Source organism: Janthinobacterium sp. BCJ23, from assembly GCF_059617945.1.
On record NZ_JCAQAW010000004.1, the window covers coordinates 395,447 to 451,539 of the forward strand.

54 protein-coding genes and 2 tRNA genes (1 of these 56 cut by a window edge) are annotated in these 56,093 nt (G+C 62.6%); 36 read left to right on the forward strand and 20 right to left on the reverse strand.

All coding sequences use genetic code 11. The annotated features are described in order from the left end of the window. Positions 1-3: 3 nt before the first annotated feature. Positions 4-696 (reverse strand): ABC transporter ATP-binding protein, encoded by a 693-nt coding sequence (locus AC54AG_RS16030; protein ID WP_034757401.1) that lies wholly within the window; start codon positions 694-696, stop codon positions 4-6. A 311-nt stretch (positions 697-1,007) separates the two neighbouring features. On the opposite strand from AC54AG_RS16030, the gene egtD reads away from it, so the two are divergent. Beyond that, entirely contained in the window at positions 1,008-2,000 is a 993-nt protein-coding gene (gene egtD / locus AC54AG_RS16035; protein ID WP_319992753.1) for an L-histidine N(alpha)-methyltransferase, read from the forward strand. Between the two features lie 7 nt (positions 2,001-2,007). Then, positions 2,008-3,240, forward strand: a complete 1,233-nt coding sequence (gene egtB / locus AC54AG_RS16040) for an ergothioneine biosynthesis protein EgtB (protein ID WP_331777794.1) — start codon at positions 2,008-2,010, stop codon at positions 3,238-3,240. 5 nt (positions 3,241-3,245) lie between these two features. Here the strand turns inward: egtB and AC54AG_RS16045 are convergent, their stop codons facing one another. The 4 genes from AC54AG_RS16045 to AC54AG_RS16060 form a co-directional block, all read right to left on the reverse strand. Then, positions 3,246-4,838, reverse strand: coding sequence for a methyl-accepting chemotaxis protein (locus AC54AG_RS16045; RefSeq protein ID WP_331777795.1), 1,593 nt, complete (start codon positions 4,836-4,838; stop codon positions 3,246-3,248). Positions 4,839-5,007: 169 nt separating this feature from the next. Continuing rightward, positions 5,008-6,714, reverse strand: a complete 1,707-nt coding sequence (gene leuA / locus AC54AG_RS16050; protein ID WP_331777796.1) for a 2-isopropylmalate synthase — start codon at positions 6,712-6,714, stop codon at positions 5,008-5,010. A gap of 352 nt (positions 6,715-7,066) precedes the next feature. Beyond that, on the reverse strand, positions 7,067-7,366 hold the full coding sequence (locus AC54AG_RS16055; protein ID WP_496630922.1) for a barstar family protein: 300 nt from the start codon (positions 7,364-7,366) through the stop codon (positions 7,067-7,069). A gap of 56 nt (positions 7,367-7,422) precedes the next feature. Beyond that, positions 7,423-7,806 (reverse strand): hypothetical protein, encoded by a 384-nt coding sequence (locus tag AC54AG_RS16060; protein WP_331777798.1) that lies wholly within the window; start codon positions 7,804-7,806, stop codon positions 7,423-7,425. 224 nt (positions 7,807-8,030) lie between these two features. On the opposite strand from AC54AG_RS16060, the gene AC54AG_RS16065 reads away from it, so the two are divergent. The 6 genes from AC54AG_RS16065 (at position 8,031) to AC54AG_RS16090 (ending at position 15,198) form a co-directional block, all read left to right on the forward strand. Then, positions 8,031-8,942, forward strand: a complete 912-nt coding sequence (locus AC54AG_RS16065) for a patatin-like phospholipase family protein (protein WP_034757417.1) — start codon at positions 8,031-8,033, stop codon at positions 8,940-8,942. 59 nt (positions 8,943-9,001) lie between these two features. Continuing rightward, a complete protein-coding gene (locus AC54AG_RS16070) occupies positions 9,002-9,406 on the forward strand; it encodes a GlcG/HbpS family heme-binding protein (protein WP_034757420.1) in 405 nt (134 codons plus the stop codon). 296 nt (positions 9,407-9,702) lie between these two features. After that, a complete protein-coding gene (gene carA / locus AC54AG_RS16075) occupies positions 9,703-10,881 on the forward strand; it encodes a glutamine-hydrolyzing carbamoyl-phosphate synthase small subunit (protein WP_034757422.1) in 1,179 nt (392 codons plus the stop codon). Then, a complete protein-coding gene (gene carB / locus AC54AG_RS16080) occupies positions 10,874-14,110 on the forward strand; it encodes a carbamoyl-phosphate synthase large subunit (protein ID WP_034757425.1) in 3,237 nt (1,078 codons plus the stop codon). The genes carA and carB overlap by 8 nt, the downstream gene beginning before the upstream one ends. A gap of 168 nt (positions 14,111-14,278) precedes the next feature. Next, positions 14,279-14,755: a transcription elongation factor GreA gene (greA, locus tag AC54AG_RS16085; RefSeq protein WP_034757428.1), complete on the forward strand. Its 477-nt coding sequence runs from the start codon at positions 14,279-14,281 to the stop codon at positions 14,753-14,755. After that, positions 14,755-15,198 (forward strand): DUF4149 domain-containing protein, encoded by a 444-nt coding sequence (locus tag AC54AG_RS16090; RefSeq protein ID WP_331777799.1) that lies wholly within the window; start codon positions 14,755-14,757, stop codon positions 15,196-15,198. Before greA ends, AC54AG_RS16090 begins: the two co-directional genes overlap by 1 nt. A gap of 188 nt (positions 15,199-15,386) precedes the next feature. Here AC54AG_RS16090 and AC54AG_RS16095 read toward each other — a convergent pair whose 3' ends face one another. Further along, entirely contained in the window at positions 15,387-15,857 is a 471-nt protein-coding gene (locus AC54AG_RS16095) for a YhbY family RNA-binding protein (RefSeq protein ID WP_010397237.1), read from the reverse strand. Positions 15,858-15,899: 42 nt separating this feature from the next. Here AC54AG_RS16095 and AC54AG_RS16100 point away from each other — a divergent pair, with 42 nt between their 5' ends. The 6 genes from AC54AG_RS16100 to AC54AG_RS16125 all read left to right on the forward strand — a co-directional run bounded on the left by AC54AG_RS16100 (position 15,900) and on the right by AC54AG_RS16125 (position 21,331). Next, complete coding sequence (locus AC54AG_RS16100; RefSeq protein ID WP_034757436.1) at positions 15,900-16,583, forward strand: RlmE family RNA methyltransferase; 684 nt, start codon at positions 15,900-15,902, stop codon at positions 16,581-16,583. Between the two features lie 203 nt (positions 16,584-16,786). After that, positions 16,787-18,667, forward strand: a complete 1,881-nt coding sequence (ftsH, locus tag AC54AG_RS16105) for an ATP-dependent zinc metalloprotease FtsH (RefSeq protein WP_034757438.1) — start codon at positions 16,787-16,789, stop codon at positions 18,665-18,667. A gap of 115 nt (positions 18,668-18,782) precedes the next feature. Next, on the forward strand, positions 18,783-19,616 hold the full coding sequence (gene folP / locus AC54AG_RS16110; RefSeq protein ID WP_331777800.1) for a dihydropteroate synthase: 834 nt from the start codon (positions 18,783-18,785) through the stop codon (positions 19,614-19,616). 39 nt (positions 19,617-19,655) lie between these two features. Next, positions 19,656-20,993: a phosphoglucosamine mutase gene (gene glmM / locus AC54AG_RS16115; protein ID WP_070304355.1), complete on the forward strand. Its 1,338-nt coding sequence runs from the start codon at positions 19,656-19,658 to the stop codon at positions 20,991-20,993. A gap of 93 nt (positions 20,994-21,086) precedes the next feature. Then, positions 21,087-21,163 (forward strand) — tRNA-Pro (locus AC54AG_RS16120). Positions 21,164-21,256: 93 nt separating this feature from the next. After that, a tRNA-Arg gene (locus AC54AG_RS16125) sits at positions 21,257-21,331 on the forward strand. An 81-nt stretch (positions 21,332-21,412) separates the two neighbouring features. On the opposite strand, the gene AC54AG_RS16130 is transcribed toward AC54AG_RS16125, so the two are convergent. The 3 genes from AC54AG_RS16130 to AC54AG_RS16140 all read right to left on the reverse strand — a co-directional run bounded on the left by AC54AG_RS16130 (position 21,413) and on the right by AC54AG_RS16140 (position 23,186). Further along, positions 21,413-21,592 carry a hypothetical protein gene (locus tag AC54AG_RS16130; RefSeq protein ID WP_072454631.1) on the reverse strand — a complete coding sequence of 60 codons (180 nt, stop codon included), beginning with the start codon at positions 21,590-21,592 and terminating at the stop codon, positions 21,413-21,415. Between the two features lie 169 nt (positions 21,593-21,761). After that, entirely contained in the window at positions 21,762-22,328 is a 567-nt protein-coding gene (locus AC54AG_RS16135) for a PEP-CTERM sorting domain-containing protein (protein ID WP_070304357.1), read from the reverse strand. 306 nt (positions 22,329-22,634) lie between these two features. Next, a complete protein-coding gene (locus AC54AG_RS16140; protein ID WP_230517562.1) occupies positions 22,635-23,186 on the reverse strand; it encodes a GbsR/MarR family transcriptional regulator in 552 nt (183 codons plus the stop codon). 139 nt (positions 23,187-23,325) lie between these two features. Between AC54AG_RS16140 and cydD the strand changes: the two genes are divergently transcribed. From cydD to cydX, 5 genes are all read left to right on the forward strand, one after another. Continuing rightward, positions 23,326-25,014, forward strand: coding sequence for a thiol reductant ABC exporter subunit CydD (cydD, locus tag AC54AG_RS16145; RefSeq protein ID WP_496630925.1), 1,689 nt, complete (start codon positions 23,326-23,328; stop codon positions 25,012-25,014). Next, on the forward strand, positions 25,011-26,693 hold the full coding sequence (locus AC54AG_RS16150; protein ID WP_496630926.1) for an amino acid ABC transporter ATP-binding/permease protein: 1,683 nt from the start codon (positions 25,011-25,013) through the stop codon (positions 26,691-26,693). Before cydD ends, AC54AG_RS16150 begins: the two co-directional genes overlap by 4 nt. Before the next feature lie 67 nt (positions 26,694-26,760). Then, complete coding sequence (locus AC54AG_RS16155) at positions 26,761-28,338, forward strand: cytochrome ubiquinol oxidase subunit I (protein ID WP_072454628.1); 1,578 nt, start codon at positions 26,761-26,763, stop codon at positions 28,336-28,338. A gap of 13 nt (positions 28,339-28,351) precedes the next feature. Next, the gene (gene cydB, locus AC54AG_RS16160; protein ID WP_496630928.1) at positions 28,352-29,506 is read left to right on the forward strand and encodes a cytochrome d ubiquinol oxidase subunit II; all 1,155 of its coding nucleotides are present in this window, start codon (positions 28,352-28,354) and stop codon (positions 29,504-29,506) included. Positions 29,507-29,528: 22 nt separating this feature from the next. Continuing rightward, positions 29,529-29,645 (forward strand): cytochrome bd-I oxidase subunit CydX, encoded by a 117-nt coding sequence (gene cydX / locus AC54AG_RS16165; RefSeq protein WP_034757467.1) that lies wholly within the window; start codon positions 29,529-29,531, stop codon positions 29,643-29,645. 69 nt (positions 29,646-29,714) lie between these two features. On the opposite strand, the gene AC54AG_RS16170 is transcribed toward cydX, so the two are convergent. Together AC54AG_RS16170 and AC54AG_RS16175 are read right to left on the reverse strand one after the other, a co-directional pair. After that, positions 29,715-29,939, reverse strand: coding sequence for a hypothetical protein (locus tag AC54AG_RS16170; RefSeq protein ID WP_331777805.1), 225 nt, complete (start codon positions 29,937-29,939; stop codon positions 29,715-29,717). A 276-nt stretch (positions 29,940-30,215) separates the two neighbouring features. Beyond that, entirely contained in the window at positions 30,216-30,404 is a 189-nt protein-coding gene (locus AC54AG_RS16175) for a hypothetical protein (RefSeq protein ID WP_070304418.1), read from the reverse strand. Positions 30,405-30,568: 164 nt separating this feature from the next. Between AC54AG_RS16175 and AC54AG_RS16180 the strand changes: the two genes are divergently transcribed. Next, positions 30,569-31,288: a hypothetical protein gene (locus AC54AG_RS16180; protein ID WP_072454626.1), complete on the forward strand. Its 720-nt coding sequence runs from the start codon at positions 30,569-30,571 to the stop codon at positions 31,286-31,288. Between the two features lie 60 nt (positions 31,289-31,348). On the opposite strand, the gene AC54AG_RS16185 is transcribed toward AC54AG_RS16180, so the two are convergent. The 3 genes from AC54AG_RS16185 to AC54AG_RS16195 all read right to left on the reverse strand — a co-directional run bounded on the left by AC54AG_RS16185 (position 31,349) and on the right by AC54AG_RS16195 (position 32,859). Further along, entirely contained in the window at positions 31,349-31,735 is a 387-nt protein-coding gene (locus AC54AG_RS16185; RefSeq protein WP_331777806.1) for an Aq_678 family protein, read from the reverse strand. 123 nt (positions 31,736-31,858) lie between these two features. Further along, a complete protein-coding gene (locus AC54AG_RS16190; protein ID WP_034757483.1) occupies positions 31,859-32,233 on the reverse strand; it encodes a DUF1294 domain-containing protein in 375 nt (124 codons plus the stop codon). A 59-nt stretch (positions 32,234-32,292) separates the two neighbouring features. Beyond that, a complete protein-coding gene (locus tag AC54AG_RS16195; protein WP_331777807.1) occupies positions 32,293-32,859 on the reverse strand; it encodes a methylated-DNA--[protein]-cysteine S-methyltransferase in 567 nt (188 codons plus the stop codon). A 93-nt stretch (positions 32,860-32,952) separates the two neighbouring features. On the opposite strand from AC54AG_RS16195, the gene AC54AG_RS16200 reads away from it, so the two are divergent. Then, complete coding sequence (locus tag AC54AG_RS16200; protein WP_496630932.1) at positions 32,953-33,702, forward strand: nucleotidyltransferase domain-containing protein; 750 nt, start codon at positions 32,953-32,955, stop codon at positions 33,700-33,702. Here the strand turns inward: AC54AG_RS16200 and AC54AG_RS16205 are convergent. Further along, positions 33,699-35,927: a TonB-dependent siderophore receptor gene (locus AC54AG_RS16205; protein WP_496630934.1), complete on the reverse strand. Its 2,229-nt coding sequence runs from the start codon at positions 35,925-35,927 to the stop codon at positions 33,699-33,701. The genes AC54AG_RS16200 and AC54AG_RS16205 overlap by 4 nt on opposite strands. A gap of 323 nt (positions 35,928-36,250) precedes the next feature. Here AC54AG_RS16205 and AC54AG_RS16210 point away from each other — a divergent pair, with 323 nt between their 5' ends. Then, the gene (locus AC54AG_RS16210; RefSeq protein WP_331777810.1) at positions 36,251-37,090 is read left to right on the forward strand and encodes a hypothetical protein; all 840 of its coding nucleotides are present in this window, start codon (positions 36,251-36,253) and stop codon (positions 37,088-37,090) included. Between the two features lie 3 nt (positions 37,091-37,093). On the opposite strand, the gene AC54AG_RS16215 is transcribed toward AC54AG_RS16210, so the two are convergent. The 4 genes from AC54AG_RS16215 to AC54AG_RS16230 form a co-directional block, all read right to left on the reverse strand. Continuing rightward, a complete protein-coding gene (locus AC54AG_RS16215; RefSeq protein WP_070304367.1) occupies positions 37,094-37,492 on the reverse strand; it encodes a bacteriohemerythrin in 399 nt (132 codons plus the stop codon). 298 nt (positions 37,493-37,790) lie between these two features. Then, on the reverse strand, positions 37,791-37,946 hold the full coding sequence (locus AC54AG_RS16220) for a hypothetical protein (RefSeq protein ID WP_161781522.1): 156 nt from the start codon (positions 37,944-37,946) through the stop codon (positions 37,791-37,793). A 151-nt stretch (positions 37,947-38,097) separates the two neighbouring features. Continuing rightward, positions 38,098-38,283 (reverse strand): hypothetical protein, encoded by a 186-nt coding sequence (locus AC54AG_RS16225; protein WP_099402374.1) that lies wholly within the window; start codon positions 38,281-38,283, stop codon positions 38,098-38,100. 111 nt (positions 38,284-38,394) lie between these two features. Next, positions 38,395-40,899, reverse strand: a complete 2,505-nt coding sequence (locus AC54AG_RS16230; RefSeq protein ID WP_496630936.1) for a PepSY domain-containing protein — start codon at positions 40,897-40,899, stop codon at positions 38,395-38,397. Between the two features lie 195 nt (positions 40,900-41,094). Between AC54AG_RS16230 and AC54AG_RS16235 the strand changes: the two genes are divergently transcribed. The 3 genes from AC54AG_RS16235 (at position 41,095) to AC54AG_RS16245 (ending at position 44,477) form a co-directional block, all read left to right on the forward strand. After that, positions 41,095-42,195 (forward strand): branched-chain amino acid aminotransferase, encoded by a 1,101-nt coding sequence (locus AC54AG_RS16235; protein WP_496630938.1) that lies wholly within the window; start codon positions 41,095-41,097, stop codon positions 42,193-42,195. Between the two features lie 68 nt (positions 42,196-42,263). Further along, positions 42,264-42,980, forward strand: a complete 717-nt coding sequence (locus AC54AG_RS16240; RefSeq protein WP_496630940.1) for a ribonuclease T2 family protein — start codon at positions 42,264-42,266, stop codon at positions 42,978-42,980. 81 nt (positions 42,981-43,061) lie between these two features. Beyond that, positions 43,062-44,477 carry an MFS transporter gene (locus tag AC54AG_RS16245; RefSeq protein ID WP_496630941.1) on the forward strand — a complete coding sequence of 472 codons (1,416 nt, stop codon included), beginning with the start codon at positions 43,062-43,064 and terminating at the stop codon, positions 44,475-44,477. On the opposite strand, the gene AC54AG_RS16250 is transcribed toward AC54AG_RS16245, so the two are convergent. Then, positions 44,478-46,112 (reverse strand): acyl-CoA synthetase, encoded by a 1,635-nt coding sequence (locus tag AC54AG_RS16250; RefSeq protein WP_072454619.1) that lies wholly within the window; start codon positions 46,110-46,112, stop codon positions 44,478-44,480. A 144-nt stretch (positions 46,113-46,256) separates the two neighbouring features. Here AC54AG_RS16250 and AC54AG_RS16255 point away from each other — a divergent pair, with 144 nt between their 5' ends. The 11 genes from AC54AG_RS16255 to AC54AG_RS16305 form a co-directional block, all read left to right on the forward strand. Beyond that, entirely contained in the window at positions 46,257-46,928 is a 672-nt protein-coding gene (locus tag AC54AG_RS16255; protein WP_496630943.1) for a Crp/Fnr family transcriptional regulator, read from the forward strand. 62 nt (positions 46,929-46,990) lie between these two features. Then, positions 46,991-47,584, forward strand: a complete 594-nt coding sequence (locus tag AC54AG_RS16260) for a helix-turn-helix domain-containing protein (RefSeq protein WP_496630944.1) — start codon at positions 46,991-46,993, stop codon at positions 47,582-47,584. 35 nt (positions 47,585-47,619) lie between these two features. Then, positions 47,620-48,006 carry a DUF2946 domain-containing protein gene (locus AC54AG_RS16265; protein ID WP_496630946.1) on the forward strand — a complete coding sequence of 129 codons (387 nt, stop codon included), beginning with the start codon at positions 47,620-47,622 and terminating at the stop codon, positions 48,004-48,006. Between the two features lie 62 nt (positions 48,007-48,068). After that, positions 48,069-48,665 (forward strand): SCO family protein, encoded by a 597-nt coding sequence (locus AC54AG_RS16270; protein ID WP_496630947.1) that lies wholly within the window; start codon positions 48,069-48,071, stop codon positions 48,663-48,665. 19 nt (positions 48,666-48,684) lie between these two features. Beyond that, positions 48,685-49,155 carry a copper chaperone PCu(A)C gene (locus tag AC54AG_RS16275; protein WP_496630949.1) on the forward strand — a complete coding sequence of 157 codons (471 nt, stop codon included), beginning with the start codon at positions 48,685-48,687 and terminating at the stop codon, positions 49,153-49,155. A gap of 121 nt (positions 49,156-49,276) precedes the next feature. Continuing rightward, positions 49,277-49,963, forward strand: coding sequence for a TetR/AcrR family transcriptional regulator (locus AC54AG_RS16280; RefSeq protein ID WP_319992772.1), 687 nt, complete (start codon positions 49,277-49,279; stop codon positions 49,961-49,963). Next, positions 49,960-51,168, forward strand: a complete 1,209-nt coding sequence (locus AC54AG_RS16285; protein WP_496630951.1) for a multidrug effflux MFS transporter — start codon at positions 49,960-49,962, stop codon at positions 51,166-51,168. Before AC54AG_RS16280 ends, AC54AG_RS16285 begins: the two co-directional genes overlap by 4 nt. A 121-nt stretch (positions 51,169-51,289) precedes the next feature. Then, entirely contained in the window at positions 51,290-52,636 is a 1,347-nt protein-coding gene (locus AC54AG_RS16290; RefSeq protein ID WP_331777819.1) for a DUF3422 family protein, read from the forward strand. A 73-nt stretch (positions 52,637-52,709) separates the two neighbouring features. Beyond that, positions 52,710-54,230, forward strand: coding sequence for a hypothetical protein (locus AC54AG_RS16295; RefSeq protein WP_496630952.1), 1,521 nt, complete (start codon positions 52,710-52,712; stop codon positions 54,228-54,230). 61 nt (positions 54,231-54,291) lie between these two features. Then, on the forward strand, positions 54,292-54,684 hold the full coding sequence (locus AC54AG_RS16300) for a BlaI/MecI/CopY family transcriptional regulator (RefSeq protein WP_034757543.1): 393 nt from the start codon (positions 54,292-54,294) through the stop codon (positions 54,682-54,684). Next, on the forward strand, positions 54,681-56,093 hold the 5' portion of the coding sequence (locus tag AC54AG_RS16305; RefSeq protein ID WP_331777821.1) for a M56 family metallopeptidase. Its footprint extends 345 nt past the window's final position; only the first 1,413 of its 1,758 coding nucleotides appear in the window; it begins with the start codon at positions 54,681-54,683; its stop codon lies off the right edge, out of view. The genes AC54AG_RS16300 and AC54AG_RS16305 overlap by 4 nt, the downstream gene beginning before the upstream one ends.

Genomic DNA, 56,093 nt, shown 5'->3' on the forward strand with positions numbered 1-56,093 from the left:
AAATTAACTGATTGTTTGATCAATTTGGTTGACGATTGTTGTATTTTGTAATCCGCTTTTCGTCAGGATCATGGTCCGGTCCGCCATTTCGGCGGCGGCCAGCGAATGCGTGACCATGATCGCGCAACTGCCGTTGGCCTTGATTTCGGCGCGCAGCAATTGCAGGATGCTGTGCGCCGTGTCCGGGTCGAGGTTGCCGGTGGGCTCGTCGGCCAGCACCAGCGCCGGCTTGTGGACGAGCGCGCGGGCGATGGCCACGCGCTGCATTTCGCCGCCCGATAATTGCTGCGGGAAGTCGCCGCCGCGTCCGCCCAGGCCGACGGCCTCGAGCATGCTGGCGGCACGCTCCTGGGGCAGTCCGTTGAGCAGCAGCGGCAGGGCCACGTTTTGCAGCAGGGTCAGGTGCGGCAAGACGTGGAACGCCTGGAAGATAAAGCCCATGCGGGCGCGACGCAGCCGGGTCGCGGCGGCGTCATCGAGGCTGGACATGGCAATGCCGTCCACCAGGATAGGGTGCGCTTCGGCACCCGCGTCGGGCGTATCGAGGCCGGCGATCAGGTTCAGCAGTGTCGACTTGCCCACGCCAGAGTCGCCCATGATGGCGATGAATTCCCCGGCCTTGAAGCGGCAGGAAATGTTGGCCAGCACGGGACGGGCATTGGCATAGGACTTCGACAGATGGCGCAATTCGAGCATGGTGTTAACGGTTACCGTAAAGGGAGGCACGCGGGGGAGAGGGGGGCCTGGGAACTGCAATGGCGCGCGGATTGTTTGGCCGGCAATGTGTAGTATACGACAGGCTTATGCTTTTTGCTTGGTAATACCAATTTTTCTGTGCGCAGCCTGTTTGACCTTAAGTTACCTGCCGCACGGCTGGCTTGTGCGGATTCCGTTATGATGGAAAAAAGTCATCGGCAAGGCGCCTGCAAACCGCTATGGCAGGGGCGGCGCGCCCGTTGGCTGACCGTGCAAGCCCTTCGTGAACCTAATATTGACGACGCCAGCCCATGACCATGCCACTTGCGCAACAGCAGTCCAATTTGTATCCCGCCAGCAACGCAGAAGCGGCCAGCGCCACTCCTGCCACGATAGCCGAGATCAGCAGCGGCCTGCTGGCGCGCGATGCCTGGACCTCGCCCAAATACCTGTACGACGCGCTCGGTTCGAAACTGTTCGAAGCCATCTGCGCCTTGCCTGAGTACTATCCGACGCGCACGGAAGCGGCCATCTTCGCCCGTCACGGCGCCGAGATCGCGCACGCCGTGGGGCCGGGCAGCACCCTGATCGACTTGGGCGCGGGCAATTGCGCCAAGGCCGCCAGCCTGTTTCCGCTGCTGCATCCGGCCCAGTACGTGGCCGTGGATATTTCCTACGATTTCCTCAGTGAATCGCTGAGCCGGCTGCAGCAGCGCTTTCCGCACATCGAGATGACGGGTCTGGGCCTGGATTTCTCCAGCCGCCTGGACTTGCCCGACAGCGTGCGCGACGCGCGGCGCCTGTTCTTCTACCCCGGCTCGTCGATCGGCAATTTTGCGCCTGAGCAAGCGACCGCCTTTTTGCGCCGCCTGCGCGCGAATGCGGACGGCGATGGCGGCCTGCTGATCGGCGTCGACCTGATCAAGGACGACGCCATCCTCGACGCCGCCTATGACGATGCGCTGGGCGTCACGGCTGCCTTCAACCTGAACATGCTGCGCCACGTGAACGGCCTGATCGGCGCCGACTTCGACGTGCGCGCGTGGCAGCACCACGGCTTTTTCAACGCCGACGAGCGCCGCGTCGAAATGCACCTGGAAGCGCGCAGCGAGCAGCTTGTCCATTGGAAAGGCGGCCAGCGGCGTTTCGCGAAAGGCGAGCGTATCCATACGGAAGACAGCTACAAATACACGCGCGCCAGCTTCGTCGGCTTGCTGGAGCAGGCCGGGTTTTCCACTGTGCAAGTCTGGACGGACCCGCAGCAGTGGTTTGCCGTGATTTACGCACGCGTGATCAGGGACTAAGAAAAAGATGCTGATCGATCACTACAACAAGGTGCGCCAGCACTCGCTGCTGCTGGCCGAACCGCTGTCCGACGAGGATTGCGGTGCCCAGTCGATGCCGGACGCCAGTCCCGTGAAATGGCATCTCGCGCATACGACCTGGTTTTTCGAAACGTTTATTCTGGAAAGCATGGAAGCGGCGTTCGCGCCCTTTCACCCGGCCTTCCGCGTGCTGTTCAACTCGTATTACAACGGCGTGGGCGAGAAGCACCCGCGCGCCCAGCGGGGCTTGCTGACGCGCCCCGGCATGGCACAGGTGCGCGCTTACCGCGCCAACGTCGATGCGCGCATCGCGCGCCTGCTGGCGGGCGAACTGGCGCGCGAGGAGCGCGAACGGCTGACCATGCTGCTGGCGCTGGGCCTCGAGCATGAGCAGCAGCACCAGGAGTTGCTGTTGACGGACGTCAAGCACCTGCTCGCGCAGAGCGCCCTGTTTCCCGCTTACCTTGACACTGCGCCTGCGCCGGCGCAAGAACACGTGCAGCCGACGGCCTGGCTGGCGTTCGACGGCGGCCTGGCGCAGATAGGCCATGCGGGCGATGGCTTTTGTTTCGACAATGAATTGCCGCGCCACCCGCAATACGTGGCGCCGTTCGAACTGGCCAGCGCGCTGGTGACGAATGGCGAATATCTCGCCTTCATCGAGGCGGGCGGCTACCGCACGGCGCATTTGTGGCTGGCCGAAGGCTGGGACTGGGTACGCAGCCAGCAGCTCGAGTGTCTGCTGTACTGGCAGCGCGATGATGCCGGACACTGGCAGGAATTCACCTTGTTCGGCTTGCGCCCGCTCGACCTGCAGGCGCCGGCCACGCATCTGTCCCTGTTCGAGGCGGATGCCTATGCGCACTGGGCTGGCGCGCGCCTGCCGACGGAAGCGGAGTGGGAGCTGGCGGCGCAAGGCACCGCCGTGGAAGTTGGCCAGCTGCATCCAGCGGCGGGCGCGCCGGGAACGGGATTGCGGCAGATGTTCGGCCACTGCTGGCAGTGGACCAGCAGCAGCTACGCGCCGTATCCGGGCTACCGCACGGCGCCCGGGGCGCTCGGTGAATACAACGGCAAGTTCATGCTGAACCAGTATGTGCTGCGCGGCTCGTCCTGCGCCACGCCGGCCGGCCATGCGCGTGCCAGCTACCGCAATTTCTTCCCGGCCGGCGCGCGCTGGCAATTTTCCGGCATCCGCCTGGCACGCCAGGTGGAGTAATCGGCTTAGTGCAAGCGCGGGACGGCAGGTGGCGGCGCTTTGCCTCCGGCGTTCTGTTCCAGCTTGAACTGGCTGACGAGGGTTTCCAGTTCGCCCGCCTGTTCATGCATGGCCGCCGCCGCCGCGGCCGCTTCCTCGACGAGGGCCGCGTTTTGCTGCGTCGTCTGGTCCATCTGCATGATGGCGGCATTGATCTGCTCGATGCCTTCGCTTTGCTCGTGGTTGGCGACGCTGATTTCACCGACGATGGCGCTGACCCGGCCCACGCTGGCCACCACTTCATCCATCGTGGCGCCCGCCTGGCTGACCAGCTGCGCGCCCTGGCCAACCCGGTCGACGGAGTCGGCGATCAGTTCCTTGATTTCCTTGGCCGCCGCGGCCGAGCGTTGTGCCAGGTTGCGCACTTCGGAGGCTACCACGGCAAAGCCGCGTCCTTGCTCGCCGGCACGCGCTGCCTCGACTGCCGCATTCAGGGCGAGGATATTCGTCTGGAAAGCGATGCCGTCAATGACGGCGATGATGTCGACGATCTTGCGCGACGATGCATTGATGGCGTCCATGGTGCCGACCACTTCCGCCATGGCCGAGCCGCCGCGCTGGGCGATGGCCGACGCCGAGCGGGCCAGGCTGTCGGCCTGGCGCGCATTGTCGCTGTTGCTGCGCACGGTGCCCGTCAGTTCGATCATCGACGAGGCTGTCTCTTCCAGCGCGCTGGCCTGCGCTTCCGTGCGGGCCGACAGGTCGGCATTGCCGCTGGCGATCTGGCTCGACGCGACGGCAATGGTGCCCGTGCCGCCGCGCACTTGCCCCACCAGGGTGGCCAGGTTGGTGTTCATGTCGCGCAGCGCTTGCAGCAGCTGGCCCGCTTCATCCTTGCCGTCGGCCACAATCTTGCTGCTCAAGTCGCCTCCGGCCACCGCTTGCGCCACGCGCAGGGCGTAGGCGATCGGCGTGGTGATCGAGCGCGTCACCCGCCAGGCAAAGAGCACGCCCAGCAGCAGGGCGGCCGTGCCCAGGCTGGCCATCAGCACATTGGCTGCGGAAATATTCTGCTGGATTTGCTGGCCGCCATGCACGACGACGCCGCGCTGGATTTCATTCAGGCGGTTCACGGTCTTTTGCAACTGGTTCAGGGCGGGCAGGGTGTCGTCGCGCACGTGCGTGGCCGCTTCCGCGCGCTGTCCCGCCACCAGCAGCTTGTCGGCCTGGCTGAACGAGACGACATAGGCCTTGCGCTGCTGCTTCAGCGTGGCCAGCAGTTCCTTGCCTTCAGGCAGCACGATCAGGCGGTCGAGGATGGTCAGCGCATCGGTGATGGTGGCCTTGTTGGCGTCGATTTCGCCGTGGATGGCGTTGGCGCGGGCCGGATCTTCATGGATGAACAGTTCCAGCACCAGTGCCGCATTCGAACGCGTGGTGCTGCGGATGGTGGCGATGGCGTCGGCCTTGGCCCAGTCTTTCTCGATGATGGCTTCGCTGAGCGCGCCGATCTTGTCCAGCCGGAAAAGGCCCGTGCCCACCAGCACTGCCATCAGCAGCAGCACCACGCCAAAACCGGCGCCCAGGCGCACACCTATCTTCATATCCGTCAATTTCATACTGATTCCCTCGGTAGCTAGTGATCTGTCTCCGGTGGTCTTGTTATGAAATGATTATACGGCTGGCGATACCTGATTTGCACTACTAATTGCCTTATAGAAATGAAAAAGCGGCACGGCGATCAAGCCGTACCGCTTTTTCTCCCTATGAGCGATGCTTGATCCGTGTTCAGGCGGCGCTGGCAGCCACGTCGGCCGCTGTTGTTTTTTCGGCGTCCGTCTGCTTGATGCGGCGGTTCACGGCCGACAAGACGGCCTTGAACGAGGCGGTGACGATATTGCTGTCGATGGCGGCGCCGAACAGGGTAGGGCCGTTATCGAGGCGCAATTCCACATAGCAAGCCGCTTGCGCATTGGCGCCGGAGCCGATCGAGTGCTCATGGTAATCCATCAGCTTGATGTCGAGACCGAGCGCGTTGACGAAGGCATCGATGGGGCCGTTGCCGCCGCCTTGCAGGGCCAGCGGCGTCTGGCGGTGCGACAGGCTGATGTCGATCTGCACGGACTCATCGCTGCTCGTGTCTTCCACCATGCGGTGCGAAGCGTAGGAGTACGGCGCCGTCTGCTCCAGGTATTCCTGCTGGAAGATTTCATGGATATCCTGCGCGGCGATTTCGCGGCCTGTGGCGTCGGCCACCGCTTGCACGGCGCGCGAGAATTCGATCTGCAGGCGGCGCGGCAAGACCAGGCCGTATTCCTGTTCCAGCAAGTACGCCATGCCGCCCTTGCCGGACTGGCTGTTGACGCGGATCACGGCGTCGTAGCTGCGGCCCAGGTCGGCCGGGTCGATCGGCAAGTACGGCACTTCCCAGATGCTGTCCGGTTGTTGCTTGGCGAAACCTTTCTTGATCGCATCCTGGTGCGAGCCGGAGAAGGCCGTAAATACCAGGTCGCCCGCATACGGGTGGCGCGGGTGGACGGGCAACTGGTTGCACTCTTCCACGCATTTGCGCACGCTGTCGATGTCGGAGAAATCGAGGCCCGGGTGCACGCCTTGCGTGTACAAGTTCATCGCCAACGTCACCAGGTCGACGTTGCCCGTGCGCTCGCCATTGCCAAACAAGCAGCCTTCCACGCGGTCGGCGCCCGCCATCACGGCCAGCTCGGCCGACGCGACGGCCGTGCCGCGGTCGTTATGCGGGTGTACGCTGATGATGATGGAATCGCGGCGCGCCAGCTTGCGCGACATCCATTCGATCTGGTCCGCATACACGTTGGGCGTGCTGCATTCCACCGTCGATGGCAGGTTGATGATCATCTTGTTGGCGGGCGTCGGCTTCCAGATGGCGCTGACGGCGTCGCAGATATGCTTGGAGAAATCGAGTTCCGTGGTCGAGAACGATTCCGGCGTGTATTCAAAGCCCCATTCCGTTTGCGGATGCTGGGCCACCAGCTGTTTGACGAGGGTGGTGCCGGTGGTGGCGATATTCGTGATCTCTTCGCGCGACATGCCGAACACGACCTTGCGGAACACGGGCGCCACGGAGTTGTACAGGTGGACGATGGCGCGCTTGGCGCCGACGACGGATTCCACCGTGCGGCGTATCAATTCTTCACGCGACTGTGTCAGCACGATGATGGTGACGTCGTCCGGGATGCGGCCTTCATCGACGAGCTTGCGTACAAAATCGAAATCCGTCTGCGATGCCGATGGGAAACCCACTTCGATTTCCTTCAAGCCGATGGCGATCAGCATCTCGAAGAACCGCAGCTTCTTTTCCGCGCTCATCGGCTCGATCAGCGACTGGTTGCCGTCACGCAAGTCGGTGCTCATCCAGATCGGCGGTTTGCTGATGATCTGGTTCGGCCATTGACGGTCGGTCAATTTAACTGGAGGAAAGGCGCGGTATTTGGAAGCTGGGTTTTGCAACATCATGATCGGGTACTCCTGAAAATAGGGGGAAATCAATGGTTGTGGCGCAAGCTTGCCGGGCGGCCACGAGACACTAGGCCAGGCAAGCGATCGGTAGCGGTAGCAGAGCGGCTGCGATGCCAGCAGGGGCGGTCGCAGTGGGGATTACGTGTACGAATGGGGATGGTGCAAACATCATCAAACCTTCCAGGGTTTTTGAAACACGCCGGCGTGTGGCCAGGCGAAGCAAAGCGGCAAACTTATGCGCGTGCTAGGTGTAGTCGCGATAGCGACAGCAGGGAAGGGGATGGATGTTTGAAGGAGGACATGCACTCAATGTAAGGGAAGTCGGGCCGGGCTGTCAAGCGTTTCCGTGCTACATGTAAAGCACATGCGCTGCCTCGTCGGGCATTTCCTGCGTCATGCGCGCCAGGATGCGCGCCAGGATGCGCTGCAGGATGGCCGCATCGTGGGGCAGGCGTGCAGCAAAGGCTGTCCACCCGCGCAGCTCGATCTGTTGCGGCATGTCCACCAGGCCCGTGACGGCATCCCAGAACGCATCCCAGTTCATGCCATAGAAGGAAGGGAACGCCAGCGCGGTAGCCAGGGCCGCATGCAGCTGGCGCGGCGAGTTGATCTCGCTCAAGTCGATTGTCACGAGGGCTTGTCGATTCATACTATTTCCTTGAGCAAGTTCCGCAGGTCCGTTTCGGCAAAATGGACTGGACGCCGCTACGGCGCCGATTTTTGGCAGCGTGCGGAAAATTGCATGGTGGCACTGTTTTCAAAAGGGGAATTGAACTCGCCCTTTACCTGCGTCAAGTTGCCAGTAAAGCGCATGGTCAGCGGGCCGCTGGCCGGCCCTGCGTCGTATGTGCAAGACAGGCTGTCGCCGCTTTGCCGGCAGCCGTAAAAGTTGCCTGCTTTGCCGCGCCCGTCAACCAGGTGGGTGCCTTGCGCGCCGTGCTGGTCGGGGGCGTCGAAGCTGAGCTCAATCGTGTGCTCCTCCTGATCATTGGGTATCTGCAGCTTCCCCGTACATGTAAAGCCCACCATTTTTGTCGCGATGGGAGTGGCGTTGGCGCAGGCCGCACCCAGCAGGGCGGCAACGAGCAAGCATGGAGGAGCGATGAGGCGGAACTGGTCTGTTTTCATGAGTCGCCAAATGGAGGTGGGGAGGTGGTAAACCAGGCGCCAGTCTAGCAGCCGCAGGGGTGCGCACGGTTCGGAACATTGTCATTTGCAAACATTTAAGACGGGCTTCAGTGCGGGCGGCCCCGCTTGCGCTACAATCGGCTCTCCTTTATTGCCACTGCCGCGCGCGGTTTCCCCTCTCCACCATGTTCCCTAAACGCCTGACCCTGCTTGCCCTGGCCGCCTTCGTGCTGGCCGGCTGCGATACCACCGCCCCGAAACCGATACAAGTATTGACGCCGCCCGAACCCATCGTCGTCACGCCGCGCAAGATCAAGATCGGCCTGGCCCTGGGCGGCGGCGCGGCGCGCGGTTTCGCGCATATCGGCGTGATCAAGGCGCTCGAGTCGCAGGGTATCCAGGCCGATATCGTCACCGGCACCAGCGCCGGCAGCGTGGTGGGCGCCATGTATGCGGCAGGCAACTCCGGCTTTGCCTTGCAAAAGATGGCGTTCGACATGGACGAGGCGGCCATTTCCGACTGGGCCTTGCCCCTGTTCGGCAAGTCGTCCGGCGTGCTGAAAGGCGAAGCGCTGCAAAGCTATGTCAACAAGGCTGTCGGCGGCGTGCCGCTGGAAAAACTCAAGATTCCATTCGGCGTGGTGGCGACCGATCTGAAAAATGGCCAGCCGATCCTGTTCCAGCGCGGTAACACCGGCATGGCCGTGCGCGCCTCGTCGGCCGTGCCCGGCGTGTTCCAGCCCGTGACGATTGCCGGCCACACCTATGTCGATGGCGGCCTCGTCGCTCCCGTGCCCGTGCGCTTCGCGCGCGACATGGGCGCCGATTTCATCATCGCCGTGAATATTTCGTCGCAAACGGATACCCAGAAAGCCATCAGCTCGATGGAAGTATTGATGCAGACGTTCGCCATCATGGGCCAGCGCATCAATCAGTTTGAATTGAAAGATGCGGACGTGGTGATCCAGCCCAGCCTGGGCACCATGAAGGGCAACGATTTCAACAGCCGCAACCAGGCCATCCTGGCGGGCGAGCAGGCGACCTTTGCCGTGATGGCGCAGCTCAAGCAAAAGCTGAAAGCCAAACGCGAGCAGTAAGGGCTGGTTGCCTGCCGCATTTCGTATACAATTTTGTTTCAACATAACAAGGATGCACCATGCAATCGAAACCGATTTTGACCCTGGACGACGTAAAGAAAATCGCTGCCGCCGCCGAAGCGGAAGCGGTCAAGAATAACTGGGCGGTCACGATCGCCATCGTCGACGACGGCGGCCACCTGCTGTGGCTGCAGCGCATGGATGGCGTGGCGCCGATCTCGTCGCACATCGCCCCATCGAAAGCCAAGACGGCCGCGCTGGGCCGCCGCGAATCGCGCATCTACGAAGAGATGATCAATGGTGGCCGCGTGTCGTTCCTGAGCGCGCCGGAAATCGACGGCTTGCTCGAAGGCGGCGTGCCCATCGTGTTCGATGGCCACTACGTGGGCGCCGTCGGCGTCTCGGGCGTGAAATCCGCCGAGGACGCTCAAATCGCCAAGGCAGGCATTGCGGCCTTAGTGTAAGTAGTAACCGATATTGCTTTGCAAGCCGCTCCGCGCACGCCGGGCGGCTTTTTTCATGGGGTGCAAGATTTATGCTGCTGCGCAAAAAAAATGCCGGGCCTTCTGTATTTTCTTCCTTGTGGAAAAGCTTCCTTTTGGTTATAATTCAAAGGTTTAGCCAATCACACATATACCGTAGCGACTACCCATCCCCTCATTCAAAATGACCGTTGAAACACCCTGAGTGCATCTGGCTCGGGTATCTAGGCGGTCGGTCTGACGTGGCGCAGCTACGGTAACTTTATCAGGAGTTGCCCTTGCCGCCATTTTTTTCTGGCCCTGCCGTTCCAGCCATATTAGCGCTTGCTGATGGAACGATCTTTAAAGGTTTTTCGATCGGTGCCGCCGGTCATACCACGGGCGAGGTTGTTTTCAACACCTCGATGACCGGGTATCAGGAAATCCTTACCGACCCAAGCTATTGCCGCCAGATGGTCACCCTGACCTATCCGCATATCGGCAATACGGGCGTCAACCCGGAAGACGTCGAATCTTCCAAGGTACACGCCGCTGGCCTCATCATCCGCGATCTGCCATTGCTGGCATCCAATTTCCGTTCCACCCTCTCCCTGTCCGATTACCTGAAAGCTGAAAATATCGTCGCCATCGCCGGCATCGATACACGCAAGCTCACGCGCATCCTGCGTGAAAAAGGTGCGCAGGGCGGCGCCATCCTCGTCGGTACGCAAGGCAACGAGCCATCCGCCGCGCAAGCGCTGGAACTGGCCCGCTCCTTCCCCGGCCTGGCCGGCATGGACCTGGCCAAGGTAGTCTCAAGCAAGGATGCCTATGAGTACCGCGAAACGGAATGGACCCTGGGTGCAGGCTATGGCCAGCTGGCCGATGCCGACGCGAAATACCACGTGGTCGCCTTCGACTATGGCGTCAAGCGCAACATCCTGCGCATGCTGACGGCGCGCGGCTGCAAAGTCACCGTGCTGCCTGCGCAAGCGACGGCCGCCGACGCCCTGGCACTGAATCCGGACGGCATCTTCCTGTCGAACGGCCCCGGCGACCCGGAACCGTGCGACTACGCGATCGCGGCCACCAAGGAACTGATCGAGAAGGGCATCCCGACCTTCGGCATCTGCCTCGGCCACCAGATCATGGCGATCGCTTCCGGCGCGAAAACCTTGAAGATGAAGTTCGGCCACCACGGCGCCAACCACCCGGTGCAGGACCTGGAAACGAAACAGGTCTTGATTACCTCGCAAAACCACGGTTTCGCAGTCGACGCGGCAACTCTGCCCGCGAATTGCCGCGTGACCCATGAATCGCTGTTCGACGGTTCCCTGCAGGGCTTTGCCCGCACGGACAAGCCGGCCTTCTGCTTCCAGGGCCACCCTGAAGCGTCGCCGGGCCCGATGGATGTTGCTTACCTGTTTGACCGCTTCATCAACTTGATGGCTGCGGAGGAGAAAAAGAAAAATGCCTAAACGTTTAGATATTAAAAGTATTCTGATTATTGGCGCTGGCCCGATCGTGATCGGCCAGGCCTGCGAATTCGATTATTCCGGCGCGCAAGCGTGCAAGGCCCTGCGCGAAGAGGGCTACAAAGTCATCCTGGTCAACAGCAACCCTGCGACCATCATGACGGATCCGGAAATGGCCGACGTCACCTACATCGAGCCGATCACCTGGTCGGTCGTTGAACGCATCATCGCCAAGGAGCGTCCTGACGCGATCCTGCCGACGATGGGCGGCCAGACGGCGCTGAACTGCGCGCTGGACCTGTTCAACAATGGCGTGCTGGCGAAATACAACGTTGAGCTGATCGGCGCGTCGCCGGAAGCCATCGACAAGGCGGAAGACCGTTCCAAGTTCAAGGACGCGATGACCAAGATCGGCCTCGGTTCGGCACGTTCCGGCGTGGCGCACTCGATGGAAGAATCGTGGGCCGTGCAGCGCACCCTGGGCTTCCCGACCATCATCCGTCCATCGTTCACCATGGGCGGTTCCGGCGGCGGCATCGCCTATAACGAAGAAGAATTCGAAACCATCTGCAAGCGCGGCCTGGAAGCTTCGCCGACGAAAGAGCTGCTGATCGAAGAATCGTTGTTGGGCTGGAAAGAGTACGAGATGGAAGTGGTGCGCGACAAGGCGGACAACTGCATCATCATCTGCTCGATCGAAAACCTCGACCCGATGGGCGTGCACACGGGCGACTCCATCACGGTGGCGCCTGCGCAAACCCTGACGGACAAGGAATACCAGATCATGCGCAATGCCAGTCTGGCAGTGCTGCGCGAGATCGGCGTCGACACGGGCGGTTCGAACGTGCAATTTTCGATCAACCCGGTCGATGGCCGCATGATCGTCATCGAGATGAACCCGCGCGTATCGCGTTCGTCGGCCCTGGCATCGAAAGCGACGGGCTTCCCGATCGCCAAGATCGCCGCCAAGCTGGCCGTCGGTTTCACCCTGGACGAGCTGCGCAATGAAATCACGGGCGGCGCCACGCCGGCATCGTTCGAACCGTCGATCGATTACGTCGTCACGAAGATCCCCCGTTTCACTTTCGAGAAATTCCCGACCGCCGACCACCACCTGACGACGCAGATGAAATCCGTCGGCGAAGTGATGGCGATCGGCCGTACCTTCCAGGAATCGTTCCAGAAAGCCTTGCGCGGCCTGGAAGTGGGCGTGGACGGCATGAACGAGAAGACCAAGGACCGCGAAAAGATCGAAGAAGAACTGGGCGAGCCTGGTCCTGAGCGCATCTGGTACGTGGGCGACGCGTTTGCCCAGGGTTTCACCCTGGAAGAAGTGCATCAGCTGACCAAGATCGACCCATGGTTCCTGATCCAGATCAAGGAAATCGTCGACCTGGAACTGTGGCTCGATACGCAGAAGCTGGAAAACCTGGACAAGAACACCCTGTACAAGTTGAAACAGAAGGGCTTCTCGGACCGCCGCCTGGGCTTTTTGCTGCAGACGACCGACACGGCCGTGCGTCAGCAGCGCCATGCGCTGAACATCCGTCCCGTCTACAAGCGCGTCGACACCTGCGCGGCCGAGTTCTCGACCGACACGGCGTACATGTATTCCACGTACGACGAAGAGTGCGAATCGAACCCGACCGACAAGAAAAAGATCATGGTGCTGGGCGGTGGCCCGAACCGTATCGGCCAGGGTATCGAGTTTGACTATTGCTGCGTCCACGCTGCCCTCGCCATGCGCGAAGACGGCTACGAAACCATCATGGTCAATTGCAACCCGGAAACCGTGTCGACCGACTACGATACCTCGGACCGTTTGTACTTCGAATCGCTGACCCTGGAAGACGTGCTGGAAATCGTCGCCATCGAAAAACCGGTCGGCGTGATCGTGCAGTACGGCGGCCAGACGCCTTTGAAACTGGCGCTGGACCTGGAAGCGAATGGCGTGCCGATCATCGGCACCTCGCCTGACATGATCGATGCGGCCGAAGACCGCGAGCGTTTCCAGCAAATGCTGCACAAGCTGGAACTGCGCCAGCCGCCTAACCGCACCGCGCGTACGGAAGCCGACGCTCTGGCGCTGGCGCAGGAAATCGGTTACCCGCTGGTCGTGCGTCCATCGTACGTGCTCGGTGGCCGCGCCATGGAAATCGTCCACGAGCAACGCGACCTCGAGCGCTACATGCGCGAAGCCGTCAAGGTCTCGCATGATTCGCCGGTGCTGCTGGACCGCTTCCTGAACGACGCCATCGAGTGCGACGTCGATTGCATCTCCGACGGCGAAACGACGTTCATCGGCGGCGTGATGGAACACATCGAACAGGCTGGCGTCCATTCGGGCGACTCGGCTTGCTCGCTGCCACCATACTCGCTGGCGCCGGAAACCATTGAAGAACTGAAGCGCCAGACGGCGCTGATGGCCAAGGGCTTGAACGTGGTCGGCCTGATGAACGTGCAGTTCGCGATCCAGAAGCAAGAGATCGACGGCGAAATGAAAGACGTCGTCTTCGTGCTGGAAGTGAACCCGCGCGCGTCGCGCACCGTGCCTTTCGTCTCGAAAGCCACCGGTCTGCAACTGGCGAAGATCGCCGCGCGCTGCATGGTCGGTCAATCGCTGGCCTCGCAAGGCATCACGCAGGAAGTCGTGCCGCCTTACTTCAGCGTCAAGGAAGCCGTGTTCCCGTTCGTCAAGTTCCCTGGTGTGGATACCATCCTGGGCCCTGAAATGAAATCGACGGGCGAAGTCATGGGCGTAGGCCTGACGTTCGGCGAAGCGTTTGTGAAATCGCAACTGGGCGCCGGCGTGAACCTGCCAAAATCGGGCAAGGTCTTCATCAGCGTGAAAGCGTCGGACAAGCCGCGCGCCGTGCAAGTGGCGCGTGATCTGGTCGAGTCCGGTTTCACCGTGGTCGCCACCAAGGGTACCGCCGCCGTGATCGCTGCCGCCGGCATCGCCGTCACGCCAGTGAACAAGGTGATCGAAGGCCGTCCGCACGTGGTCGACATGATCAAGAACCATGAAATCGTGCTGGTGATCAACACCGTGGAAGAAAAGCGCAGCGCCATCGTCGACTCGCGGGCTATCCGCACCTCGGCCCTGGCGTCGCGCGTGACGACCTACACCACCATCGCGGGCGCGGAAGCGGCCGTCGAAGGCATCCGTCACCTGGATGAGCTGCGTGTGTACGATTTGCAAGGCCTGCACAAGACCCTGCAGCAAGCGTAGTCCGCGTGCCATTTGCAGTGACCGCCGTTAGGCGGTACACTGCATGCTTATCAACCACAGAGTTCCGTGCAGAGCAGCGCGCGGCCTCTGTGGTTTTCACTTGGTAAGGCCGTTAAACGTGGCAACACACTGCAACGGCGCCGATAACTAGCAGATAGTAGAGATAACATGACCTCAGTCCCATTGACCAAATACGGCGCAGAACTCTTGAAAGAAGAGCTGCATCATTTGAAGACCAAGGAACGCCGCATCGTCATCGATGCGATCGCCGAAGCGCGTTCGCACGGTGATCTGTCGGAAAACGCCGAATACGATGCCGCCAAGGAACGCCAGGCATTCGTCGAAGGCCGCATCGCCGAACTCGAAGGCAAGCTGGGCGCAGCGCAAATCATCGACCCGACCGCGCTGGACGCGGAAGGCCGCGTGGTGTTTGCCTCGACCGTGAACCTGGAAGACCTGGAATCGGGCCAGAAAGTCACGTACCAGATCGTCGGACTCGATGAAGCCGACCTGAAAATGAACAAGGTGTCCGTGACGTCCCCGATCGCCCGCGCGCTGATCGGCAAGTATGCCGGCGACGTGGTGGAAGTGCAGGCGCCGTCCGGCCCGCGCGAATACGAAATCCTGGAAGTGCTGTACATCTGATGCTCGCCCGCGTGCGCATCCTCGTTGCCACCCTGTGGGCCGGCAGCTTGTGGACCATCGGCTTCATCGTGGCGCCGACCTTGTTCGCTACCTTGAGCGACCGCGTGCTGGCAGGCAATATCGCAGGCAGCATGTTCCGCGCCGAGGCCTGGCTGTCGATCGTTTGCGCCTTGATACTGCTGGCCTTGCTGCAATGGGCGCCCGGCGCGCTGGAACTCAAGCGCCGCCGCCTGCTGGGGGCGCTGGTGCTGTCGATGCTCGTGTGTGCGCTGCTCAGCCATTTCGGCATCTCGCCGCTGATGGCCGAACTCAAGGCGCAAGCCCCGTCGGGAATCATGGACGAGGCCATGCGCAGCCGCTTCGGCATGCTGCATGGCGTGTCGACCGTGATCTTTGCCGTGCAAAGCTTGCTGGCGGGCGTGCTGATCTGGAAACAGCAGTAATTGTTGCCGTGTGTGTCGGATTACGCGCTGCGCGCTAATCCGACCTACCGATCGATGCCGTAGGTCGGATTAGCGGCGCCCTGGCGCCGTGTAATCCGACAAGCGCAATTGCAATAAAAAAGCGGAGCAGGGAAGATCCCGTGCTCCGCTTCTTGTTTCAACAGCCTTGCGGCTGCTGAACGACAGGCTTACTTGCTGCCCAGTGCGCTTTTCTTGGCGCTTTTCTGACGTGGCTTGGCACGCTTGATGGAACCGCCTTCGGTAACGCGCTCATTGCCCTTGATCATGACTTTCGTCACGCTCGGGCGCTTGGTGCCGCTGGCGCTGGCCTTGACGATGGTCACTTCGCGCATGCCTTTGCCGGCGCTGACCTTCTCCTTAACCACTTCTTTTTTCGGACGGTAGATTACCAGCAGTTTGCCAATATGTTGTACCGGGGCGGCGCCGAGATTGCCGCAAATCGTATCGTACATTCCGACGCGGGCTTCGCGGTCGTCGCCGAACACGCGGACTTTAATCAGACCGTGCGAATCCAGGCCAAGGTCGATCTCTTTGAGGACAGCAGGTGTCAAGCCCGCTTCGCCAATGATGACGATAGGCTTCAGCGCGTGTGCTTCGGCGCGCAGTGCGCTGCGCTCTACGGGTGTAAGTTTTAGCATAATAATATTTAGTAATTCCCTTAAAAGCAGTATTCTACGCGAATGGCAAAGAAGAAATTAAACAAAAACTGGTTGCACGACCACATAAATGATCCATATGTGAAGTTGGCGCAAAAAGAGGGCTACCGCGCCCGGGCAGCATACAAGCTCAAAGAAATCGATGAAGACGAAAAACTGATCAAACCTGGCCAGGTGATTGTCGACCTTGGTTGCACTCCTGGCAGCTGGGCCCAGTACACACGGCGCAAGCTGGCCGGCAAGGACGGCGGCGGGGTCAATGGTACCCTGATTGGCCTGGACATGCTGGAAATGGAACCGATCGCCGATTTCCACTTCATCCAGGGCGACTTCCGCGAAGCGCGCGTGCTGCGCCAGCTGGAAGTGGTGTTGCAGGGCCGCAAGGTCGATCTGGTCCTGTCGGACATGGCGCCCAACCTGTCGGGCATTGCCACGGCCGACGCCGCGCGCATGGAGCATCTGATCGACCTGGCCATCGAATTTTCGCAATTGCACCTGAAGCCGTCTGGCGTGCTGCTGGTGAAATGCTTCAAAGACATGGGTTTCAGCCAGATCGTCGAGAAATTCCGCGCTGAATTCAAGGTCGTGGTGCAGAAAAAGCCCAAGGCCAGCCGCGATAAATCGTCGGAAATCTTCCTGATGGGCCGTGGAATCAAGAATCCGCTGAAAAATGCCGTTGAAGAAGATGATTCCGCCCTTGATATTTAAGAGGGAATCCGCACATGGGAACGAGAAGTGCAGTAGCGTCTGATGGTATAAAAGCCTAAATTGTTTATACTGCATTTTTTTTGCGTGAACGCGGTTTTTTCGCGCGCACGGATCGGCGGGCTTTGGCACGGCCCGCTTATTGCGAGTAAAATCGTGTTTCTAGCTATAGGTAAAGAGATGCGCACTGCATCCAAGGAGTCTTCGTGAATAACATGTTTTCCAAATCTGCCATCTGGGTAGTCGTATTGCTGCTGTTGTTCATGCTGTTCAAGCAATTCGACAGTCATGGCGCCACAGGCGGCAGCAAGGCCATCGCTTATTCCGATTTGCTGGATGAAGTCAAAGCCAAGCGCGTCAAGGATGTCGTGATCGAAGGTTCGTCGATCACCGCCAAGCTGATGGACGACACCAAGGTGCGTACCACCGCCACCAGCCTCGACAAGGGCCTGATCGGCGACCTGCGCGACAATGGCGTGCATTTCGATGTGCGTCCGCCTGAGGAAGCGTCTTTCCTGCAAACTATTTTTGTTTCCTGGTTCCCCATGCTGCTGTTGATCGGCGTGTGGGTATTCTTCATGCGTCAGATGCAAGGCGGCGGCAAGGGCGGGGCATTCTCGTTCGGCAAGTCGAAGGCGCGCATGATGGATGAAGCCAGCAACACCGTCACCTTCGCCGATGTCGCCGGTTGCGACGAGGCGAAAGAAGAAGTCAACGAAGTGGTCGACTTCCTCAAGGATCCGAGCAAATTCCAGAAACTGGGCGGCCGCATTCCCCGCGGCGTGTTGATGGTCGGTCCTCCTGGCACGGGTAAAACCCTGCTGGCGCGCGCCATCGCCGGTGAAGCCAAGGTGCCGTTCTTCTCGATTTCCGGTTCCGACTTCGTGGAAATGTTCGTCGGCGTGGGCGCCAGCCGTGTGCGCGACATGTTCGAAAACGCGAAAAAGCATTCGCCATGCATTATCTTCATCGACGAGATCGACGCTGTCGGCCGTCACCGCGGTGCCGGCATGGGCGGCGGCAATGACGAGCGCGAACAGACCTTGAACCAGTTGCTGGTCGAGATGGACGGTTTTGAAGCGAACTCCGGCGTGATCGTCGTGGCCGCCACCAACCGCGCCGACGTGCTCGACAAAGCCTTGCTGCGTCCGGGCCGTTTCGACCGCCAGGTGTCCGTCGGCTTGCCCGATATCCGCGGCCGCGAACAGATCTTGAACGTGCACATGCGCAAAGTACCTATCGGTACCGACGTGAAAGCCGATATCCTGGCCCGCGGCACCCCTGGTTTCTCGGGTGCGGACCTGGCCAACCTGGTCAACGAGGCAGCCCTGTTTGCGGCACGCCGCAGCAAGCGCCTGGTGGAAATGATCGACTTCGAAGATGCGAAAGACAAGATATACATGGGTCCTGAGCGTAAATCGATGATCATCCGCGAGGAAGAGCGTCGCAATACGGCTTACCATGAGTCCGGTCACGCCGTCGTCGCCAAGCTGCTGCCGAAGGCCGATCCCGTGCATAAAGTCACGATCATGCCGCGCGGCTGGGCCCTGGGCCTGACGTGGCAGCTGCCGGAACACGACAATCTGTCCGCCTACAAGGACAAGATGCTGGAAGAAATTTCCATCCTGTTCGGTGGCCGTATCGCCGAAGAGATTTTCGTGGGACAAATGTCCACGGGCGCGTCGAACGACTTCTCGCGTGCCACCAAGCTGGCCCGCTCCATGGTGACCCGCTTCGGCATGTCCGACAGCATGGGCGTGATGGTCTACGAGGATAGCGAAAACGAAGGTTTCTTCGGTGGCGCCACCAAGACGATCTCGGAAGCGACCCAGCAAAAGGTCGATGCTGAAATCCGCAACATTCTCGACAAGCAATATGCTTTGGCGCGCACCTTGCTGGAAAGCAACCGCGACAAGGTCGAAATGATGACCAAAGCCTTGCTGGAATGGGAAACCATCGATGCCGAGCAAATCAATGACATCATGGCCGGCCTGGAGCCGCGTCCACCGAAAGTCATTCCGCCACGCCGCAATGCGGGCGACAGCGGCACGGGCGGCATCTCGCCAAACGTGACGGCGCCAGCCTGATAAAGGCCGCCCTGACGGGCGACACGCAAGGGTATGGCAAGAACGAGGGTAAGGAGCAATCCTTGCCCTTTTTCGTTGCCGCGGCAGTTTTTTCCTGACGACTACAAAGATTCACATGCGACATTATTTGCAATTCGGCCGTTTCGGCTTCAACCTGCAAGGCACGCAGGCGCTGGTGATGGGTATCCTGAACATCACGCCCGACTCGTTTTCCGATGCGGGCCAGTATCAACACCTGGAGTTTGCCATCTCGCGCGCCGAGCAGATGATTGTTGACGGCGTCGACATCATCGATATCGGCGGCGAATCGAGCCGTCCCGGCGCGCCGCCGCTGCCGCTGAAGGACGAGCTTGCGCGCGTCATGCCGGTGCTGTACGCCTTGCGTGACTGCGGCAAGCCCCTGTCCGTCGACACGTACAAGCCGGAAGTGATGCGCGAAGCCATCCTGGCGGGCGCCGACATGATCAACGACATCAATGGTTTCCGTGCGCCGGGCGCCATCGAGGCCGTGCGGGACAGCGACTGCGCGCTGTGTATCATGCACATGCAAAGCGTGCCGCAAACCATGCAGGACCAGCCGCAGTACGAAGACGTGGTGCGCGAAGTCATCGACTTCTTGCGCGCGCGCATCGACACGATGACGGCGGCCGGCATCGCCCGCGAACGCCTGTGCATCGATCCCGGCTTTGGCTTTGGCAAGACGGTGGAACAGAACTATGCCTTGCTGCGCGCCACGCGCCAGCTGCGTAGCGAACTGGGCCTGCCTGTGCTGGCCGGACTGTCGCGCAAGTCGATGATCGGTGCCGTCACGGGCCGTCCCGTCGAGCAGCGCCTGGCCGGCAGCGTGGCCGGCGCGCTGGCTGCGGTAGCGCAAGGCGCGGAAATTATCCGTGTGCATGATGTCGCGGAAACCGCCGATGCACTGAAGGTCTGGCGCATGGCGCACTGACCCTGTAAGATTCATTATAAACAACAAAAAGAGAAAACTATGACGCGTAAATATTTTGGCACCGATGGCATCCGCGGCTTGGTGGGCACGGCTCCGATCACCCCCGATTTCGTCATGCGCCTCGGTTATGCGGCCGGCAAGGTGCTGGCCAAGTCGCAAGGCGGCAAGGCGCGCCCGACTGTGCTGATCGGCAAGGACACGCGCATTTCCGGCTACATGCTGGAAGCGGCGCTGGAAGCGGGCCTGTCGGCCGCTGGCGTGGACGTGATGCTGGCCGGCCCCATGCCGACCCCGGCGATTGCCTACCTGACGCGGGCACTGCGCCTGGCGGCCGGTGTCGTCATTTCCGCCTCGCACAATCCGTATCACGACAACGGCATCAAGTTCTTTTCCGGCCAGGGCACCAAGCTGCCCGACAGCGTGGAACTGGAAATCGAGGCGGCGCTCGACGAACCCATGGCTTGCGTGCCATCGGACAAGCTGGGCCGCGCCAAACGCCTGGATGACGCCCAGGGCCGCTACATCGAATTTTGCAAGAGCACCTTCCCGAACGAACTGGACTTGCGTGGCCTGAAGATCGTCGTCGATTGCGCGCACGGCGCCGCTTACCATATCGCGCCGCACGTGTTCCATGAGCTGGGCGCGGAAGTCATCGCCATCGGCAACAAGCCTGACGGTTTCAATATCAACGCGGGCTTCGGCGCCACGGCAACCAAGGCCATGGCCGAAGCCGTCATCGAGCATGGTGCAGACCTGGGCATCGCGCTCGATGGCGACGCGGACCGCCTGATCATGTGCGACGCCACGGGCCGTATGTACAACGGCGACGAGTTGTTGTACGTCATGGTCAAGGACCGGCTGGCGACGGGCCCCGTGGCCGGTGCCGTCGGCACCTTGATGACGAATATGGCGCTGGAAGTGTTGTTCAAGCAGCAGGGCATCGGCTTTGCGCGCGCCAAGGTGGGCGACCGCTACGTGCTGGAAGTCATGAAGGAAAAGGGCTGGATACTGGGCGGCGAGGGCTCGGGCCATTTGCTGTGCCTGGATCGCCACACGACGGGCGATGGTATCGTCTCCGCGCTGCAAGTGCTGTCCGCGCTCAAGCGCAGCGGCCAGAGCCTGCAGCAATGCCTGGCCGAACTGGTGCTGTTCCCGCAAACCCTGATCAACCTGCGCGTGGCGCCCGGTTTCGACTGGCAGAAAAATGCCGCCATGGTGGCCGAGAAAGAGCTGGTCGAGGCCGAACTGGGCGACACGGGCCGCGTGCTGATCCGCGCTTCGGGCACGGAACCGCTGATCCGCGTGATGGTGGAAGCGAAAGACAAGGAGAAGGCCGAGAGCATGGCGCGCCGCATCGCCGATAAAGTCGGCGCTTAAAGGGGCAGGCACGGGGCAGCGTCGATAGTTATTTCCATCTAATTCGTCTATGGCAATTGACGAAATTGGGTGGGGGCGTTATTATCTTGTCTTCGGAGTGTGGCGCAGCCCGGTAGCGCACCTGGTTTGGGACCAGGGGGTCCAAGGTTCGAATCCTTGTACTCCGACCAAAGTCATAAGCGGGCTGTCAGAAATGACAGCCCGTTTTCTATTTCGCGCTGGCATTTCATTGCTGGCGCGCATGGATTAAAATACTGCACCTTCCGCCCATCGTTCAACGGATAGGACAACGGTCTTCTAAACCGTGAATGGGGGTTCGATTCCCTCTGGGCGGACCAGCTCATGCTGGCCATGCATGCGACAGCCTGTCGCATTGCCATCACTCTTCATCTCTGTTCTTCGCTCGCCTGCAAGCCGTGTCACGGCTGCGCAAACAGCACTACGCTCAGCAAATACAACAGCGGCGCCGCGCACAGCAGCGCCGAGCATGCCGAAATGATTTTCCTGTTGGTCAGTCGTGCCAGGCGCAGCCGTTCCCGCACGGGCAGGTGCTGGCGGATCACGCTGCGCGCGCGTGGCTGAAACGGTTGTTCATGCATGAGTACTCCCTCGTCGGTCAGCAGTGGATGCCGTCGAGCATAGCGAAGGGAGTCTAAAGATGGTGTAAAAAGCGGGACCTGCGCCGCAAGCGCGGTGTAAACGGGCCAAACAGGCCGCTGGCATTGAGGGCGGCAGCGGACGCTGGTGCGCCGCTGCCGCAGATGAGGCTTACTTTCCCTGGCGGCGACGTGCCATGAAGCCCAGCAGACCCAGGCCGGCCAGCAGCATGGCATAGGTTCCAGGTTCCGGCACGGCTGAAATGAAGGCCCTGTAATTGCTCAGACCTTTGGGCAGGCCCTCGATCGTGAAGGTGGTGCCGGCAGCCACGGGCGCGGCCCAGTGGAACACCAGTTCGCCCTGGCCGAAGTGGATGGCCAGGTAGTCATAGGCGGCCGCGCTCGTATACGAATTGACGCCGCCGCTCAAGCCTGCCGTGGTGCCGGCAGTGCAACCCGAGGTGGCGCTTTCGCAATACGAGACGGCGGTGCCCAGGCTGGTGCCGAACACGCCATTGATATAACCCTGGATGTCCGAGGGGCTTTGTGGCACGAGATTGTCGTCATAATATTTCACCTGCAGTGCCGGAGATGGTGAATAAGTGACGGTGCTGCCGTCAATGACGAAACCGCTGGCCGGGCCCACATCCACCCAGGTGGCGGCTTGGGCCGCACTTGCCAGTACGGTCATTGCGGCCAGCATGGATGCCTTGATGGCAATGCTCTTTACGCTTTTCATGAAAATCCCCTTGTGCTTGAGACAGTCGCTTCATAGTGTTGGGACGCGTCCCTACATACCGGGGAAGTCATCCCATTGCCCGTTTTTATCTATTTCTTGTGCGTAGAGAGTACGCAAATGCAAGCTTACTCTTGATATAAATTAATACAATTTAAATAATACTATTGGTTCAGTTGACAACATCGCATACGGCTATGTCTGCTTGTGTTAACGATAGACAACATGACGTTAGGAAACGGCGTGACAAGGCGCGCCAGCTTGTGCTAGCGGCGTCTCGGCTTATTTGGGAGGGGGGCGGCGGGTGCTTCAGTCGTTGTTGTTGCTGACGCCAAACAGGCGATCCTTGGCGTTGAGCAGCTTTTGTACCTTGGCGCCCATTTTCATCAGCTGCGCCATCGATTCGGGCGACAGGCGCTGCAAGTCGTCGAACCAGGTATTGGCCAGGTCGACCAGTTCATACATTTCGCGCATGCGTTCCTGCGCATATTGATCCACCGGTTCCGTGGCCGGTGCCAGCAGCGCTTCGCGCAGCACCGTCAGGGTGGGCGCCACTTCGCGGCGGCGGCGCTCGGCGGCCACCACACGGAAGATTTGCCACACATCGCCCAGCGAGGAAAAATACTCGCGCCGGTCGCCGGGAATGCGCGACTGGCGGATCAAGCCCCAGCCCTGCAATTCCTTCAGGCCGATGCTCACGTTCGAGCGTGAAAAACTCAGGTGCTCCGCGATTTCATCTGCGTGCAAAGGGTGCTCCGCGACAAATAACAAGGCGTACACTTGCCCTACCGTACGGTTAAAGCCCCAGCGGCTGCCCATCTCGCCGAAATGGCTGACAAAGGTCAGGATCAGCGGCGTCATTTGGATATGTTGAGTTTTCATAATTATCTGAATTTTTTCACGCCATACTGGTGGGGTCAATTGATATATGTCATGTTTCGCAGTATTATACAAAATATCGAATTTACAGAAAATTCTGAAAACTCAAGAAGTATAGAAGATGCCGACCACGTCCTTGTCCTTGCCCCGCTTTATTCTTCCCCGTGCCGCCAGCCTGGCGCAAGGCGGCGCCGCCTTGCTGTGGCTGCCGCAGGCGGCCTTGCTGGCCTGGGCCGTGCAAGCCATGCAAGACGGTGCACCCTGGCGCGCGGCCCTGTTGCCGGCCGTTGGCGTGCTGCTGCTGGGCGTGCTGCGCGCCGGCTGCGAAGCGTGGGGCGCGCGGCGCATGTATGCGGCGGCACGCGCACACCTGTCCACCTTGCGGGAACAGGTGGCGCAAGCGCTGGCGCAGCGCTCGCCGCTGGACCGCCAGCGCGCCCAGTCGGGCCAGGCGGCCAGCGTCATCGCCGAACAGGCCGAAGCCATCGTGCCGTATCTGGTGCGCTACAAACCCGCGCGCTGGAAAGTGATGCTCGTGCCGCTCGTGATCCTCGCCGTGGTGACGCCGCTGTCGTGGATCGCCGCCTTGATCCTGCTCATCGCCGCCCCCTTGATTCCCGTCTTCATGGCGCTCGTCGGCATGGGCGCGCAAGCGGCCAGCCGCGCGCAGATGGTGGAAATGGGCAGCATGAACGCCTTCCTGCTGGACCGCCTGCGCGGCCTGGCTACCTTGCGCGCGCTCGACGCCGTCGACGCCACGGCCGAACGGCTCGATGCCTCGTCGCAATCCGTGCGCCGGCGCACGATGGTGGTGCTGCGCATCGCCTTTTTGTCGTCGGCCGTGCTCGAGCTGTTTTCCGCGCTCGGTGTGGCCATGGTGGCGGCCTTCATCGGTTTCTCTCTGCTGGGCAGCATCCATTTCGGCACCTGGGGCCGCGAGCTGAGCTTGGGGCAGGGCTTGTTCATCCTGCTGCTGGCCCCCGCGTTTTTCGAGCCGCTGCGCGAACTGGCCGCCGTCTGGCACGACAAGGCGGCCGGCGAAGCGGGCCTGGCCGGTTTGCACGACCTGGCGGCCGATGGCGTGCCTTTGCCTGGTTTTGGTGTGGAAGTGGCGGCCGTTTCCGCCGCCGCCATGGCTGTGGCGGCGGCGCCCGCCGTGGAACTCCGGCAATTGCGCTTTGCCCATCCCGGCGAAGCGCCCGTGTTCGACGGCTTCGACCTGACCGTGCGCGCTGGCGAACATGTGGCCCTGCTGGGCGCCAGCGGCGCCGGCAAGACCACCTTGCTGTCCCTGCTGGCCGGCTTGCTGCCCGCCAGCGGCGGCGACATCCGCATCGGCGGCGTGCGCCTGACCGACAGCACGGTCAATACCTTGCGCCAGCGTATGGCCTGGATGGGTCAGCGCCCGCACGTGTTTGCCGCGTCCGTCAGCCAGAACGTGACCCTGGGCCGCGTTGGGGCGAACGCCGCGCAGGTGACGCAGGCGCTGCACCTGGCGGACTTGGCCAAGGTGGCGCAGGCGCAGCCGGCCGTCATGCTCAGCGATGGCGGCCAGGGCTTGTCCGGCGGCGAAGCCGTGCGCCTGGCCTTGGCCCGCGTGGCCCTGCATCCGCATGCCGATTTGCTGCTGGTCGATGAACCGACTGCCCACCTGGACAGCGAAACGGCGGCGCGCGTGACGGACGCCCTGCTGGCACTGGCGAAAGGCAAGACGATGATCGTCGCCACGCACGACCCGGTGCTGGCTGGCCGCCTGCAGCGCACAGTGCAGGTCGATGCGCATGCCCAAGTGCAGGAGTTGCGCGCATGAAAACTTCACTCATATCGAACCCCGTCCTGCGGCAATTGCTGCTGGCCCAGCCCCGCAAGCTGATCGGGGGCGCCTTGCTGGCGGCCCTGACGGCGGTGGCCGGCATGGTTTTGCTGGGCTTGTCCGGCTGGTTTATCACGGCCACGTCGATTGCCGGCTTGCACGCCTCGACGGCCATCGTGTTCGACGTCTTCGGCCCCTCGGCCGGCATCCGCCTGCTGGCCATCGGCCGCACGGGTTCGCGTTATGCGGAGCGGCTCGTCACGCACGACGCCACGTTCGCCGCGCTGGCCAGCATCCGCGTGCGCCTGTTCCGTGGCTGGTCGCGTCCGGAAGCGGCCAGCCGCTTGCTGCGCCAGCCCGCCAAGCTGCTGTTTCGCCTGACGGCCGATATCGACGCGCTTGAGTCGCTGTACTTGCGCCTGCTCGTGCCGGCCTTCACGGCCCTGTGCGTGGCCCTGCTGGCCGGCGTGGCGCTGGGCGTGATGCAGTGGCAGCTGGGCCTGGGCCTGGCCGTGTGGCTGCTGGCCGCCGGTGGCGGCGTCAGCTGGATCGTGGCGCGCGGCGCCCGCCGTCCCGCCATCGTGCGCTCGCGCGCCATCGAAAAATTGCGTTCCGGCACCATCGACCTCGTGGCAGGCCAGACGGATCTTGTGATGGCGGGTCGCATCGACGCCCAATGCGCGGCGTTGGGACAGATCGACCGTTCGCTGGCGCAAGCCGATTTTGCCCTGCTGCGCCTGGAAACGGCCGCTGGCGCCGCATATGGCGTCGCCGGCGGCGCAACTCTTGCTGCCGTGCTGCTGGCCGTGGCCGCGCTGGTGGAGCAGCAAACGATGAGTTTGCCGCTGGCGGCCCTGGCCTTGCTGATCGCCCTGACGGCCGTGGAACCATTTGCGGGACTGCGCCGCGGCGCGCTGGAAGCGGGGCGCATGCTGCTGGCCGTACGGCGTCTGGCGCCGCGCCTGGATGTTGAAGAGATCACTGCACCGCCTGTCGACGCCGCACCGGGCCTGCGCCTGGAACACGTCAGCGCCGCGCATGCGGGCAGCCACGTTGCCATCTTGCACGACGTATCGCTGCACATCGCCGATGGCGAGCGCGTCGCCTTGATCGGCCCCAGCGGCGCGGGCAAGTCGACCTTGCTGGCCATCGCCGCGTGCGAACTGGCGCCGCTGTCGGGCAAGGTGGCCGCGCCGCGCGCCTGCCTGTTCACGCAGAAGACGGAACTGTTCCAGGACAGCTTGCGCGACAACCTGCGCCTGGCCGACCCGTCCGCCAGCGATGCGCAGCTGTGGGCTGCGCTGCAATCAGCCGGCCTGGACGACGAGGTGCGCGCGTTTGCGGGCGGCCTGGACACCATGCTGGGCGAGGGCGGCCTGGGCTTGTCCGGCGGCCAGGCGCGGCGATTGGCGCTGGCGCGGCTGTTCCTGCATGAATCGACCTTGTGGCTGCTGGATGAAGCGACGGAAGCGCTCAATGCGCAGACGGCGATTGACGTGCTGCAGCGCCTGCGCGCCCGCAGCGAAGGGCGCAGCTTGCTGATCGCAACCCACTTGCGGCGCGAAGCGGCGCTGGCGGACCGGCTGGTCAGCCTACGCGATGGCCGTATCGTGGGCGACGCGCGGCGTGGCACGGATGCCTTCGAGACTGCTCTGGCGGGCTTGCGGGGGGACTGACGGGCAACCGGTCAGTATTGGAAAGGTAGCAAGTTTACACACAGTAGGGTAACACCAAGGAAATCATATGGACTTCGATATTGTCGCTTTATCCAGACTGCAGTTCGCGCTGACAGCTCTGTACCACTTTATATTTGTTCCGCTGACGATAGGCCTGTCAGTGCTGCTCGCCATCATGGAGACGGTCTACGTGATGACGAACCGTCCCATCTGGCGCGACATGACCAAGTTCTGGGGTGTCTTGTTCGGCATCAACTTCGCCATGGGCGTGGCGACGGGTGTCGTCATGGAATTCCAGTTCGGCATGAACTGGAGCTATTACAGCCATTATGTGGGCGACATTTTCGGCGCGCCGCTGGCCATCGAAGGCTTGATGGCTTTCTTCCTGGAAGCGACCTTCGTCGGCCTGTTCTTCTTCGGCTGGGACAAGCTGTCGAAGCGGGGCCATCTGGTCACGACCTGGCTGGTGGCCATAGGCTCGAACTTCTCGGCCCTGTGGATTCTGATCGCCAACGGCTGGATGCAAAATCCCGTCGGTGCGGCCTTCAACCCGCAAACCATGCGCATGGAAGTGACGGACTTCGGCGCCGTGCTGACGAACCCGGTAGCGCAGGCGAAATTCGTGCACACGGTGTCGGCCGGGTACACGGCAGCATCGATCTTCGTGCTCGGTATTTCTGCTTGGTATCTGCTGAAGGGGCGCCACGTGCAGCTGGCCAAGCGCTCGATGACGGTGGCCGCCTCGTTCGGCCTGGCCGCCACCTTGTCGGTGGTGGTGCTCGGCGATGAAAGCGGCTACCTGTCGTCGGAACACCAGAAGATGAAACTGGCCGCGATTGAGGCCATGTGGACGACGGAGCCGGCCCCGGCCGCCTTCACGGCCATCGGTTTTCCCGACGCGAAAGCGCGCGAGACGCATTACGCCGTGCACATCCCGATGGTGATGGGCTTGATCGGCACGCGTTCGCTGACGACGGAAATTCCCGGCATCGAGCAACTGGTCGACCGCGGCGAACTGCTGATCCAGGATGGCATCAAGGCGTATGACGCGCTGCAAACCATCCGCAGCGTGGCGCCGGGCAGCCCCGTGCCGCAGGACGCGAAGGATGTGTTCGAGTCGAAAGGCCAGTCCATGGGCTATGCCTTGCTGCTGAAACGCTATGTCGACGATCCGCGCCAGGCCACGCCCGAGCAGATCCGCAAGGCCGCGCTCGATACCGTGCCGCCCGTGGGGCCATTGTTCTGGTCCTTCCGCGTGATGGTGGGCCTGGGCATGTTCTTTATCCTGTTGACCGGCACGTTCTTCGTGCTGTCGACGCGCCGCACGCTGGACAAGCACCGGTGGCTGCTGAAGCTGGCCGTGTTCGCCATCCCGCTGCCGTGGGTGGCGATCGAGGCGGGCTGGATCGTGGCCGAAGTGGGCCGCCAGCCGTGGGTCATCGAAGGCGTGCTTCCAACGGCCGTGGCCGTCTCGAACCTGGGCGCTTCGACCTTGCTCATCACCATTGCCGGCTTTGCCGCCATCTACACCGTGCTGTTGATTATCGAAATGAAGCTCATGCTCAAGGCCATCCGCAAGGGGCCGGAAGAGACGGCGCCGGCCCCCGTGCCAGCGGCCGCAGCCATTCATACTCAACGCGCCTGAGGAGGACCAGACCATGATTTTGCATGAAATGATTTCGTATGAAACCCTGCGCCTGATATGGTGGCTGCTGATCGGCATCTTGCTGGTGGGCTTTGCCATCACGGACGGCTTCGACCTGGGCACGGGTATCTTGCTGCCGTTTGCCGGCAAGACGGACCTCGAGCGCAGAGTCATCATCAACAGTATCGGCCCCGTGTGGGAAGGCAACCAGGTGTGGCTGATCCTCGGCGGCGGCGCCATCTTTGCCGCCTGGCCGCAGCTGTACGCCGTCTCGTTCTCGGGCTTTTATCTGGCCATGTTCGTCATCCTCGTGGCGCTGATTGTGCGTCCCGTGGCGTTCAAGTTCCGCAGCAAGCGCGAAGATCCGCGCTGGCGCGCCCGCTGGGATGCGGCCCTGTTCGTGGGCGGCTTCGTGCCGGCCCTGATCTGCGGCGTGGCGATTGGCAACGTGCTGCAAGGCGTGCCGTTCCGTTTTTCGCCGGACATGCACATCTTCTATGACGGCAGTTTCTTTGCGCTGCTCAACCCGTTCGCGCTGCTATGCGGCCTCGTCTCGGTGGCCATGCTGGTGATGCACGGCGCCACCTGGCTGCAAGTGAAAACGGACGGTGCCGTGGCTGAACGCTCGCGCCGCTACGGCAGCGTGGCGGCGATCGCCACCGTCGTGCTGTATGCACTGGCCGGCGTGGCCCTGTGGCTGTGGGTCGATGGCTACCGCGTCACCAGCGCCGTTGTCACCGATGGCCCGTCGAACCCGATGCTGAAAACGGCGCAGGTGCACGTGGGCGCCTGGTTCCTCAACTTTGCCACCCATCCGTGGACCTGGATCGCCCCTGTGCTGGGCTTGCTTGGGCCCTTGCTGGCGTTCGCCTTGCTGCGCGCGCGCCGCGAAGTGCCCGCCTTGCTGGCCAGCGCGGCCAGCATCGCCGGCATCATCCTCAGCGTGGGTGCGGCCATGTTCCCGTTTATCCTGCCATCGTCGATCGACCCGCGCGCCAGCCTGACGGTGTGGGATTCCTCGTCCAGCCACATGACCCTGTTCATCATGCTGGTCGTCACGGCCGTCTTCATTCCCCTCATCGTGGCGTACACGACGTGGGTGTATAAAGTGCTGTGGGGTAAGGTTGACGGCAAAGCCATCGAAGACGAAACCGGTCACGCCTACTAAGAATTTACGAAAGGAATTAACTATGTGGTATTTCGCCTGGATACTGGGTCTGCCGCTGGCGGCGACCTTCGCCGTACTCAATGCGATGTGGTATGAAATCGCCGATGGCGACACGACGCCCGAGCAGTACCGCGACTAGTTCAACTGGCCGCAGTACGGACTGAACAGCCCCGCCCGGCGCAATGCCCGGCGGGGCTTTTTTTGCTTTCTACAGCAAGATGAATTCGCCACGGATGCGCAGTTTCATGCCGCGCGGCGCGTCGGCACCCGCCGCCACGGCCCAGGCGGTAATCCAGCGTGCACAGCGTTCGCGCGCCGCCGCATCGGCCAGCGCCTCGTTCAGCCGCCGCAGGCGCGCATCGGCCCGGTCGATGCGCTGGGCCGGGTACAGGCGCTGGTCCATGGGATCCGTCTTTTTGCTGTAATGCTGCATCGCTTTCCCTTTCCGCGTGGTAACAAATCAGGTGATGGCATAGCCATCTACGCACGGGAGCGTCATTTGGATGTGGTGCAGGCATAAAAAACCACCATGGCGGTGGCTTTGCGAGCTTGCAATGGTGGCGTCGTCGGCTTACGCGCTGCGCGCTAAGCCGACCTACTGGCGGGTGGGTTGCTGGCGGTGGAGAGGTAGGTCGGATTAGCGGGGCCGCCGAGGCGCGCAAGCGCGTAATCCGACAATATTGTTGGCCGCGACGGTGGTGTCGTCGGCTTACGACCTACCGGCAGGTGGCTTGCTCGGCGGTTTGGGTGTTGCAATGGCAATCGGGTCGCTGGCCGGAAAGCTTTCCTTCAGCGCTTCATCGAGGATTTCCTCGGCGTGGCTTTCGCTGGCCGGCGTGGGTGAATCGCGCTCCGGTGGCGGGGCGGGTGCGGTGGCGGCGTTGGTGCTCGAATGCATGATGATCTCCTCGCGGTAGTGCGCCACGCTGCCGAGGTGGCCGTGGCGCGTGCTGCTGTTTCCAGCCTAGCACATCGTGCAGGAATGGCGCGCCGGATGCGCCTGCCGAAGCGATGGCGGCGGCGTCTGCTACACTGCGCTCCACTTTTATCGATGGAACCGCCATGACCTCCCTTCCTTTGCCATACCGCGCCACCGCACTTGAGGCCTGTGCCTGGCTGGCGCAACAGACAGGCACGCCTTGGAGCCTGGCGCGCTTGCTGGAGCAGGGCGGCTTGCCGTACGTCTGGCTCGATTACAGCGAAGCGTGGGCCGAGCTGTTCCATGACGGCGTGACGCGCTACGCGGCGCCCGTCGTGTTCATCGGCGACAAAGAGCATCTGGCCTCGGGCGCCGATGATGTGTGGCTGCGTTTTACGCGCGATTCAAGCAACATCGCCATCGAACTGAAGGCGCCGGGACTGCGCGTGCCGCTGGACGGCTTGCATTTCCAGGAGCGCGATCTGCTGCGTTTGCTCAAGGAATTGCAGCACCCGCAGCTGGCCAAAGCGGAAGCGGAGAAGGCGCCCGCCGTTCTGCCCAGCGCCCTGAAGGGTCTGGGGCGCGAGCAGATTCTGATGGCCTTTGCCGGTGTGGGCAAGGTTGACCTGGAACAGGGGCTGGCCAGCGGCGTGGGTATCTTTGGCGATGATGGCGCGCGCGTGCGCAAGAATTCGCGCGGCGGCAAGAATAGCCACCTGTGGCATCCGGTGACCTTGGCGTTCGGATTGCACGACGTGCACCGCGTACCGATGGCACATCTGAAAAAGGCGTTCGCCACGCAACCGTTGCTGCGCGAGTGGAAGGCGGACTGGCTGGAATCGCTGCGCCTGCTGGGCGAATAACTAGACGAAGCTAGCCTGCCGCGCCGGCGTCTTGTTAAGCGGCATATGCCTTCCGGCCGTTTATTGGCTTTCCTCGATCCTGCCGCCGCACTGCGTATAGCATGCTCTGTAATCGGAGTCGCATTGCCATGTCGATGCGCTGGATGAACAATATTGGCGTTTCTTCGCGCATAGTTCGCGGTCCGCATCTGTTTTCGCTACGGCCAAGCAGATGGAAACGGTACTGGTGTTGCGCATTTCGCAAGCCTGTGCCTGGCTCGCCGCAATCTGCTCTTTGCCGGCAATGCATATTTGCTGATTGGTCCCGCAGCTCGTCACGCATTGACGGCCCGCATCCGAATCCGGAGGAATATAGCGATAGCTTGTGCAGCTGGCCAAGGTGATTGCGAAACAAATCGCAACAGCAAGGCGGAACAAGTAGAAATTGTGGATTTGCAAAGTGCGCATGGTCGAAAAGTGCTTTCCCGTGTCGATGAATTAGGTTGATTGCCCGATATATTGATATTCTGACAGGCGAGCTTTTCACCTACAACGCGCCGCAATAACTGTTACATTTTCGCGTTGATAGATTTACAGCTCGATGGGTGCCACTTCGGTGCCGATATCGGGCGCAGCGTAATGCATGCTGAAATACACGAAAGCGCCGATATTGATGGCGACCGTGATCCAGAACAGCACGCGGAATGAGCGCTTGCTGGACTTGTGGCGCAGCCATTGCTGGGCCAGTACAGCGCCGGGCCAGCCGCACAACAATCCCAGCAGCAGCAAGGTGCGTTCCGACGTGCGCCAGCGGCCTTCCTTGGCGGCCGACTTGTCGATCGCATAGGCAACAAAGCAGCTCAGGCTCAGCACGCCATACACGAGAGCGATCAAGACGGGGATGTGGAAAAAGAACGTGGCCAGCAAATACAGAACGACAAAGAACAGGATGACAAGATAGGACATAGGATGTGTTGGCTTGAGCGGAGGGCGTGAGTATCCCACAAGGGAAGCGATGCCGCAGCCTAAAACAGACAGCCTTGCGCCGTATCTATTTGAACAGCGCGGCGCCGGGCATGGCCCGTCTTCAGCGCTTCGCGGTCGCTGGACAGGGTGATGCCTTCCAGCGCCAACAAGGATTCCTTGGCATGCAAGCCGCCCGCAAAGCCCGTCAACTCGCCCGTGGCGCCGATGACACGGTGGCAGGGGGCGATGATGGAAATGGGATTCTTGCCATTGGCTGCACCCACGGCGCGTACGGCGGCGGGGCGGCCGATCTGGCGCGCGATCTCGCCATAGCTGCGCGTCTGGCCGTACGGTATCGTCAGCAGCGCGCGCCACACTTCCTGCTGGAATGGCGTGCCGGCAAAGTCGAGAGGCACGTCGAATTGCTGGCGCGTGCCGGCGAAATATTCAGCCAGCTGGCGCGCCGTTTCCTGCAGCACGACGCAACCGTCATCGACGCGCATGGCGCCCAGACGCACGCGGTTCGGCTTGTCGTTTTCCCACAGGATGGCGGTCAGGGCTTCCCCGCGCGCCACCAGGGTCAGCTCGCCCACGGGCGAGGGCACCACGATGCAGTCGTATTCCATGTTTGTTCCTCGGTCAGATGGTGCCAGTGTAGCAGGATGGCGGCATGCCGCATATTGCGTGTAGGATGGCGTTTTCGGCATGGAGCACAGGCTTTGACGACGATCCCCACTTATGACGATATCCGCGCCATTGCCCTGCGGTTGGTGCACGAACGCTATCCCTCGGCCGTGGCGGCCATCATCGGCGGCTCGTTCGCCACGGGCCGGCAAACGGCCACTTCCGATATCGACCTGCTGCTGCTGTTCGACCACGTCGACTGCGCCTGGCGCGACACCCTCGTCGCCGAAGGGCGCACGGTGGAACTGTTCGGGCACGACATGTCCACGTTCACGTATTTTTGCAAGGAAATGGATGCGCCCGGCGGCAAGGTGCCGCTGGCGATGATGGTGGTCGAAGGGAAAAACATTGTCGCTGCCGGCGATGCCTACGCCCGGCTGCATGCGCTGGCGCACGCCATCGAGACGGCCGGACCGCCCGTGCTCGACGTGGAAAACCTGCAGCGCCGCCGCTATGCCATCACCACCGCGCTGGAAGACCTGGTCGACAGCACGCACCCGGGCGAGGCGCTGGCTGTCGCTTGCCAGCTGTACGAAGCACTGGCCGACCTGCACTTGCGCGCGGCCGGCGAATGGAGCGGCGGCGGCAAGCATCTGTTCCGGCGCCTGCAGACATTTGACGCCGCCATCGCCGCGCAGCTCGACGGTGCGCTGCGCCTGGTTGCCAGCAACTTGCCGGCCGGCCAGCGCGCCTTCGAGCAAGTCGCCGCCGCCGTGCTGGCGCCCGTGGGCGGTTCCTTGCTGGAAGGATTTACCCTGCCGGCGCCCGCGCACTGGCGTGTTTAAAACGCCGTGCGCACGGAGAGACTGATGTTGCGCGGTTCGCCCCAGAACACGCCGTCAAAGAAGCCCACGTTGCGGTAGTACTTTTTGTCGAGCAAGTTATTCACGTTCAGTTGCACGCTGGCGTGGCGGTTGAGCGCGTAGCTGGCCATGGCGTTGACCAGCGCATAGCCCGCTTGCGGGATATTTGTGATCGCGTTCGATGGCGGGCGGCCATACCACGATTCGCTGTAGGTGGCGCTCTGTGCCGTCATGCTGGCGCCCGCTCTCAAGCCGGCCAGCTTGCCGTCGAAACGGTAGCTGGTGGCCAGGCGCAGCAAATGGCGCGGCTGCGTGGTGGCGGCGCGGCGGCCATCGGCCTCGGCCGCGTGCAGATAGGTATAGCCGCCGCTCGCTTCCCAGGCGGGCGTGATCTGGCCGGCAACGTCGAACTCGACGCCCTTCGCCGTCACGCCCTTGCCGTTGGCCACCATGGCCTGGCCGCCGTCGGGCAGCAAGAAGCCGGGCGGCACCGTGCGGTCGAGTTCCGCCAGGTTCTTTTTCTTCGTGTGGAACAGGGCGGCCGATGCGTTCAGCTTGCCTTCATAGAATTCCCCCTTGATGCCCAGCTCGGCATTGTCGCCTGTTTCCGGCGGCAAAAACTTGTCGTTGCGGTCCTTGCTCGATTGCGGGTTGAACAGCTGCGTGAAGCTGGCATAGGCCGAATATTGTTTGTTGATGTCGAACACGGCGCCCACATAGGGCGTCACTTCATTGCGCGTCTCGGAAAAGTCGCTATTGTCCGTGTGCAGGCCCCGTGTATCGTAGTTGCGCGTATCCGTGCGGTAAGTGCTCGTGCGCGCGCCGATGATGACGTGCAGTGGATCGGCCAGGCTCAAACGCGTGGCGACATAGCCGCCCGCGAGGCGCGTAATGGTTTCCGAGTGCGAACCGTCCGGATGGAAGACGGGGCGGGGAATGTTGCCCGTCCAGCTGCGGTAATCGGGAACGAAGGCCGGGTAATCGATGTCCGCCTCGCCACCGAGCGAACGGGCGCGCTGGTTGCCGCCGTTCCAGCCGACGATGGCCGTGTGCTTGCGTCCCAGCAAGGTGAACGGGCCGCTGGCGTACAGGTCGAAGTTGTCGTTGGTGGTCTTGCCCGGACCATAGGCGCCCGTCCACAGGAGCATGCCTGCGCCCGTGGTCGGGTCTGGATGGCCGCCACCCGCATAGGCGACGGTGGTGCGGTTCGTGCTTTCCGTGCGCGCGTAGCCCAGATGCATATTCCAGTTGCCGGGCAGACGCTGGTCCAGCGACGTGAACAGCGTGTGCTGCTTGTTGGCCCAGGTGCTCCATGGCGTCGTGAAACTGGTGTTGCGCGGCAAGTTCGCCAGGCTGCCATCCGCATTCCAGTAAGGCACGGCACCCCAGGTGGCGCCCGTGGGCTTGTTGTCCTGGAAGTCGACGCCGGCCGTCAGCAAGGTGCCGGGGCGCAAGTCCGCCTCGACGATGACCATGCCGACCGTCTTGTGTTCGTGATACATGTCCAGGTAGGAATCGCGTTTTTGCCAGGCCAGGGCCGTGCGCGCCCGCACGCTGCCCTCCGCGTTCAGCGGCGTGGACAGGTCGGCTTCGAAGCGCTGGTCGTCCCAGCGGCCCATGATGAGGCCGGCGCTGACCTGGAATTCCTTCGTGGGCCGCTTGCGTATCATGTTGATGGTGGCCGACGGATCGCCCGTGCCGCCCATCAAGCCGGTGGCGCCGCGCACGACTTCGATACGGTCATACAGGATCGTGTCTTGCAGCGGCGCATTGCCGCCGCGCGCCATGCCGTCGATCTGGAGATTGTTGATGCCGAAGCCGCGCGCATAAAACCGCGTGCGCTCCGTGTCGTTCTGGCCCACCTGGATGCCCGTCGTCTGCGCCAGCGCCTGGTCCAGCCGCACGGCGCCCAGGTCGTCGAGCAACTGGCGCGTGATGACGCTGACCGATTGCGGCGTTTCGCGCAAAGTCAGCTCCATGCGCGTGGCGCTGCGCGCTTCGCCGGCCGTGTACGACTGCGTGCCTTCCGTCGTCGCCGTCGACTGGCCCAGCACGGTGACGGCCGGCATGGTGACGTCGGCCGCGTCGGCGGCCTGTGCGGGCAAAACCACGCCGGCGGCAAGGCTCAGCAAGCTGATGTGTAACAGACGGGGGAGGCGGCGCAAGGCGGGCTGGCGCGAAGAAGAGGAGACTGTCGTTGATTGCATCATTTTCCTGGAATATTTTTAGTCGTGAGTGTTCCTATCTCGTCTGGCGAGGTGCGCAGTAGCTGGGGGGATGGCGTGACGCTGGCCCGTGGTCTGGCTTGGATAGCAGTTCCACCGCAAGGCCCGGCGCTGACGGGCAGTGGAAAGGAAGGGCGCGCGATTCCCTTCAATTTCGTGAATAGGAATCATTATCAATATAGGTGGTATTTGCCAAATAATCAAGCGTGCGCACCAAAACTGTGCAGAAGCCCATGGCGGCGTAAGGTCTGGCCTTCTGCGATAATGCAGGCGCTGACAAATATTTTCCTCATTGAAAGAAATGCATGCGTACATGGATCGCTTGTGCCGGATGGTTGTGTGTCGTGTCGCTGGGCCAGGCCCAGGAACTCGCGCCGCCGCCGGCAGTTCCCGCGCCGCTGCAGAGCGCCAGCGTGCCGCCCGCCACCGATACCATGCCAGCACCTCTTGCGCCGGTCACGCCCGCCGCGCCAGCGGAAGAGGCGCTGCCACCGCAAACTGTGACGATCACGGCCAGCAGCGACGCCAAGGCGCCGCGCGTGCGCTTCACGGCTTACCGCGAAAGTTATCTGACGGCCAGGAAAGTGTGGCAAGTGTCGAGCGGCAGCGTGGTCATGGCCCTGCGCCTGATTCCTGCCAAGCTGAGCGCCACCATCGACGACGTGCGCGTAGCCTTGCAAGGCAATGGCGCGCCCATGCCGATCAAGGTGTCGGACGGCGGCGTGTTTGTCGTGCCGCTCAACGATGACATCGCCGCGCAAGATGGCACTTTCCTGGTGAACAAGGGCAGGGGAGAACTGACGGCGAATATCGTGCTTCAGCCCGCCGTGGCGCGCGATGCGTGGAACGTCACGCGTGTGGGGCAAGTCTTGCGCGACGCCCGGCGCGCCGTGCGGGCCATCACGCCGTGGTACAAGCGGCCGTTCGCCAGCGACGTGCAATCGCTGGCCTTTTGCGCGGCCGAGCGGGGCAGTGCCTTGCAGTTGATGGATGGCGAGCAATTGATCGCCACCTTGCCCATGAACGAGCAGGCCGTCAACGACATCAACCAGCCCGTGTTTTGCAAGATTTTCGATGGCGAAGACAAATACCCGGGACACTACCGCGTGGTCATGCCCGAGCAGGCGACGGTGCTGCTGCTGTAGAGGCTAGTTGGGCTGGCGCTGCACCAGTTCCAGCGCCGCCGCCAGGGCCAGGTCCATGGTGGCCTGGTGGAAGATCAGCCATTGCGGCAACAGCGACAGCGCATGGCGTCCCTGTTCCAGGTCGCCTTCATCGACGGCGGCCCATGCATGGTGCAAGCCGCTGAGCACGCGCGCATGCTGTTCGCGGTGGTTGGCCAGCGAGGGAAAGGCGATTTGTTCCATCAAATCCTCTTCCTCGCGGAAATCGCGTTCGACGGCCGCAATCAGTTCGCGAAACGCCACGCTGAAATGCTGGTCGCCCAATTGCTGCAGCCGCGCCAGCTCCTGAAACAGCGCCTCATGCGCCTCGTCGATGACGGGAACACCCAGCGCCATCTCATCCTTCCAATGCGATTTACCCATGCCGATGCTCCCGGTTAAGTCCGTCGCGGTGCGAAGCGGACTGTTCCAGTGTGGGCGCAGCGAAGAGGGAAATCCATGACCTGGATCAAAAGTATGGTGAAGAGGGGGCGAGGAAAACAAAGCAAAAACAAATGGATGTAGGAACCAATTTCCCCTCCGTAATAAAGCGGTTTCAGCGATGCGCCGCGTTACCGAGCGCCGCTGAAAAACGCCGCTGGCAAGGCGCCGTGCCGAAGGCAGTACGAATGTACGACGAGGCACGGCAACGCGGTCAGCGGTGTTTTCTCAGCCACGCGTCTTATTGCCGAGGCCAATGGCTCCACATGGCATGCGCATCGACATTGGGCACCTGCAACTGCTGCCCGGCGGATAGCTGCATCGTATCCCTCAGCACGAGGGGCGCAAGCATCAGGGCCGACAGGGCAAGGCAGGCCAGCACTTTGAGCGTCAACATGGTCGTCTCCCGGTGTCCCGGCGGCGGCGCGGGGATGCGGCGCCTGCCGGTCACTTCCATATGTACTACCATGCTTGCAGTTTAGTTCACCTGGTCGTAACTTCAACTTATTGCTGTGATGCACTGCACCAGTTCGCCTGCTGCCAGGGGCCTATTTGGCCTTGCGGCTGCGCCGTGGCTTGCCTGTGGGCGGCAGGAAGGAATCGAACCACACTTGCGTCAACTGCCGCGTATTTTTCGCCGCCTCGCGCTTGACGGCGGCCGTGGCGTGGCCGCGCGCCGTGTTGGCGATGCGGTTGGCGGCGCTCAGGTACATGCTCATCCAGGGATTTTTCATGGCTAGCCTCGCAGGCAGTGGGTGGGAATGCCTCCACTCTAGTCCGATGGCTGGTGCTGACTGTGCGCCTGCCCACATAGCCGGGCCGTGCTGGCGATGGGCTGAGGCAGATCAATACACGTCGCGGCGGTAGCGTCCGGCCGCCAGCAGGGCGTCGAGGCCCTCCTGGCCCAGCACTTCTTGCAGTACAGCATCGATTCCTGCCGCCATGCCTTGCAGGCTGCCGCATACGTAGACGATGGCGCCTTGCGCCAGCCACTCGCGCAGTTCATTCGCGTTGGCGCGCAGGCGGTCTTGCACGTATTCCCGGGTTTCGCCATCGCGCGAAAAGACCTTGTCCAGGCGCGCCAGGTGGCCAGCGTCTAGCCAGCCTTGCAACTCTTCGCCGCAGACGCTGTCAAAAGCTTGCTGGCGCTCGCCGAACAGCAGCCAGTTGCGGGCCAGCCCCGTCCGCTGGCGCGCGCGCAGGTGGGCACGCAGGCCGGCCAGGCCGGAACCGTTGCCGATATAAATACAGGGCACGTCGACCAGGGCGGGCGCGAAGGCGGGGTTGGTTTGCAGGCGCAGGCGGATGGGGCTGCCCAGCGGGGCGAAGCGCGTGAGCCAGCCGGAACAGACGCCAAATCCCTGGTTGTCCTCGCCCGCATGGCGTTCCTGGCGCACCAGCAATTGCAGTTCACCATCGGATGGCAGCGAAGCGAGCGAATAGCTGCGGGGCGCGTGGTGCGCATCGCCCTCGCTGCCATCCGCGTTGCGGGCGATGATTTCCGCCAGCGCGCCCGCTTCCCAGCTGGCGCCGGCAGGGCCCGTCAAGGTGATTTCATGCAATTCGCCACCCAGGCTGCCCGGGTTGAGCAGCACGCGCCGCGCCAGGCGCCACTCGGCATACGACGCTTCTTCCTGTACGCCGATGGCGTCGATGGCGCTGCCGCTGCAGCGGGCCAGTGCTTGGGACCAGTCGGCCAGGGCGGCGGGGTCGTGCTTGTCCACTTCGATCAGCGGGAATAATGGATGGGCGCCCAGCGCTTGCAATTGCTGCGCCAGCGCATGGCCAAAGCCGCAGAAGGCGCTGTAATGGCGGTCGCCCAGGGCCAGCATGCCGAATTCCAGGCCCGCCAGCGGCGTGCCCGATGTTGCGTGCAGCAGGCGCGCGAAGCGGCGCGTGCCGTCCGGCGCCTCGCCTTCGCCAAAGGTGCTGGCGATGATCAGCGCCCGTTCGTACTGGCGCAATTGCGCAGGATCAAACCGGTCCAGCGACTGCACGTCGACGGCGACCCCGGCCTGCTGCAGGGCGCGCGCGCTTTCCAGGGCCAGGCGCTCGGCCTGTCCCGACTGGCTGGCGTAGGCGACGAGGGTGGGCAAGCCGGTATTTTTCTTGTCCGCTGCGCCGGCGCCCAGCATGGCGCGCTGCGCCTGGATTGCCCGTTTTGCCTTGCGGCGGCCCAGGTACAGCATCCAGCCCGTGATGGCGAACAGGGGCAGGCCCAGGCTGGCCAAAGTAACGATGATGCGGCCCGGCAAGCCGAAATACGTGCCCATGTGCAGCGGATAAATGATGTTGACGAGGCGTGCACCGAGCCCCTGCTGGCTGTAAGGTTCGTTTTCCGTGACCGTGCCGTCGGCCGGTGCAATGCTCATGCGGCTGCGCGCCCGCTCGTGCGGCGCATCGCTGGCCAGCCACGTGAATTGCACGGCTTCGCCGGCGCGCGTGGGTAGGCGCACGCTGGCCAGGGTCCAGCCGGCGGCGTGCTGCTGGAAGCTGGTCCAGGCCAGGCTGATGTCGACGGCGGGCGCCTTCTCCTTGCCGCCGCCTTTTTTCGCGGGCGCCTGTGCCATCCTTGGCGGCTTGCCGGCCCAGGCGTCGATATTGTCGCGCACCACGTCATAGCTCCAGTAAATGCCCGTCAAGGTCAGCGCCACGTAGACGACCAGGCACCAGGTACCGGCCACGGCGTGCAGATTCCACAAAAAGGAGCGGCCCTTCAGGGCGGGATCGAAGGTCAGCCACGTGCGCCAGTCCAGCGGCCGGCGGGGCCAGCGCAAATACAGGCCGGACAGGGCTAACCCCAGCAGGCACAGGGCCAGCGCACCCGCCACTTGCCGCCCCGGATCGCGCGGCAGCAGCAGCCAGCGGTGCAATGACTCCGTCCACTCGAAAAATTCCGCACCCGCCAGCGCAGGCTGGGTCGCGCCCGTGTACGGATGCACATAAATGGACTCGCCGCGCCGCTGGCCGTTCTTCGGCGCGAAGAACAGCCGTGGCGTCGTGCCCGCTTGCGCATACATGGTGATCGACGCCACGCGCTGGCCGTGTTCGGCTGCGGCAATGCTACTTAACTGCGCCGGCGTCAGCGGGGCGCGGGTTTCCACGGACACATGGCGCACGCCGGGGTTCATGACGTCAAGTAACTCATCCTTGAAGGCCAGGGTGGCGCCGCTCAGGCCGATGATCACCAGTACCGTGCCGGCCGTGATGCCGATAAACCAGTGCAATTGAAACCATACCTGCTTCCAGTTCCAGTGCCAGCGCCGCTGTTGCGGGGCGGCGCTTGGCTGGCGCACTGCGGGCACGGCGTCGGTGCTGGCGCGCAACTGGGGGAGGGAGGAAGTGGTCATGGTGGCTTTCGATAGCGCCGCCATGCAGTGCGTCAGGCATGGCGGGAAGAAGGAAGGCTGACATTTTAACGCAAACGAGAATCATTCGCAAATGATGGTGCCCTGTTTTCACGTGGCAGGAGCCATCCCCGTTTGCCTGATCGGGCGCCATAGGCGCTACAATAGGGATACTGTTCACTAGTTCCCATTGCTGCCATGACCACTTCCACACCGAATCTCGTCGTCACCCCGTCCGCCCACCCCTTGTCCGACGCCGAGCGCGCCGCACGCATGGTCAATCCCGCCTTTGGCCGCATCTTCACCGACCACATGGTGGTGATTCCTTACCGTGACGGCAAGTGGCAGCAGGGCGAACTGAAGGCTTACGGCCCGCTGATGCTGGACCCGTCCGCCTCGTCCCTGCACTACGGCCAGGCCATCTTCGAAGGCTACAAGGCGTTTGCCCAGCCGGACGGCAGCATCAAGACTTTCCGCCCAGAACAAAACGCCGAGCGCTTCAACCGCAGCGCCGCGCGCCTGGCCATGCCGGCCATTCCTGTCGAGCTGTTCCTGGAAGCGGGCGATGCGCTGATTGCGCAAGACCGCAACTGGGTGCCGAAAAACACGGGCGAGAGCCTGTACATGCGTCCGCTGATGATCGCCACCGACCCGTACCTGGGCGTGCGTCCATCGGAAGAATACTTGTTCGTACTGTTCGCCTCGCCAGCCGGCGCCTACTTCCCGAAAGGCGTGAAACCCGTTACCGTGTGGATCAGCGAAGACTTCGTGCGCGCCGCGCCGGGCGGCACCGGTGAAGCCAAGTGCGCGGGCAACTACGCGGCCAGCCTGATGGCCCAGTCGCAAGCGCAAGAGAAGGGCTGCGACCAGGTCGTGTGGCTGGACGCCGTGCACCGCGAGTTCATCGAAGAAATGGGCGGCATGAATTTGTTCTTCGTCTACAAGGATGGCGAAAAGATCACCGTCGTGACGCCGGAACTGACGGGCACCTTGTTGCCAGGCATTACCCGCCGCAGCCTGCTGGAAATGGCGAAAGACCTCGGCTATGCGACCGAAGAGCGTAAATTGTCCGTCCAGCAATGGCGCGACGACATCGCCTCGGGCCGCATGACCGAAGTGTTCGCCTGCGGCACGGCCGCCGTCATCACGCCCGTGGGCGTGGCCAAGGCCAATGGCTTTGAAATGACCATCAACAACAATGAAAACGGTGACGTTACCCTGGCCCTGCGCGAAGCGTTGCTGGGTCTGCAGCATGGCACGGCTCCCGATGTACATGGCTGGATGCACAAGGTCTGCTGATCAGCTTGTTTGACTGATACCGCGCCGGCACCCAGTTGCCGGCGTTTTTATATCTTGAAGGAATTACGATGAAAATTCGCTCTGTCTTGCCTGCGCTAGCCGCCGTTTTCCTCAGCCTGTCCGCTGGCGCCGTCCATGCGGCCGATGCCAGCTGCGCCATTCCGCGCAACGTCAGTTACTACGATTACGATGTGAAGCCGTCGGACGAGAAAAACACGTGCTACAAGCAAAGCACCAATGTGCCCACCGATTACTTCATGCTGGCGCTGTCGTGGTCGCCAGGCTTTTGCGACAGCCAGCGCCGCCGTGGCGCCGTGTGGAAGAAGGCCGCTTTCCAGTGCGCCGAGAGCAACCAGTTCGGCTGGATCGTGCATGGCCTGTGGGCGCAGTCGAACAATCCCGCCACCTGCGAAGACATTTCCGTGACGCCGCCGCGCAAGACGGATATGCACCCTCGCTATTGCAAGGGCAATTTGCCGAAACTGGCACCGTCCGACATCTTGCCCTATATGTGCATGCAGCCGGGCGAAGCCTTGCTGCAGGGCGAATGGGAAAAGCATGGCGCCTGCGATTTCGATACGGCGAAGGAATATTTCGAGAAGGAACGCGAACTGTTCCAGGCCTTGAAGTTGCCGGACTCCACCATGCCGAAAAACGAGCTGTTCCAGTGGATGAAGCAGCACAACCCACAGCTGAAAGGCCGCTGGCTCGGCTATGAAAAGCACTCGGGCGAGTTGCGCATCTGTTATTCGAAAGATTTCAAGGTCATCGACTGCCAGAAGTGATGGACCTTGCCTGCCCGGCAGAGTCCGCCCATCCATGCTAGTGTATCGCCCGGATCAGCAAGATGAACAGGTAGTGTATTTATGCAGCAGACTAGGCAGCAGCACACGCAAGCCGTCATGGTAGGCGAGGACGGCTTGCCGCCCGGCGCCCGTTTATGGGCCATGCTGGCGCTGGCCATCGGCGTGGGCATGGCTTCGCTCGATACGGCGATCGCCAACACGGCCTTGCCGGCCATCGCCAGCGAGCTGAACACGACGCCGGCCGCCTCTGTCTGGATCGTGAATGTGTACCAGCTGGCCATGGTGGCGACCTTGCTGCCGTTCTCCGCACTCGGTGAAATCGCCGGCTACCGGCGCGTGTTTATCTCCGGCATGTTTCTGTTTACCTTGGCCTCGCTCGCCTGCGCGCTGGCCTGGTCCCTGCCGTCGCTGGTGGTAGCGCGCCTCTTTCAAGGCGTCGGCGCCAGCGCCATGATGAGCGTCAACACGGCGCTGCTGCGGGCCCTGTATCCGAAACATTTGCTGGGCCGCGCGTTTGGCAACAATGCGCTGGTGGTGGCCGTCGCGTTCGCCATCGGGCCCACGGCCGCGTCGCTGATCCTGGCGACGGCCTCGTGGCCGTGGCTGTTCGCCATCAATGTGCCGCTGGGCGTGGCCGGTTTTTTCCTCGCCAGCCGCATGCTGCCGGCGACAAAACTGTCTGGCCACACGCTCGATGGGCGCACGGCGCTGTACAACGTGGGCGCCTTCGGTTTGCTGATTCTGCTCTTTGGCGATGCGGCCCATCACGCGGCCCTGTCAACCTTGCTGCCGGAACTGGTGGCCGTGGTGATCTTTTTTATCTTGCTGCTGCGCCGCCAGGCGGGGCATGCGGCGCCGATGCTGCCGATCGATCTGTTCCGCCGTCCATTATTCCTGCTGTCGTCGCTGACGGCCATCTGCACGTTTGCCGCGCAGGGGCTGGCGTTTGTGTCTCTGCCATTCTATTTTGAAGTGACGCTGGGCCGTTCGCCCGTCGAGACGGGATTTTTGATGACGCCATGGGCCGTGCTGGTGGCCGTGATGGCGCCTGTCGCCGGGCGCCTGAGCGACCGCTATTCGCCGGGTGTGCTGGGCGGCATTGGCCTGGCGGCGCTGGCTGGCGGCTTGCTGACCCTGGTGTGGATACCGGCGCACCCCAGCGTCTTTGACATCGGCTGGCGCATGGCCTTGTGCGGCATCGGCTTCGGCTTTTTCCAGGCGCCCAATCTGAAAGCCATCATGGGCAGCGCACCGCCCGAGCGGGCCGGAGGTGCCAGCGGCGTGGTGGCCACGTCGCGCCTGATCGGCCAAGCCACGGGCGCGGCGCTGGTCGCGTATTGCTTCACGGTTTCGGCCAGCCGGGGCACGACGTATGCGCTGTGCCTGGCGGCAGGATTCGCCGCCGTGGCCAGCATCGCCAGCTTCTCGCGCCTGGTGGTGGCGCAGCCGGCGTGGCTGGCCGGCAAGCACGAGTAATCAGACGTCGATGGCCTTGTCCGACTGCATGCGCTTGCGCAGTTCGAATTTCTGGATCTTGCCCGTCGATGTGCGGGGCAGGGGGCCGAAATAAATGGCTTTCGGCACCTTGAAACCGGCCAGGTTGTTCTTGCAAAACGCAATCAATTCCGCTTCCGTCACCGTGCCGCCTTCGCGCAATTCGACGAAGGCGCACGGCGTCTCGCCCCATTTCTCGTCCGGCTGGGCGATGACGGCGGCGGCCAGTACTTGCGGATGGTGGTACAAAGCGTCCTCCACTTCCACGCTGGAAATGTTTTCTCCGCCGGAAATGATGATGTCCTTGCTGCGGTCCTTCAGCTTGATATAGCCGTCCGGATACATGACGCCGAGGTCGCCCGTGTGGAACCAGCCACCGGCGAACGCTTCCTGCGTCGCCTTTTCATTTTTCAGATAGCCCTTCATGCAGATATTGCCACGGAACATGATCTCACCGATCTGTTCGCCGTCGGCTGCCACGGGCTGCATGGTTTCCGGGTCGAGCACGGCGACGGCGCTTTGCAGGTGGTAGCGCACGCCTTGGCGCGATTTCAACACGGCGCGCTCTTCCTGGCTCAAGGCCGCCCACTCATCCTGTTCCGCGCAGATGGCGGCCGGGCCATACACTTCCGTCAAGCCATATGAGTGGATCAAGTCAAAGCCCATGGCTTCGATCTTCGCCACCATGGCCGCCGGCGGTGGCGCGCCGGCCACCATGCCGCGCACGGTCCAGGCTATGCCGTCGCGCCAGTTGGCGGGCGCGTTGGCCAGGGCTGCATGCACGATGGGCGCCGCGCAATAGTGGGTGATGCGCAATTCGCGCATCAGGTCGAACACGAGCTTCGGTTCGAACTTGCGCAGGCAGACGTTCACGCCGGCACGCGCGGCCACGGTCCACGGGAAGCACCAGCCATTGCAGTGGAACATCGGCAAGGTCCACAGGTAGACGGCGTGCTTGGGCATGTCCCATTCCAGGATATTCGACAGGGCATTGAGGGCCGCGCCCCGGTGGTGGTAGACGACGCCTTTCGGGTCGCCCGTGGTGCCGGACGTGTAGTTGAGGGCGATGGCGTCCCACTCGTCCGCCGGCGGCTGCCAGTCGTAATCGGGGTTGCCGCTGGCCAGCAAGCTTTCATAGTCGAGCTCGGAAAATGCTTCCACTTCGGGCCCCAGCACGTCGTTGACCTGGATCACGCGCAAGCCGGGAATCTGCGCCGCCATCTGGCGCGCCAGCTCAGCAAATTCCGTGTCGGCCAGCAAGACTTTCGCCTGGCCATGGCGCAGCATGAAGGTCAATGAGGCCAGGTCGAGGCGGATATTCAAGGCATTGAGGACGGCGCCGGCCATGGGGACGCCAAAGCTCGCTTCCACCATGGCGGGCGTGTTCGGCAGCATCACGGCCACCGTATCGCCCGTGCCCACGCCCAGCTTGATCAAGCCCGAGGCGAGGCGGCGCGTGCGCGCATACGTTTCTTGCCACGTCTGCCGCACGGCGCCATGTGCAATTGCCAGGCGATTGCCATATACTGCGGCTGCCCTGGCGATATAGTCGAGCGGGGTGAGGGCGGCGTAGTTGGCGCTGTTTTTGCCGAGGCCGGTGTTGAAATCAGCTGTCATGCTTGTCTCCTGGTAAAAGAATCTTGTAGCTCCCTGTTTCGGGATTGATACCGGTTAGCATAGCACCGGTGCTGGAAAATCACTGTCATCTTAGTGACAGGTCTGAAGGATGGAATGGATAGCAACGATAGTGTAGAACGTGCAATGCCGGAACTCGACAGCCACGACTGGTTCGCGGCCCTTGATCCCCGGCATCAGACCCTGTTGCGTACCGGCAGCGTGATCAAACATTACGAAGCGGGCGCCGTCATCACGCGGCGCGGCGAACCGTCCGTGCACTGGATCGGCGTGCACACGGGCTTGATCAAGCTGGCTGTCTACAACGCCGATGGGCGCGGCGCCACGTTTTCCGGCGTGCCGGCCGGCGGCTGGTGCGGCGAGGGCAGCGTGCTCAAGCGCGAACTGCGCCGCTACGACGTGGTGGCCGTGCGCGCGTCGAGCATCGTCCTCGTCCCCGTGGACCTGTTTCATCTGCTGCTGGCCGAGAGCCTCTCCTTTAACGCCTTCGTCATCCGCCAACTGAACGAACGCATGGGCCAGTTCATCGCCACCATCCAGAACCAGCGCCTGCTGGCCGTCGACGCGCAAGTGGCGCAAGCCATCGCGCAGCTGTTCCACCCCATGCTATATCCGCGCACCTCCAGCGTGCTTGAGCTGTCGCAGGAAGAAATCGGCTTGCTGACCGGCATTTCACGCCAGCGCGTGAACCAGGCGCTGGGCCATCTGGCCGAATTGAAACTCATCAGCATTGCCTACCAGTCGATCCGCGTCGTCGACCTCGACGGTTTGCGCCGTTATGGCGTAGCGTCGCTGTGATGACAGACTGTCCGCGCGATGTGTGGCATGCTGGCGGCTCGTTTACCATATTGACCTGACGCATGGCCCTTGTTTCCGATCATCCCTTGCATTTGCTGGGCTTGCGCTTTCCGCTCCGGCTGCGCGTCACCGTGCGCCAGGGTTTTGTGACCTTGCACAATGAAATCACGACCAAGAAACTGGCCAGCGGCGACAGTTTCGTCGTGCCCGCCTTCTTGCGCTTTGCCTGCGACGTGATGCCGGGGCGGGGCAAGCCGGCCGTGTTCACCTTGGCGCTGGAAGATGATGAACCCGATGGCGGCCACGGCGGCGGCAAGCGCTGGAGCCAGGCGCTGGCCCAGCACATCTTTGATACGCCGCAAGGCAAATGGACGGCGGCGCGCCTGGCGGCCCTGTGGCAAGTGACGCCGCACAAGGCCCGCGCGCGCCTGTTTGCCGAGGGCGAGGCCTTATTGAGCCTGGTGCGCGAACAGCGCCTCGCGCACGCGCTGCACACGGCGGCGCAAGCGGGCGCCGATGGCGAAGATGGCGGGCGCGACCTGGCGCAAGTGGCGGCCGGCTCCGGTTTTGCCTCGATCCCCGCGTTCTGCGACGCCTGCGTGGATGTGGCCGGCGTGCGCCCCAGCCTGTTCCTGCGCAGCCAGGCGCCCGGATAGCCAGACTCCGTTATAATCGGGCCATGGGATATTTATTGAAGCGCAAACAGTGGCACATGTGGTTCGCCTGCCTGGCGATACTGCTCAATGCGCTGTCGCCGTCCCTGTCCTATGCGTTTGCTTCGCAGCACGCGAACGTGAACAATGCCGCCGTCGACATCTGCTCGGCCAGCGGCGCCGTCTACACGCAGGCCGATCTGGCGCCTGCCGCCACATCCACCACCGGTTCCGTGCTGCACCACATCGAGCATTGCCCGTTCTGCATCAGCCATGCGGGCAGCGTGGGCCTGCCGCCGCCGTCTTCATCGCCGCTGCCCGTCATCACGGGCCACGACGACTATCCGCCCTTGTTTTACCAGGCGCCGCGAGTCCCGTTCGCGTGGCTGGCCGCCAGCCCGCGCGGTCCCCCTTCGGCCGCCTGAACGCCCAGTCACGCCTTCCACGTCTTAACTGTATCCACTACGCCCATCGGGCCGGAATTATCATGAAACGTCGTCTTTTCCTTCTCGCCGGCACGGCGGGATTGCTTACGCTTGCCGCTTGCGAACCAGCGCCGAAACCCCATTACAACGGTCTTGACTTGACGGGAGGCGATTACAAGCCCGACTTCAAGTTGAGCGGCCCCGACGGCAAGGTGTACACCCTGGCCGACTTCAAGGGCAAATATGTGATGGTCTTCTTTGGCTTCACGCAATGCCCGGACGTGTGCCCGACAGCCCTGTCGCGCGCGCTGGAAGTCCGCCAGAAGCTGGGGCCGGACGCCGATAAACTGCAAGTGATCTTCATCAGCATCGACCCCGAGCGCGATACGCCAGAGTTGCTGGGTGAATACATGCGCGCCTTCGACCCCAGCTTCCTCGGCTTGCGCACGGACCCGAAGAACACGGCGCAGACGGCCTTCAATTACAAGGTCTTCTACCGCCGCGTGCCGAGCGGCAGCTCGTACACGATGGACCACACGGCCATCAGCTATGTGCTCGATACCGAGGGGCGCATGCGCCTGGGCCTGAAGCACCAGTTGACGGGCGACGAGTGCGTGCAGGACATCAAGACCCTGATGAAATCGAAATACACCTTATAACCATTGCGAGGAAATAATCATGACCCATCTGAAAACCCTGCTGTCCACGGCCCTGGCCGTGCTGTCCTTCTCCGCCATCGCACAAACCAGCGTGCAGATCACCGACCCGTGGGTGCGCGCCACCGTGCCGCAGCAAAAAGCCACGGGCGCCTTCATGCAGATCACGGCGCCGAAAGCGATGCGTTTGCTGGAAGTGCGCTCGTCCGTGGCCGGCGTGGCGGAAATCCATGAAATGAGCATGGCGGACAATATGATGCGCATGCGCCAGGTCAAGGAAATCACCTTGCCAGCCGGCAAGGCCGTCGAACTGAAGCCGGGCGGCTACCACGTCATGCTGCTGGACCTGAAAGGACAAGTGAAGGCGGGCGACAAGATTCCGCTGACCCTCGTCGTCGAAGGCGAGGACAAGCGCCGTGAAACCATCGAAGTCAATGCCGTGGCGCGTCCGCTGGGCGCCACCTCGGCCCCGATGCCTGCCATGAAGCACTGATCGCCATCATTTTGGCCAGAAGCCCGGTGCGCCGGGCTTTTTTGCGTCCGCCTGAAAGTTAAACGCTTGTTTGATATAATTCCGCACAATATTAAACAGCTGTTTAAATGATGGGAATGGCATGACGCAAGACAATAAAATCGAGAAAGAAAGCGAGAAACAGAGCGAACCGGCGCGTGCGCGCATCCTGCAGGCGGCCGTCCAGCTGTTTGCCGATGAGGGCTACAAGCTCGCGTCCGTGCGCAGGATCTGCGAGGCGGCCCACGTCAACGTGGCGATGGTCAATTACTATTTTCATGGCAAGGAAGAGCTGTATCTGGCTGCCTTCGACCATGCGCGCGAACTGGCGCGCGCCTCGGCTGCGGACGTGGCCGCCGCCAGCGCGCAGGCGCAGCTGCCGCCCGTGGAACAGTTGCGCCTGGCTATCGAGGCGCTCGTCTCCGACATGCTGCGCTCCGGTTCCGCATCCCTGTTCAGCCGCCTGGTGGCGCGCGAACTGATCGAGCCGACGGCGGCCATCCACAAGCTGGCCGAGCGCAATGTGCGGCCGCAGCATGCGCTGTTCACTCGCCTGATCCGTGGCGTGGTGGGGCCGGCCATGCCCGACGACGTGGTGCAGAAATGCGTGTTCAGCGTGATCGGCCAGGCCGTGTTCTATGCCCGTTCGCGCATCGTGCATGAGCTGGTGGCGCCCGAGATCACCTATGACGAGGCGGGCACCGCCAGCATCGCGCGGCATGTCGCCGCGTTTTCGCTGGCGGCCCTCGACGGCTTGTGCCGCCAATATGCTGCGCAGGCGGACGCATGAAGACGAGAAACCTGACCCTCGTGCTGGCCGGGCTGGCCATGCTGGGCCCGTTCGCCACCGATACCTTCTTGCCATCGTTCCCCGCGATCGGCACGCATTTCGACGTCAGCAGCGTGCTGGTGCAGCAGACCCTGAGCGTCTACCTGGCCGCCTATGCCTTCATGACCTTGTTCTACGGCACCTTGTCCGACTCGTTTGGCCGCCGTCCCGTGATCCTGGGTTCCCTGCTGATCTTTGCCGTGGGCTCCATCGGCGCCGCGTTCGCGCCCAGCTTTGGCTGGCTGCTGTTCTTCCGCGGCATGCAAGGCGCCTCGGCGGGGGCGGGCAGGGTGATCGGCCAAGCCATCGTGCGCGACAGCCTGTCGGGCGCGGCCGCGCAAAAGATGCTGGCCAATATCATGATGGTGTTCGGCATCGCGCCCGCCATCGCCCCCATCATCGGCGGCTGGCTGCATGTGGCCTACGGCTGGCAATCGACGTTCGTGTTCACCTTTTCCGTCACCGTGCTGCTGTTGCTGGCCTGCCTGAAAGGCTTGCCGGAAAGTTTGGCTGTCGAACAGCGCCAGCCTTTTCATCCGGGCAACATCGCGCGCAATTACTGGCTGGCCTTGCGCCACCGGGCTTTCCTCTTGCGTTCGCTGGCCGTCGCCTTCGCCTTTGGCGGCTTCGCCCTGTACATCGCGTCGGCACCGCATTTTATTTTGGAACTGCTGCGCCTGCCGGAAACGGCGTTCGGCTGGATGTTCATCCCCATGGTGGCGGGCCTGGTGGGCGGTTCGGCGCTGTCGGGCAAGCTGGCCCACGCGGTGAAAAGCACCGTGCTGGTGCGCTGGGGCTTGCTGGCCATGGCGGCCACCGGCGCGCTCAATATTGCTTACAACCACTGGTTCGCGGCCAGCATCCCGTTCGCCGTCGTGCCCGTGATGCTGTACGCGTTCGGCATGTCGCTGGCCTTGCCGGGCATGACCATGTCCACGCTCGACATATTCCCGCAGATGCGGGGCCTGGCCGCCTCCTTGCAAAACTTCGTGCAAATGCTGGTGTTTGCGCTGGTGTCCGGTTTTGTCGCACCATTGCTGTTCGACAGCGCATTCAAGCTGGCGCTGGGGCAGGCCTCGGCCGTGGCGCTGGCCGCGTTTTTCTGGTGGCTGGGCACGCGCCAGAACGCGGCGCACGGCGCTACCGGAGTTATCAAAGCGGCATGATCGGGGTTTGAAAAGGTAGGCATGCTTCCTGCTTTGTTACACTGTGACAATCAGACCCCTGCTGCGGCAGCGCAGCACCCGCGTGGGTCTAAGCAGTTTTGCAACTTTACCTTTGGCTATCATGCACTTGATTAACTCCAGTTTGAACCACGCCTTGCGCGTGCCGCTGGCTGCGGAAATCCACTCGCGGCCGTTTTTGCAGCTCGACGCCCCCGAGTTGATCACCCATCTGGCCGTGTATAAAGATGACAGCGCGGCGCTGGGCGCCTCGAATATGGCGGTCCAGCACGCCACCTTGGCGGCCCTGTGCACGCATTTCGGCGTCACGCCGCCCGCTGCCGAAGCCAAATACTTCTATTACGACTTTGGCCGCTTCCGCCTGAAATGGGAATGCCACACGGAATTTGCCACGTTTACCTTCGCCGAGCATCCTGGTGCCGCCTTGCCCCTGGAACAGGCGTTCGAGCGCATGCCGCTGGAGCAATTGCCGCAGCAGTGGCTGGTGGGCTTGAAGGGCAAGCTGATGGTGGCGGCCCACGTGGTGCTCGAGCAGGCGACCGAGCCTGCCGAGATATTCATGCAGGGTTTGTCGCGCGTGTTCGAGGGCAATACCCTGGCCGGCAGCAAGGTGCTGCAGGGCGGAGAGTTGTGGACGGATTTCACGATCCAGTCGGACGGTTTCAGCCGTTTCGTCATCCGCGACGCGGGCATGCGCTCGCAGCAGTCGGGCCGATTGGTACAGCGCGTGCTGGAAATCGAAACCTACCGCATGATGGCCTTGCTGGGCTTGCCCTACGCCATGCAGGCGGCGCCATCGCTGAACGCCATCGAAAACGAACTGGCCACCCTGGCCGCCGCCATGGTCGACACGGACGACGCACCGGGCCTGGCCAAGAGCGACGACGGTGTCTCCGAGCAAGGCTTGCTCGACCGCATCACGCGCCTGGCCGCCCGCATTGAAAAGTTGTCACTCGACAATAGCTACCGTTTTTCCGCCTCGAAAGCCTACATGGGCCTCGTCAAGGCGCGCATCGACGAGTTGCGCGAAGTGCGCATCGAAGGCATCCCGACGGTCGAGGAATTCATGGACCGCCGCCTGACACCGGCCATGAACACGTGCGAAGCGATGGCCAGCCGCCAGGAAGCGATGGCGCAGCGCATTGCCAACACGAATGACTTGCTGCGCACGCGCGTGGGCATCGTGCAGGAATTGCAGAACCGGCAAATCCTGCAATCGATGAACGCGCGCGCCGCGCAGCAGCTGCGCTTGCAGCAAGCGGTGGAAGGCCTGTCGGTTGCCGCCATTTCCTATTACGTGATCGGCCTGTTCAGCTACACGGGCAAGGCGGCCAAGGTGATGGGTTTGCCCGTGAATCCGGAAATCCTCGTCGGCGCCCTGGTGCCATTCGTGGCCGCCGCCGTCTGGCTGGGCCTGCGGCGCATGCACCACAAGCTGCACGCGGACTGAGCAGGACGACGCTGCGCTGTCATTTTTGCTATCTTTCAACATTCGACCGTCAGGTGTTTTGAAAGGAAGTTGCGTGCTACCGAATGTTGGCGATGTTTACAGTGTGTTTTCGTCCGAGCTGCAGCAGTATGTGGCTTGCCAGGTCACCCGCATCAAGGACGTTTCATCGTCCAGGCCGGTCGCTGCCGTACTGGAGCTGGACTGGACCGGCGACGCCTTGCCCGATGCGGCGGCCGTGCAAGCCATGCGGCCGCTGCTGTGCGATTATTTCTTCTGGAATAATCGCCACGACCACTGCTATGCCACGGCAAACGTGCCGCCTGGTCATACCCTCGTGGGCAATATCGCGCCGCTGGTCGATGTGGAAGTCAACAGCTACCGCAGCGGCTGGAACGTGGGCGACAGCGTGCTGCGCCAGCGCAACTGGGAGCGCATCGACCCGTTGCGGCGCCAGCAATTCAAGGCCGCGTCGGACGAGCGTGAAGTAACAGTCGGCGGCCAGGTCTTGCGGCAGGACGCGACGAAAATCGATGACAGCGTCTTGCAGGCGCTGGGCGACATGTCCGAGCTGGAGCAACTGCCTTGCCTGATGTCCATCGAGACCAGCAATGGCACGCAAGCCTTGATGGAGTTTATCCAGGGCAACCCCTTCATCAATGAGCTGCACTGGCAATCATCGACGGTGCATGCGCTCGATTTCACCGGCAGCGGCTTGAACCGGCTGATCCTGCAGCCCGATGGCGTTACCAGCCTGGTCTTGAACGAAGGCTTGAGCTTGCTCGCGCTGCGCGGCGCGCCATCGCCGGCGCTGCGCATCGACGATGACGCCGATGGCCGCCATCTGACACTGCAGTGCACGCAGACGCTGCCGCCGTTCCACGGTCTCGGCCAGTTGGGCGGCCTGTCGCTGGTCAGCATGAAGGAAGTCGACCTGGCGCAAGTGGCGCGGCGCTTTCCCTATCTGACGGCCTTGCGCATCTGGGGCAAGCCGGGGCTGGCGTCGCACATGGCCAGCCTGGCGCAACTGAGCCAGCTGCGGATGTTCACCGCCTATGACTTGTTCGGTTACACGGCGGAGGAGTTTCCATCGGCCACGCAATTGCCGCAGCTGTCGGCCTTGTGGCTGACCAGCTTGCCCGCCGATGTGGCCAAGGCCATCAAGGCCGGCTACAAGAGGGCGGCGGCGCTGGGACTGGACTTGTCGGTGACCAAGGCGCGCAAGCCGGAATGGCTAGCGGACAACCTGCTCAACCCGTTCCGCGACTGGGATGGCCGCGAACATATTTCTCCCGCGTATGCGAAAAAGGCGGCGCTGGCCTACAAGAACATGCTGGCCGTGACGCGCGGCATCGATGCCGCCATGGACGCGACGGCGGCCGCCGCAGCGCTGGAGGCGATGGTCGCCGCCTATGTCGATGCATTCAACAAGATCGAGCGGCGGGCCAGCATCATCGAGACGGTCGAGCGCGAGGAAATCTACTCGGTGCTGGCGGAACTGCTGGTGCAGCTAAGTGGGCAACTGAGCGGGCAGGGCGTTGTGCTGGTCGATGAGGCTGCCTTGCTGGACCTGTTCGACCGCTTGCGCGAATTTTAGTTTTTCATGAGCTAGAAAAAAAGTTCTAGACATCGAGTTCTAGAATCGGTATTCTGGCGGCATGTTAAAAAATACCTCCACTCCCCATCCCACGGCCGCCGAACTGGACCTGCTGCGCATCTTGTGGCAGCGCGGTCCGTCCGACGCCCGCGCCGTGTATGACGCGCTGGCCGCCGAGCGTGCCGACGCCAGTTACGCCACCGTGCTACGCCAGTTGCAGCTGATGCATGGCAAGGGCTTGCTGAGCCGCGATGAAAGCCAGCGTCCGCAACTGTATGCGGCCGTCGAAGCGCAGGAAAAGTTACAGACCAGCTTGCTCAAGGACTTGATCGGCAAGGTGTTTTCCGGTTCCGGCAAGGCGCTCGTGCTGACGGCGCTGCGCGAGCACGTGAGCGACGCGGAACGCCTGGAAATCGAAAAAATCCTGCGCAGCAAGGATGGCGGCGCGCCATGAACCTGGACATGGGCTTGGGCGTTGAGTTGGGCAAGCTTGTCCCTGCGCTGGGCTGGGTCCTGCTGTATTTTGTCTGGCAGGGCGTGATCGTCGGCGCAGTGTCCGCCGTCCTGCTCTGGCTGCTGCGCCACGCCAGCGCGCGCTGGCGCTATGCCGTGTGCGCGCTGGCGCTGCTGCTGTGTCTGTGCATTCCCTCGCTCCACCTTCTGTCTCTGCTGTCGGGCACATCGCCAGCCCAGCTGGCGGTAGACGCGCCGCCGGCCTGGCGCGCCGCGCTGCAAGCGTGGATGCCAGCCCTGGTGCTGGCCTGGAGCGCTGGTGTTGGCCTGATGAGCTTGCGCCTGTGCCTGGGCCTGGCCTGGGTCGGCAAGCTGCGCCGCCAGGCAGTAGCCGCCCCGGCCGTCTGGCAGGCGCGCCTCGATGCGCTGGCCCTGCGCATGGGCTTGCACCGGCGGCCGCCGCTGAAGCTGCACGCGGGCCTGGCCAGTCCTGTGACGGTGGGCTTTTGGCGCCCCGTCATCCTGCTGCCGGCCGCCTTGCTGAGCGGCATGCCCGTCGCCTTGCTCGAAGCGCTGCTGGCGCATGAACTGGCCCACGTGCGGCGCTGGGATTACCTGGTCAACCTGCTGCAAAGCGTGGCCGAGGCGCTGCTGTTCTTTCACCCTGTCGTCTGGTGGTTGTCGGCGCGCATGCGGGCCGAGCGCGAACAGGTGGCCGATGCCCTGGCTGCGCAAGCGCTGCAGGATCCGCAGCGGCTGGCCACGGCGCTGCATGCGCTGTCCTTGCACACGGTCGCGCCAAACCATTCTGGCTTGCTGATGTCGGCCCGGGGCGGGGCGTTGCTCACGCGCATAGAACGCTTGATGGCGCCCGGCCTTGATACCGGCAGCTGGAAGATGGCCGTGCCCGCCTTGCTGCTGGCCTGCGCCACCTTGCTGCTGCAGACGCAGGGCAAGCCCGAAGTCAGCGGGGCGATCCTGGCCGAAGCCGCAGCCGGCATGCTGGACTTGCCCGTCAGCGCGAAACACATGCTGGTGTTCGATGACGCCAGCGGCAAGGTGCTGATGGCGAAAGACGCGGACGCCGTCGTGCCCATCGCCTCGATCACCAAGCTGATGACGGCCATGGTGGTGCTCGACGCGGGGCAGGATCATGATGAGCAGGTGCGCATCGTGCGCGCCGATGGCGATGCGTCCTTGCAGCGCCACAGCCTGCTGGCCGATGGCGTGGCCGTGTCGCGCGGCGCGCTGTTGCAACTGGCGCTGCTGCCGTCCGAAAACCGCGCCGCCGCCGCGCTGGCGCGCACTTATCCTGGCGGCAGCGCGGCTTTTAATGACGCCTTGCAAGCGAAGATCCGCCACCTAGGCTTGCGCCGTACTACCTTGCTGGACCCCGTCGGCAGTTCGCCC

Excerpts from the sequence above, each read along its gene's own strand:
- AC54AG_RS16215 (WP_070304367.1), bottom strand. The coding sequence starts at position 37,492 with ATGGGTAAATCGCATTGGAAGGATGAGATGGCGCTGGGTGTTCCCGTC.
- AC54AG_RS16225 (WP_099402374.1), bottom strand. The coding sequence starts at position 38,283 with ATGAAAAATCCCTGGATGAGCATGTACCTGAGCGCCGCCAACCGCATC.
- cydD (WP_496630925.1), top strand. The coding sequence starts at position 23,326 with ATGCCGACCACGTCCTTGTCCTTGCCCCGCTTTATTCTTCCCCGTGCC.
- egtD (WP_319992753.1), top strand. The coding sequence starts at position 1,008 with ATGACCATGCCACTTGCGCAACAGCAGTCCAATTTGTATCCCGCCAGC.
- AC54AG_RS16065 (WP_034757417.1), top strand. The coding sequence starts at position 8,031 with ATGTTCCCTAAACGCCTGACCCTGCTTGCCCTGGCCGCCTTCGTGCTG.
- AC54AG_RS16210 (WP_331777810.1), top strand. The coding sequence starts at position 36,251 with ATGCGTACATGGATCGCTTGTGCCGGATGGTTGTGTGTCGTGTCGCTG.
- AC54AG_RS16150 (WP_496630926.1), top strand. The coding sequence starts at position 25,011 with ATGAAAACTTCACTCATATCGAACCCCGTCCTGCGGCAATTGCTGCTG.
- AC54AG_RS16090 (WP_331777799.1), top strand. The coding sequence starts at position 14,755 with ATGCTCGCCCGCGTGCGCATCCTCGTTGCCACCCTGTGGGCCGGCAGC.
- AC54AG_RS16240 (WP_496630940.1), top strand. The coding sequence starts at position 42,264 with ATGAAAATTCGCTCTGTCTTGCCTGCGCTAGCCGCCGTTTTCCTCAGC.
- cydB (WP_496630928.1), top strand. The coding sequence starts at position 28,352 with ATGATTTTGCATGAAATGATTTCGTATGAAACCCTGCGCCTGATATGG.
- AC54AG_RS16220 (WP_161781522.1), bottom strand. The coding sequence starts at position 37,946 with ATGTTGACGCTCAAAGTGCTGGCCTGCCTTGCCCTGTCGGCCCTGATG.
- AC54AG_RS16285 (WP_496630951.1), top strand. The coding sequence starts at position 49,960 with ATGAAGACGAGAAACCTGACCCTCGTGCTGGCCGGGCTGGCCATGCTG.
- AC54AG_RS16230 (WP_496630936.1), bottom strand. The coding sequence starts at position 40,899 with ATGACCACTTCCTCCCTCCCCCAGTTGCGCGCCAGCACCGACGCCGTG.
- AC54AG_RS16245 (WP_496630941.1), top strand. The coding sequence starts at position 43,062 with ATGCAGCAGACTAGGCAGCAGCACACGCAAGCCGTCATGGTAGGCGAG.
- leuA (WP_331777796.1), bottom strand. The coding sequence starts at position 6,714 with ATGATGTTGCAAAACCCAGCTTCCAAATACCGCGCCTTTCCTCCAGTT.
- AC54AG_RS16255 (WP_496630943.1), top strand. The coding sequence starts at position 46,257 with ATGCCGGAACTCGACAGCCACGACTGGTTCGCGGCCCTTGATCCCCGG.
- AC54AG_RS16175 (WP_070304418.1), bottom strand. The coding sequence starts at position 30,404 with ATGCATTCGAGCACCAACGCCGCCACCGCACCCGCCCCGCCACCGGAG.
- AC54AG_RS16135 (WP_070304357.1), bottom strand. The coding sequence starts at position 22,328 with ATGAAAAGCGTAAAGAGCATTGCCATCAAGGCATCCATGCTGGCCGCA.
- AC54AG_RS16170 (WP_331777805.1), bottom strand. The coding sequence starts at position 29,939 with ATGCAGCATTACAGCAAAAAGACGGATCCCATGGACCAGCGCCTGTAC.
- AC54AG_RS16070 (WP_034757420.1), top strand. The coding sequence starts at position 9,002 with ATGCAATCGAAACCGATTTTGACCCTGGACGACGTAAAGAAAATCGCT.
- folP (WP_331777800.1), top strand. The coding sequence starts at position 18,783 with ATGCGACATTATTTGCAATTCGGCCGTTTCGGCTTCAACCTGCAAGGC.
- egtB (WP_331777794.1), top strand. The coding sequence starts at position 2,008 with ATGCTGATCGATCACTACAACAAGGTGCGCCAGCACTCGCTGCTGCTG.
- AC54AG_RS16155 (WP_072454628.1), top strand. The coding sequence starts at position 26,761 with ATGGACTTCGATATTGTCGCTTTATCCAGACTGCAGTTCGCGCTGACA.
- AC54AG_RS16055 (WP_496630922.1), bottom strand. The coding sequence starts at position 7,366 with ATGAATCGACAAGCCCTCGTGACAATCGACTTGAGCGAGATCAACTCG.
- AC54AG_RS16095 (WP_010397237.1), bottom strand. The coding sequence starts at position 15,857 with ATGCTAAAACTTACACCCGTAGAGCGCAGCGCACTGCGCGCCGAAGCA.
- greA (WP_034757428.1), top strand. The coding sequence starts at position 14,279 with ATGACCTCAGTCCCATTGACCAAATACGGCGCAGAACTCTTGAAAGAA.
- AC54AG_RS16300 (WP_034757543.1), top strand. The coding sequence starts at position 54,292 with ATGTTAAAAAATACCTCCACTCCCCATCCCACGGCCGCCGAACTGGAC.
- AC54AG_RS16185 (WP_331777806.1), bottom strand. The coding sequence starts at position 31,735 with ATGCGCACTTTGCAAATCCACAATTTCTACTTGTTCCGCCTTGCTGTT.
- AC54AG_RS16235 (WP_496630938.1), top strand. The coding sequence starts at position 41,095 with ATGACCACTTCCACACCGAATCTCGTCGTCACCCCGTCCGCCCACCCC.
- AC54AG_RS16275 (WP_496630949.1), top strand. The coding sequence starts at position 48,685 with ATGACCCATCTGAAAACCCTGCTGTCCACGGCCCTGGCCGTGCTGTCC.
- glmM (WP_070304355.1), top strand. The coding sequence starts at position 19,656 with ATGACGCGTAAATATTTTGGCACCGATGGCATCCGCGGCTTGGTGGGC.
- AC54AG_RS16250 (WP_072454619.1), bottom strand. The coding sequence starts at position 46,112 with ATGACAGCTGATTTCAACACCGGCCTCGGCAAAAACAGCGCCAACTAC.
- AC54AG_RS16270 (WP_496630947.1), top strand. The coding sequence starts at position 48,069 with ATGAAACGTCGTCTTTTCCTTCTCGCCGGCACGGCGGGATTGCTTACG.
- AC54AG_RS16180 (WP_072454626.1), top strand. The coding sequence starts at position 30,569 with ATGACCTCCCTTCCTTTGCCATACCGCGCCACCGCACTTGAGGCCTGT.
- AC54AG_RS16130 (WP_072454631.1), bottom strand. The coding sequence starts at position 21,592 with ATGCATGAACAACCGTTTCAGCCACGCGCGCGCAGCGTGATCCGCCAG.
- AC54AG_RS16280 (WP_319992772.1), top strand. The coding sequence starts at position 49,277 with ATGACGCAAGACAATAAAATCGAGAAAGAAAGCGAGAAACAGAGCGAA.
- AC54AG_RS16030 (WP_034757401.1), bottom strand. The coding sequence starts at position 696 with ATGCTCGAATTGCGCCATCTGTCGAAGTCCTATGCCAATGCCCGTCCC.
- AC54AG_RS16260 (WP_496630944.1), top strand. The coding sequence starts at position 46,991 with ATGGCCCTTGTTTCCGATCATCCCTTGCATTTGCTGGGCTTGCGCTTT.
- AC54AG_RS16140 (WP_230517562.1), bottom strand. The coding sequence starts at position 23,186 with ATGACGCCGCTGATCCTGACCTTTGTCAGCCATTTCGGCGAGATGGGC.
- AC54AG_RS16045 (WP_331777795.1), bottom strand. The coding sequence starts at position 4,838 with ATGAAATTGACGGATATGAAGATAGGTGTGCGCCTGGGCGCCGGTTTT.
- cydX (WP_034757467.1), top strand. The coding sequence starts at position 29,529 with ATGTGGTATTTCGCCTGGATACTGGGTCTGCCGCTGGCGGCGACCTTC.
- AC54AG_RS16205 (WP_496630934.1), bottom strand. The coding sequence starts at position 35,927 with ATGCAATCAACGACAGTCTCCTCTTCTTCGCGCCAGCCCGCCTTGCGC.
- AC54AG_RS16290 (WP_331777819.1), top strand. The coding sequence starts at position 51,290 with ATGCACTTGATTAACTCCAGTTTGAACCACGCCTTGCGCGTGCCGCTG.
- AC54AG_RS16190 (WP_034757483.1), bottom strand. The coding sequence starts at position 32,233 with ATGTCCTATCTTGTCATCCTGTTCTTTGTCGTTCTGTATTTGCTGGCC.
- AC54AG_RS16195 (WP_331777807.1), bottom strand. The coding sequence starts at position 32,859 with ATGGAATACGACTGCATCGTGGTGCCCTCGCCCGTGGGCGAGCTGACC.
- AC54AG_RS16100 (WP_034757436.1), top strand. The coding sequence starts at position 15,900 with ATGGCAAAGAAGAAATTAAACAAAAACTGGTTGCACGACCACATAAAT.
- carB (WP_034757425.1), top strand. The coding sequence starts at position 10,874 with ATGCCTAAACGTTTAGATATTAAAAGTATTCTGATTATTGGCGCTGGC.